Origin of the sequence: Rhodococcus sp. JG-3 (assembly GCF_000482405.1) — a bacterium.
In the GTDB taxonomy this organism is placed as follows: Bacteria; Actinomycetota; Actinomycetes; order Mycobacteriales; family Mycobacteriaceae; genus Rhodococcoides; species Rhodococcoides fascians.
The window spans coordinates 4,102,654-4,160,324 of the sequence record NZ_KI519398.1 but is presented as its reverse complement, the minus strand read 5'-3'; the positions used below and the strand labels follow the sequence as shown (position 1 = coordinate 4,160,324).

51 protein-coding genes (1 of these 51 running past the window's edge) are annotated in these 57,671 nt (G+C 63.4%); 24 read left to right on the top strand and 27 right to left on the bottom strand.

Features of this window, described 5'->3' with window-relative positions; genetic code table 11:
• Window positions 1-716 carry the 3' portion of an ABC transporter substrate-binding protein gene (locus K414_RS0120985; protein WP_037219444.1) on the top strand. It extends 256 nt beyond the left edge of the window, so only the last 716 of its 972 coding nucleotides appear in the window; the start codon falls outside the window, past its left edge; the stop codon is at window positions 714-716.
• A 103-nt stretch (window positions 717-819) separates the two neighbouring features.
• Window positions 820-2,298, top strand: a complete 1,479-nt coding sequence (locus K414_RS0120980; RefSeq protein WP_027497727.1) for a mannitol dehydrogenase family protein — start codon at window positions 820-822, stop codon at window positions 2,296-2,298.
• On the opposite strand, the gene K414_RS0120975 is transcribed toward K414_RS0120980, so the two are convergent.
• From K414_RS0120975 to K414_RS0120955, 3 genes are all read right to left on the bottom strand, one after another.
• Entirely contained in the window at window positions 2,286-3,077 is a 792-nt protein-coding gene (locus tag K414_RS0120975; protein WP_027497726.1) for a thioesterase family protein, read from the bottom strand. The two genes, K414_RS0120980 and K414_RS0120975, sit on opposite strands and share 13 nt — an antisense overlap.
• A 54-nt stretch (window positions 3,078-3,131) precedes the next feature.
• Entirely contained in the window at window positions 3,132-3,563 is a 432-nt protein-coding gene (locus tag K414_RS29465; RefSeq protein ID WP_027497725.1) for a hypothetical protein, read from the bottom strand.
• A gap of 938 nt (window positions 3,564-4,501) precedes the next feature.
• Window positions 4,502-5,548 carry an SDR family oxidoreductase gene (locus tag K414_RS0120955; protein WP_027497723.1) on the bottom strand — a complete coding sequence of 349 codons (1,047 nt, stop codon included), beginning with the start codon at window positions 5,546-5,548 and terminating at the stop codon, window positions 4,502-4,504.
• A gap of 92 nt (window positions 5,549-5,640) precedes the next feature.
• On the opposite strand from K414_RS0120955, the gene K414_RS0120950 reads away from it, so the two are divergent.
• The gene (locus tag K414_RS0120950; RefSeq protein WP_051365206.1) at window positions 5,641-5,958 is read left to right on the top strand and encodes a helix-turn-helix transcriptional regulator; all 318 of its coding nucleotides are present in this window, start codon (window positions 5,641-5,643) and stop codon (window positions 5,956-5,958) included.
• A gap of 52 nt (window positions 5,959-6,010) precedes the next feature.
• On the opposite strand, the gene K414_RS0120945 is transcribed toward K414_RS0120950, so the two are convergent.
• Window positions 6,011-7,513, bottom strand: coding sequence for an SAM-dependent methyltransferase (locus tag K414_RS0120945; RefSeq protein ID WP_027497721.1), 1,503 nt, complete (start codon window positions 7,511-7,513; stop codon window positions 6,011-6,013).
• A 115-nt stretch (window positions 7,514-7,628) separates the two neighbouring features.
• On the opposite strand from K414_RS0120945, the gene K414_RS0120940 reads away from it, so the two are divergent.
• Both K414_RS0120940 and K414_RS0120935 read left to right on the top strand, forming a co-directional pair.
• Window positions 7,629-8,132 (top strand): DUF1648 domain-containing protein, encoded by a 504-nt coding sequence (locus K414_RS0120940; protein WP_051365205.1) that lies wholly within the window; start codon window positions 7,629-7,631, stop codon window positions 8,130-8,132.
• 163 nt (window positions 8,133-8,295) lie between these two features.
• Entirely contained in the window at window positions 8,296-9,507 is a 1,212-nt protein-coding gene (locus tag K414_RS0120935) for a Fic family protein (protein WP_027497719.1), read from the top strand.
• Between the two features lie 18 nt (window positions 9,508-9,525).
• Here the strand turns inward: K414_RS0120935 and K414_RS0120930 are convergent, their stop codons facing one another.
• Complete coding sequence (locus K414_RS0120930) at window positions 9,526-10,770, bottom strand: TetR/AcrR family transcriptional regulator (protein WP_027497718.1); 1,245 nt, start codon at window positions 10,768-10,770, stop codon at window positions 9,526-9,528.
• Between the two features lie 173 nt (window positions 10,771-10,943).
• Here K414_RS0120930 and K414_RS0120925 point away from each other — a divergent pair, with 173 nt between their 5' ends.
• Window positions 10,944-11,204: a LuxR C-terminal-related transcriptional regulator gene (locus K414_RS0120925; RefSeq protein ID WP_027497717.1), complete on the top strand. Its 261-nt coding sequence runs from the start codon at window positions 10,944-10,946 to the stop codon at window positions 11,202-11,204.
• Between the two features lie 3 nt (window positions 11,205-11,207).
• Here the strand turns inward: K414_RS0120925 and K414_RS0120920 are convergent, their stop codons facing one another.
• Window positions 11,208-11,861, bottom strand: coding sequence for a DedA family protein (locus K414_RS0120920; protein WP_027497716.1), 654 nt, complete (start codon window positions 11,859-11,861; stop codon window positions 11,208-11,210).
• Between the two features lie 87 nt (window positions 11,862-11,948).
• Between K414_RS0120920 and K414_RS0120915 the strand changes: the two genes are divergently transcribed.
• From K414_RS0120915 to K414_RS0120900, 4 genes are all read left to right on the top strand, one after another.
• Window positions 11,949-12,989 carry a hypothetical protein gene (locus K414_RS0120915; protein ID WP_027497715.1) on the top strand — a complete coding sequence of 347 codons (1,041 nt, stop codon included), beginning with the start codon at window positions 11,949-11,951 and terminating at the stop codon, window positions 12,987-12,989.
• 137 nt (window positions 12,990-13,126) lie between these two features.
• The gene (locus tag K414_RS0120910) at window positions 13,127-13,816 is read left to right on the top strand and encodes a DUF998 domain-containing protein (RefSeq protein WP_237606246.1); all 690 of its coding nucleotides are present in this window, start codon (window positions 13,127-13,129) and stop codon (window positions 13,814-13,816) included.
• 64 nt (window positions 13,817-13,880) lie between these two features.
• Window positions 13,881-14,447: a DUF3558 domain-containing protein gene (locus K414_RS28320; protein WP_072692261.1), complete on the top strand. Its 567-nt coding sequence runs from the start codon at window positions 13,881-13,883 to the stop codon at window positions 14,445-14,447.
• A gap of 12 nt (window positions 14,448-14,459) precedes the next feature.
• Window positions 14,460-14,855, top strand: coding sequence for a hypothetical protein (locus tag K414_RS0120900; RefSeq protein WP_027497712.1), 396 nt, complete (start codon window positions 14,460-14,462; stop codon window positions 14,853-14,855).
• Window positions 14,856-14,915: 60 nt separating this feature from the next.
• Here K414_RS0120900 and K414_RS0120895 read toward each other — a convergent pair whose 3' ends face one another.
• The gene (locus K414_RS0120895) at window positions 14,916-16,289 is read right to left on the bottom strand and encodes a dicarboxylate/amino acid:cation symporter (protein WP_027497711.1); all 1,374 of its coding nucleotides are present in this window, start codon (window positions 16,287-16,289) and stop codon (window positions 14,916-14,918) included.
• Between the two features lie 314 nt (window positions 16,290-16,603).
• On the opposite strand from K414_RS0120895, the gene K414_RS0120890 reads away from it, so the two are divergent.
• The 3 genes from K414_RS0120890 to K414_RS0120880 all read left to right on the top strand — a co-directional run bounded on the left by K414_RS0120890 (window position 16,604) and on the right by K414_RS0120880 (window position 19,666).
• Entirely contained in the window at window positions 16,604-17,281 is a 678-nt protein-coding gene (locus K414_RS0120890) for an ElyC/SanA/YdcF family protein (protein ID WP_051365204.1), read from the top strand.
• Window positions 17,278-17,979 (top strand): aminoglycoside 3'-phosphotransferase, encoded by a 702-nt coding sequence (locus K414_RS0120885; protein WP_027497709.1) that lies wholly within the window; start codon window positions 17,278-17,280, stop codon window positions 17,977-17,979. Before K414_RS0120890 ends, K414_RS0120885 begins: the two co-directional genes overlap by 4 nt.
• Before the next feature lie 91 nt (window positions 17,980-18,070).
• Entirely contained in the window at window positions 18,071-19,666 is a 1,596-nt protein-coding gene (locus K414_RS0120880) for an ABC-F family ATP-binding cassette domain-containing protein (protein WP_027497708.1), read from the top strand.
• Window positions 19,667-19,675: 9 nt separating this feature from the next.
• On the opposite strand, the gene K414_RS0120875 is transcribed toward K414_RS0120880, so the two are convergent.
• The 8 genes from K414_RS0120875 to K414_RS0120835 form a co-directional block, all read right to left on the bottom strand.
• A complete protein-coding gene (locus K414_RS0120875) occupies window positions 19,676-21,292 on the bottom strand; it encodes an AMP-binding protein (protein ID WP_027497707.1) in 1,617 nt (538 codons plus the stop codon).
• 20 nt (window positions 21,293-21,312) lie between these two features.
• Window positions 21,313-22,629 (bottom strand): DUF2786 domain-containing protein, encoded by a 1,317-nt coding sequence (locus K414_RS27540; protein ID WP_152530455.1) that lies wholly within the window; start codon window positions 22,627-22,629, stop codon window positions 21,313-21,315.
• 90 nt (window positions 22,630-22,719) lie between these two features.
• Window positions 22,720-23,529 carry a hypothetical protein gene (locus K414_RS0120865; protein WP_027497706.1) on the bottom strand — a complete coding sequence of 270 codons (810 nt, stop codon included), beginning with the start codon at window positions 23,527-23,529 and terminating at the stop codon, window positions 22,720-22,722.
• Between the two features lie 171 nt (window positions 23,530-23,700).
• The gene (locus K414_RS0120860) at window positions 23,701-25,299 is read right to left on the bottom strand and encodes an FAD-dependent oxidoreductase (protein WP_027497705.1); all 1,599 of its coding nucleotides are present in this window, start codon (window positions 25,297-25,299) and stop codon (window positions 23,701-23,703) included.
• A 61-nt stretch (window positions 25,300-25,360) separates the two neighbouring features.
• The gene (locus K414_RS0120855; protein ID WP_027497704.1) at window positions 25,361-26,380 is read right to left on the bottom strand and encodes a diiron oxygenase; all 1,020 of its coding nucleotides are present in this window, start codon (window positions 26,378-26,380) and stop codon (window positions 25,361-25,363) included.
• A gap of 91 nt (window positions 26,381-26,471) precedes the next feature.
• Window positions 26,472-27,770, bottom strand: a complete 1,299-nt coding sequence (locus K414_RS27535; protein ID WP_051365202.1) for a hypothetical protein — start codon at window positions 27,768-27,770, stop codon at window positions 26,472-26,474.
• Between the two features lie 91 nt (window positions 27,771-27,861).
• On the bottom strand, window positions 27,862-29,022 hold the full coding sequence (locus K414_RS27530; RefSeq protein ID WP_051365201.1) for a hypothetical protein: 1,161 nt from the start codon (window positions 29,020-29,022) through the stop codon (window positions 27,862-27,864).
• 48 nt (window positions 29,023-29,070) lie between these two features.
• Window positions 29,071-29,745: an NUDIX hydrolase gene (locus K414_RS0120835; protein ID WP_027497703.1), complete on the bottom strand. Its 675-nt coding sequence runs from the start codon at window positions 29,743-29,745 to the stop codon at window positions 29,071-29,073.
• Between the two features lie 62 nt (window positions 29,746-29,807).
• Between K414_RS0120835 and K414_RS0120830 the strand changes: the two genes are divergently transcribed.
• Both K414_RS0120830 and K414_RS0120825 read left to right on the top strand, forming a co-directional pair.
• Entirely contained in the window at window positions 29,808-30,734 is a 927-nt protein-coding gene (locus K414_RS0120830) for an ADP-ribosylglycohydrolase family protein (protein ID WP_027497702.1), read from the top strand.
• Window positions 30,731-31,240, top strand: a complete 510-nt coding sequence (locus K414_RS0120825; protein ID WP_027497701.1) for an O-acetyl-ADP-ribose deacetylase — start codon at window positions 30,731-30,733, stop codon at window positions 31,238-31,240. Before K414_RS0120830 ends, K414_RS0120825 begins: the two co-directional genes overlap by 4 nt.
• Here the strand turns inward: K414_RS0120825 and K414_RS0120820 are convergent.
• Both K414_RS0120820 and K414_RS0120815 read right to left on the bottom strand, forming a co-directional pair.
• Complete coding sequence (locus K414_RS0120820; protein WP_081701635.1) at window positions 31,237-31,935, bottom strand: excalibur calcium-binding domain-containing protein; 699 nt, start codon at window positions 31,933-31,935, stop codon at window positions 31,237-31,239. The two genes, K414_RS0120825 and K414_RS0120820, sit on opposite strands and share 4 nt — an antisense overlap.
• A gap of 164 nt (window positions 31,936-32,099) precedes the next feature.
• Window positions 32,100-32,450 (bottom strand): VOC family protein, encoded by a 351-nt coding sequence (locus K414_RS0120815; protein WP_027497699.1) that lies wholly within the window; start codon window positions 32,448-32,450, stop codon window positions 32,100-32,102.
• A 149-nt stretch (window positions 32,451-32,599) separates the two neighbouring features.
• On the opposite strand from K414_RS0120815, the gene recC reads away from it, so the two are divergent.
• From recC to recD, 3 genes are read left to right on the top strand one after another with little or no spacing between them, the layout of a single operon-like run.
• Entirely contained in the window at window positions 32,600-35,878 is a 3,279-nt protein-coding gene (gene recC, locus K414_RS0120810; protein WP_027497698.1) for an exodeoxyribonuclease V subunit gamma, read from the top strand.
• Window positions 35,875-39,207 (top strand): UvrD-helicase domain-containing protein, encoded by a 3,333-nt coding sequence (locus tag K414_RS0120805; protein ID WP_027497697.1) that lies wholly within the window; start codon window positions 35,875-35,877, stop codon window positions 39,205-39,207. The genes recC and K414_RS0120805 overlap by 4 nt, the downstream gene beginning before the upstream one ends.
• Window positions 39,204-41,066, top strand: a complete 1,863-nt coding sequence (recD, locus tag K414_RS0120800; protein ID WP_027497696.1) for an exodeoxyribonuclease V subunit alpha — start codon at window positions 39,204-39,206, stop codon at window positions 41,064-41,066. The genes K414_RS0120805 and recD overlap by 4 nt, the downstream gene beginning before the upstream one ends.
• A gap of 4 nt (window positions 41,067-41,070) precedes the next feature.
• On the opposite strand, the gene K414_RS27525 is transcribed toward recD, so the two are convergent.
• From K414_RS27525 to K414_RS0120780, 4 genes are all read right to left on the bottom strand, one after another.
• Window positions 41,071-41,913, bottom strand: a complete 843-nt coding sequence (locus tag K414_RS27525) for a hypothetical protein (protein ID WP_051365199.1) — start codon at window positions 41,911-41,913, stop codon at window positions 41,071-41,073.
• A 79-nt stretch (window positions 41,914-41,992) separates the two neighbouring features.
• Window positions 41,993-43,198 (bottom strand): sulfite reductase subunit alpha, encoded by a 1,206-nt coding sequence (locus K414_RS0120790; protein WP_272913807.1) that lies wholly within the window; start codon window positions 43,196-43,198, stop codon window positions 41,993-41,995.
• A 75-nt stretch (window positions 43,199-43,273) separates the two neighbouring features.
• Window positions 43,274-44,746 (bottom strand): DUF2079 domain-containing protein, encoded by a 1,473-nt coding sequence (locus K414_RS27520; RefSeq protein WP_202595075.1) that lies wholly within the window; start codon window positions 44,744-44,746, stop codon window positions 43,274-43,276.
• Window positions 44,747-44,796: 50 nt separating this feature from the next.
• Window positions 44,797-45,777, bottom strand: a complete 981-nt coding sequence (locus K414_RS0120780; protein WP_027497694.1) for a RelA/SpoT domain-containing protein — start codon at window positions 45,775-45,777, stop codon at window positions 44,797-44,799.
• A gap of 90 nt (window positions 45,778-45,867) precedes the next feature.
• On the opposite strand from K414_RS0120780, the gene K414_RS0120775 reads away from it, so the two are divergent.
• Complete coding sequence (locus K414_RS0120775; RefSeq protein ID WP_027497693.1) at window positions 45,868-46,842, top strand: sigma-70 family RNA polymerase sigma factor; 975 nt, start codon at window positions 45,868-45,870, stop codon at window positions 46,840-46,842.
• Between the two features lie 6 nt (window positions 46,843-46,848).
• Here the strand turns inward: K414_RS0120775 and K414_RS0120770 are convergent, their stop codons facing one another.
• Together K414_RS0120770 and K414_RS0120765 are read right to left on the bottom strand one after the other, a co-directional pair.
• Window positions 46,849-47,256: a VOC family protein gene (locus K414_RS0120770; protein ID WP_027497692.1), complete on the bottom strand. Its 408-nt coding sequence runs from the start codon at window positions 47,254-47,256 to the stop codon at window positions 46,849-46,851.
• A 166-nt stretch (window positions 47,257-47,422) separates the two neighbouring features.
• On the bottom strand, window positions 47,423-47,692 hold the full coding sequence (locus K414_RS0120765; RefSeq protein ID WP_027497691.1) for a hypothetical protein: 270 nt from the start codon (window positions 47,690-47,692) through the stop codon (window positions 47,423-47,425).
• A 267-nt stretch (window positions 47,693-47,959) separates the two neighbouring features.
• Here K414_RS0120765 and K414_RS0120760 point away from each other — a divergent pair, with 267 nt between their 5' ends.
• Together K414_RS0120760 and K414_RS27515 are read left to right on the top strand one after the other, a co-directional pair.
• Window positions 47,960-49,141, top strand: coding sequence for an FAD-dependent oxidoreductase (locus K414_RS0120760; RefSeq protein ID WP_027497690.1), 1,182 nt, complete (start codon window positions 47,960-47,962; stop codon window positions 49,139-49,141).
• Between the two features lie 58 nt (window positions 49,142-49,199).
• Window positions 49,200-50,426: a hypothetical protein gene (locus tag K414_RS27515; RefSeq protein WP_051365197.1), complete on the top strand. Its 1,227-nt coding sequence runs from the start codon at window positions 49,200-49,202 to the stop codon at window positions 50,424-50,426.
• On the opposite strand, the gene K414_RS0120750 is transcribed toward K414_RS27515, so the two are convergent.
• The 4 genes from K414_RS0120750 to K414_RS0120735 are packed head-to-tail and all read right to left on the bottom strand — an operon-like array spanning window position 50,343 to window position 55,327.
• Entirely contained in the window at window positions 50,343-51,785 is a 1,443-nt protein-coding gene (locus K414_RS0120750) for a gluconate:H+ symporter (RefSeq protein WP_027497689.1), read from the bottom strand. The genes K414_RS27515 and K414_RS0120750 overlap by 84 nt on opposite strands.
• Window positions 51,782-52,420 carry a bifunctional 4-hydroxy-2-oxoglutarate aldolase/2-dehydro-3-deoxy-phosphogluconate aldolase gene (gene eda, locus K414_RS0120745; protein ID WP_027497688.1) on the bottom strand — a complete coding sequence of 213 codons (639 nt, stop codon included), beginning with the start codon at window positions 52,418-52,420 and terminating at the stop codon, window positions 51,782-51,784. Before eda ends, K414_RS0120750 begins: the two co-directional genes overlap by 4 nt.
• Window positions 52,417-54,030, bottom strand: a complete 1,614-nt coding sequence (locus tag K414_RS0120740; protein ID WP_027497687.1) for a D-aminoacylase — start codon at window positions 54,028-54,030, stop codon at window positions 52,417-52,419. The genes eda and K414_RS0120740 overlap by 4 nt, the downstream gene beginning before the upstream one ends.
• A gap of 13 nt (window positions 54,031-54,043) precedes the next feature.
• Complete coding sequence (locus K414_RS0120735) at window positions 54,044-55,327, bottom strand: alanine racemase (RefSeq protein WP_027497686.1); 1,284 nt, start codon at window positions 55,325-55,327, stop codon at window positions 54,044-54,046.
• A gap of 114 nt (window positions 55,328-55,441) precedes the next feature.
• Between K414_RS0120735 and K414_RS0120730 the strand changes: the two genes are divergently transcribed.
• The 3 genes from K414_RS0120730 to K414_RS0120720 are packed head-to-tail and all read left to right on the top strand — an operon-like array spanning window position 55,442 to window position 57,656.
• The gene (locus K414_RS0120730) at window positions 55,442-56,464 is read left to right on the top strand and encodes a sugar kinase (protein WP_051365196.1); all 1,023 of its coding nucleotides are present in this window, start codon (window positions 55,442-55,444) and stop codon (window positions 56,462-56,464) included.
• A complete protein-coding gene (locus tag K414_RS27510; RefSeq protein WP_051365195.1) occupies window positions 56,461-57,258 on the top strand; it encodes an IclR family transcriptional regulator in 798 nt (265 codons plus the stop codon). The genes K414_RS0120730 and K414_RS27510 overlap by 4 nt, the downstream gene beginning before the upstream one ends.
• Entirely contained in the window at window positions 57,255-57,656 is a 402-nt protein-coding gene (locus K414_RS0120720) for a RidA family protein (protein ID WP_027497684.1), read from the top strand. Before K414_RS27510 ends, K414_RS0120720 begins: the two co-directional genes overlap by 4 nt.
• Window positions 57,657-57,671: the final 15 nt, after the last annotated feature.

The window sequence follows — 57,671 nt, the reverse complement described above, 5'->3', positions numbered from 1 at the left end:
CGGTTGTGGCATCACGGCCGTCGGCCATTCTCATTGCGCCCACCGACGTCGCCGCCATGCAGGCACCCCTCGAGGCAGCCTCCAAAGCCGGCATCAAGGTCGTCCTCGTCGACACCACTCTCGAAGACCCGTCCATCGCGGTCTCCTCCATCTCGTCCGACAACAAGGGCGGCGGCGCAGAGGCATTCAGCGCCATCGAGCGGCTCAGCCCGGCAGGCGGCAAGGTACTGGTGATCTCCACCGATCCGGGAGTCTCCACCGCCGACGCCCGAGTGGAAGGCTTCGAGGAAGCCGTCGGAGCAAACTCGGCCTTCGATTATCTGGGCGTGCAGTACAGCCACAACGATCCGGCCGAAGCAGCCCGTCTGGTTTCGGCCGCACTGGCCAAGGACCCCGACATCGTCGGCATCTTCGCTGCCAACACCTTTGCGGCCGAGGGCACCGCAACCGGAGTTCGGCAGGCGGGCAAGCAGGATCAGGTCAAGATCGTCGGCTTCGATGCGGGCCCGGCGCAGGTCAAGCAGCTTCGTGAGGGAACGGTGCAAGCACTGATCGCTCAGCAGCCCGGCACCATCGGCACCGATGGCGTCGAGCAGGCCATGGCGGCCATCGACGACAAGCCGGTCACCGCCGAGATCTCCACCGGTTTCCACGTCATCACCGCCGACAACATCGACGGCGAAGGCGCACAGTACGTCTACAAGTCGTCCTGCTGATTCACCCCTGAACTGCGGTGGTGCTCCTGGTGGCAGAACCTGCCCGGGAGCGCCACCGCTCACCACGTCCGTTTCATCTTCAGCCGACTCGAGGACCGAAGTCATGAGCGAGCTTCGTCGCACCACGTTGGAACACCTACCGGCGACCGTCGCGAGGCCCGAGTACGACGCGGACGAACTGCACTGCGGTGTCGTTCATTTCGGTGTCGGTGCGTTTCACCGCGCACATCAGGCGGTCTACTTCGACCGATTGCTCGCGGCCGGGCACCTGGACTGGGCGCTGTGCGGGGTGGGAGTACTGCCCCAGGACAAGAGAATCGGAGAGGTCCTCGACGCCCAGGACTACCTCTACACACTCGTGACCGTCGACCCCGACGGCATACGTGACGCCCGAATCGTCGGCTCTGTCGCCGATTTCATTTTCGCACCCGACGATCCGCAGGCCGTCATCGATGTGCTCAGTTCACCGTCCACGATGATCGTGTCCCTGACCATCACCGAAGGCGGTTACGGCGTCGACGATCTGACGGGAGCGTTCGAGCCCACCGACCCGTCGGTGCTGGCGGATCTCGAGGATCTCTCCATACCGAAGAGCGTCTTCGGTTTTCTGACCGTGGCTCTCGCCACCCGTCGATTCCATGGAGTCCCGCCGTTCACCGTGATGTCGTGCGACAACATCGTCCACAACGGAGCGGTCACTCGCACCGCGCTGACGTCCTTCGCGCGCCACCACGACAGCGACTTGGCCGACTGGATCGATGCCACGACCGCGTTCCCCAATTCGATGGTCGACCGCATCACGCCGGCAACGACGTCGACCGTCATCGAGGATGCTCGACGTGACTTCGGCATCGACGACCGGTGGCCCGTCCAGTCGGAATCGTTCTCGCAGTGGGTACTCGAAGACACCTTCTCGTTCGGGCGGCCACCGTTCGACGAAGTAGGAGTGCAACTCGTCTCCGATGTCGCACCGTACGAGCACATGAAACTTCGGCTGCTCAATGGATCCCACCAAGCCATGAGCTACCTCGGCATCCTCGCCGGGTACACCCACGTCCACGAGGTGATGGCGGATCCGGACATGCGCGAATTCGTCGCGTCGTACATGCGTGCGGAGGCTGCCCCGACGCTCGCGCCGGTGCCGGGGATCGACCTGGATGCCTACATCGAGCAACTGCTGCAACGATTTTCGAGTCTGGCCGTTCGAGACACCCTCGAACGTCAGATCGTCGACGCCTCCGCGCGGATTCCCAAGTTCGTGCTGCCGATACTACGAGATCGGTTGGCGCACGATCGGACAGTCGATCATTGCGCGTTGATACTCGCCGGATGGTGTGGGGTGTACGAGCGTGGGGACGTTCCCATGATCGACGTCGATGCGGAGCGTCTGCAGCGACTGTCGTGGGAAGACCACGACAGTCCCGGAGCATTCCTGACCAATCGCGCAGTGTTCGGGGACCTCTCGGTTAGCCCGCGACTACGAGGTGCGTACCAGCGAGCCAAGCGTTCGCTGCAGGACAACGGTGCCAGGGGCGCGGTACGACGACTGCTCGAACAGTCGTCGGTGAGTCACACCTTGTAGTAGACCATCTGGTGACTGGTGGCCAGCAAAATCCCGCCCTCGGTCCATAATTCGGCAGTCTGGTCGAAGTAGCCCTGGTGAAATCGGCGTGCCCGCGCGGTGCCGAGGACGTATCCGTCGGAATGCTGCTCGAGATCCTCGGGCGTAGCGAAGTAATGGGTAGTCAACGAGATCGTCCCAGCCGGAACGTACTTGCCGAGCCGCTGGAAGATCCGCGGATAGAACACATCGCTCAGCGAGGTCAGGGCCGCGAAGTCCATCGGCCGCGGTGGTGTATCGCGGATCCACAGAGTTTCGGTCGAGTCAGCGGACTCCTGATCGCTCAGTGCGCCGTGCACGAGACGCATCTCGTAGTTCTGTGCCCACGCGATGGCGTCGGGAAGACCGCCCTGCTTCGTGTCGGCGGGGGAGGGAACGTCAGGGACCGTCGCCTCGATGTTGTCCCAGGTCTCACGACGCGAACCGAACACCGCGGTCGCGGTCGTCGCCACCGCACCGTTCTGAGTCAGTTCGAGGTACCAGTGCTGGTTGCTTCGGTTGGTCCGCACCGGGCGGGCGGAGATCTCGAAATCACCCTCGGCAACCGGTCCGGCGAAATTCACAGTCAGCGAGACCGGCGTTCCCTGGCAGTCGGGATGGAGCTCGATGGCCCGGATGAACGTGGCCGCGGTGATGCCACCGAACGGGCCGACCATGTTGTTGTACGACGGCGACGTACGTCCGGCGTACGTGCCTTCGCCGACACTCTCGAGTGCGACTGCTACGTCGAACGGGTGCATTGACTCTCCTACTGCCTCGGACGGTGTGCCATCCGATCGTAGTGTCGCCGAGATTCAGTCCGGGTCCTGGCCATGCTTCTCCGGCATCCACACCATCGTCAAGAACGAGATCACAGCTGCTGCAGCGAGATAGTAGAAGAACCAGTCGGCGTGGCCTGCGTCGGACAAGGCATTGACCAGTAGGGGAGCGGTGCCACCGAACAACGCAACCGTGAGGTTGTACCAGGCCCCGATACCTACGCCTCGAAGCTCTGCCGGGAAGGCTTCGGCCAGAACGGCAGGAATGATGGCCGAGCACATCGCGAACAGCAGCAGGCCGACGCAGAAGACGATCAGCAGTTTGACGAACGACGGCCCGATCAGCTTGGAGAGCGGGATGATCAGAATCGCGAACAGTGCAGTAGGTGAGCAATTGCGGCTTGCGGCCGATGCGGTCCGCGAGAGCGCCCATGGGGTACTGCAACGCGACGAACATCGCTGTCGCAATCGACAAGGCCACGAACACGTCGTTGGCCTCCGCTCCGCGCTGCTTGACGGCGTAGGGCGTCATCGCGGAGAAGAACGTGTAGTAGGCGAGAGTGGCGAGGAGAACGAATCCCACGACTTGCAGGACGGCACGAGGATGGTGCTTCATGGTCATCCACAACGGGTTTCGCACGGCCTTCGCCTTCACTGCGTTGCGTTCCTGGTTGTCGGCTTCGGCCATGCCGCGTCGCATCCAGAGTCCCACTACTCCGAGCAGCCCGCCGATGACGAACGGTACGCGCCAGCCCCACGAGCTCAGTTGGTCGTCGTCGAGCACGAAGGTCAGATACGCGCCCAGTAGTGAGGCAAGGAGAATGGCCGTGCCGGTGGAGATGTAATAGAAGGACGAGTATCGCCCCCGCCGATCGTTCGGGGCAATCTCGGCGAGGTAGGCCGACGCATTGGAGACTTCACCGCCCATCGACATGCCCTGGACGATCCGGGCCAGCAACAGCAGAATCGGAGCGATCCACCCTGCCACGGAAAACGTGGGGAGGACCGCGATCGCGAACGACCCACCCGACATCATCGCGATCGTCAGGATCATTGCCTGACGTCGCCCTCTGAGATCGGAGAAACGTCCGATCAGCAAGCCCCCGAGCGGCCTGAAGAAGAACGCCACCGAGTACGTCGCCAAGGTGCTCAACAGAGCCACAGCCGGGTTGTCACCGGAGAAGATCTGGGTCGCGAAGTAGATCGAGAATGTCGCATAGACCGTCCAGTCGTACCACTCGACGGCATTGCCGATACTGACTGCGAGTAGTTGCTTCTTGGGCATCACGTGCCGAGTGGACGTCGATTCGGACTTCACTGACATGGCGATCTCCTTGTCGGGGGCGTGCGTCGAAAAGCCTATGCCTCCACAGCTCCCGGGTGCGGAACCACCGAGCCCGATTCGCTCAGGGAATGATTCGTTGCCGCCGGAGATCTGTGACGATGCCGGCGAACATCGCCTCGGTGTCCACGAAACGATGAAAACCCATACGGCGGGCCTTGGAGCCGTCGGATATGACGTCGTAGTCCCAGGAGAACACGAAGTCACCGAACGCCCAGGACGACACATCGCGGTAGGGAGTGGGCTTCAGCTCGTGCTCGGCAACGATCGAATTCCACAGTGGCTCTTTGTCGGCCATGACGTCGGCCAGTGACATGGGCAGTGGGGTGGCGGTGTCCAACCCGAAGATGTTCGCGATGCGCGGCCACATGTCGTTCCAGCGGAACAGGTCTCCGTTGGAGATGTTGAACGCCTGATTCGCGCACGCGGGAGTGGTTGCGGCCCACACGGTCGCTTCGGCGAGCAACGATGCATCGGTCATTTCCAGCAGAGATCCGAAAGCACCGGGCTTGCCCGGGAATCGCATGGGCACGCCCAGCTTCTTGCACATGGTGGCGTAGACAGCGATGACGGTGGCCAGATTCATCGGATTCCCCAGCGCTACACCGCACACCACCGATGGCCGGATAGCCGACCAGGACCACCTCTTTCCGACCTGACGGCTTTCGAGGAACTGTTGTTGGTCGATGTTGAACTCGGGCGGCATGTGCGGTGGATCGGTTTCGCGCGCAGGGGTTTTGAACGGTCCGAGATGCGCGCCGTACACCTTGTAACCCTGCATCAGGCTGACATGTTCCAGGTTCGGAGAACTGTCCTCGATCACGGTGACCACGTTGACGAGCATCGCCAGATTGGGAGGCACCAGCTCGGCCCACGTGGGGCGTTCCTGGTACGCGGCGTAGAAGATGTGCGTGACGTCTGTCAGGTGCGAGAGTCGGCGTCGAGTCTCGTCGCCGTCGAGCAGGTCCACTGCAATGTGCCGGACGCGTTCGCTGTCGATACCGCCGCGGCGGGACAGGCCGATGATGTTCCAATCCCCGGTCCGCTGCAGGTGTTCGAACAGATTTCCGCCGATCACGCCGTTGGCCCCCACGACTACTGCTGTCTTCATCGGCTTCTCCTTATCTGAATATCGCGATATTGCGATGTCCGAGTAAGTAGACCACAGATCGCGATATTGCGATATTGGAGTACGCTTCGAGGGTGGCTGACGAACTGAATCCTGCGGAGCTTGCGGCAGTGTTCGGTGCTCTCAGCAACCCGGCGCGATTGGCGATCATGCAATGGCTCAAGGACCCGAGCGACTTTCCGCCGCAGCTCGAACCGGCCGAACAGATAGGGGTGTGCCTCAAACACATTCAGTCGAGGGCCGGCGTCTCGCAGTCGACTGCCTCGCAATACATGGCGGTGCTACAACGCGCCCACCTGGTGACGAGCACCAAAATCGGGCCGTGGGTGCACTACAAACGCAACGCCGACTACCTCGACCGATTGACCGAAACGATCAAGACCGATCTGTGACGCCTCCACTGCGTCGGCGCGACTTCTGTGACTCGTTGAGGCGGATCGGCAGTCACAGTGGAAATCCCCTCGCGAGATCGACCGCACGAGTGAGCGATGCTGCCTCGAACACTAGACCGTGCGCAGCTGCCGCCGCTGCGGAACGCTCACTGAGTACGACGGGGTCGGTCGCCCGGGCGATCGCCGCGAGGTCGATGCGTTGCAAGAGCTTCTTCGTCACGGGCCGCTTGCTGTCCCAGAAGGCCAGAGCAGCAATGAGATCGGTAGCTTCGGGCCCGGTCAGTAACGCGTGGGCGACGGAGCAGGTTGCGGGGTCCTCGAAAGGGAGCAGATAGGTGGCATCGTCGAACACCGCTGGTTTGCCGTCGTAGGGACCGACCATCCTGAATTGTGGAACCTTGTGGAACCCGGAAATCGCAATCTTGTACGGCGCGAACGTGTACGGGCCTACACCGAAGATGCAGAACCGGGCTCTGTTGCGATAGATCGACGACTTCCGCCCGTCGAGCGTCGCGGCGTTGGCGTTGAGGTATGCCCACAACTTCGGTGCGGTGTGCGCCAACTGCTCGGTGTCGTCACCGGTATGCGACTGCGGCACGATCATCCACCTGGACACCGAGTCCAGCTTGTCGCGGTAGACATCGGTGCACTTGAAGAGTGGGAACAGGTAGTCGGCTTCGATGTCGACGCCGGTTCCCAGTTTGGTTCGCGGGCCGCCATTCTCGGCCAACTCCATCACCGCGGTGGCGTCGTGCTTGATGCCTTGCCGCCAGGTGAGAGGGCTGGCACCGTCGAATTGCTTGCTGCGCTGGTACGCATCGACGTTCGCGACGAGTTGGCCGTCGACGACTCCGATTCTGTTGTCCGGCTGCGACGCATCGATGCTCGGAAATGTCTCTGCGGTGTAGTCGGTCTGGCCCGGCCCGAGTTCGACAAGGAACCAGCAGGCATCGACCCCTGCGTCGAACCACTTTTTGGCATCGACCATTCGTAGGCTCGAACCGGTCACCGGAAGCTGATGCCGAGCACAGTGCAGCAGAACGTTTCGAGCTACCTGGGTCTTGCAGATCATCGCGATGGTTGCGGGTCGATCTGCGAATTCGGTGAGCAACTTGATCCAAATGAACTCTGCGATATCGAAGTTGGAGCTGCCGGTGATGGCGTCGATGCCGCGAGCGTTCTTCGTGTTCGTGCGTGCGGGTCGATTGGCGGAATCGAGCACCGACAGTTGCGAGTTGGTGACCCACGGTGGATTGCCGATCACGAGGGTCGCGCCGGGCCCCGAACTCCACTCGATTTCTCGGGCCAGATCGAAGTCGAAGATCGACGCTGTGATGATCCTGCCGAATTGTGCTGCTGACGAAGCATACTCGGGCTGCACCTCGATCCCGACGCGCTCTGCTTCGGGGTGACTTTGGGCTATCACCGACAGGAAGTTCCCGACACCGCAGGTGGGTTCGAGGACGCGGGTCCAGTCGCGACCAGGCAGGGCGTTGACCAAGGCGCGCGCCAACTCGATCGGAGTCTGAAAGTCTCCGAACTCGTTGTTGGGCATCGATGCCTCCGGCAGTGGTGCGGATAGGTGCCGTCTGTGGCACAGGAGCATAGCCTGCGGAGCGACCCAGAGGCTCAGCACCGCACCACTGCCGCAGGCGCTAATGTTGACTGGGATGAAGCTTTCGCGCGCTGCCTTACTGCTGTCCAGTCTCGTCTTCGTCGGTAGCCTCGTGTGGGTCGCCGTCACCGCGGGCGACGAGATACCCGCTCATTTCGACGGATCCGGTCAGGTGGATCGGATGGACTCGAAGCTCTCTTTCCTCCTCACGATGGGTGGTACCGGGTTCGTCATGATCGGGTTGTTCGTCAGCGTCGGGTGGTGGCTGCCGAAGGTCCCGGCCCAGCTGGTGAACCTGCCGAGTCGACGACTGCACGAGTACTGGACTGCCCCCGAGAATCGGTCCGAACTGAACCGCAAGATTTCCGAGGACCTCGACTGGATCGGAGTCGCCTCCGCACTGCTGTTCGCCTGGATCTGCGTCGTTGCGGGCACGACTACAGGTGCGTCGGTGAGCGCGTGGGTGTTCGTGGTGCCGACTGTGCTTTATGTGGTGGTGATTCTGGGATATGCGGCCTTCGCGTTCATCGGCAGTCGATACCGTATTCCGAAGGACTGAGTCAGGGGAGTGGTTGCAACATGGCCAATTTCGAGCCTGACTGTAAAAGGTAGCTGCCGTCGGCGAGGTCGACCTGCATCTCGACATTGTCCGAACGCACCGATCGTACGGTTGAGCAGGCCATACCAAACCATATACAAATAAGGTTTGGTATGGTCACATAATGGCAGACGGTGAGGCCGGTGCATCCTGGCCTGCGGTGGAGTTCGAGAGCCGGCCGTGGCGTGTCGCCGATTCGTGCATGTCGCGCGCCCAGAGGCGGCTGCATCAGGGTGACTATCGAGCAGCTGTACCGCCGCGTATTGCAGAGGTAGAGCTGAACCTGCCTGCGCAGCTGATCGCGGAGTCGGAGGACGCCCTCCGTGAGATCGTTCGATTCGACCACTATGCCTCTGAGCGGCTCGGTTCATCGGTGGAACTTGCACCCATGAGTTCGATTCTGTTGCGGACGGAAAGCTCGGCGTCCTCTCAGATCGAGAATCTGACCGTGGGAGCCAGGGCGCTTGCACTCGCCGAATTGGGTGCGCCCACAACGCGGAACGCCTCGATCGTGTCGGCAAACGTCCGTGCGATGGAAGCAGCACTCGAGGTCGGATCATCGATCGGAGAAGCAAGCGTGCTTCAGATGCACCGATCGCTGATGGAGTCCAACGGCGATCCGTTCCCGGGGCAATGGCGGACTCAGCAAGTCTGGATCGGGGGATCGGACATAGGCCCGCACCGTGCCGCTTTCGTTCCACCGCACCACGACCGGCTTCCGGGTGCACTTGCCGACCTGTTCGAGTTCGCAGCTCGTTCGGACTTGCCCGTCATCCCGCATATCGCCGTCACGCATGCGCAATTCGAAACGCTTCACCCGTTCACGGACGGAAACGGGCGAACGGGCCGGGCCATAGTCCACGCGATGCTGCGGAGGGCAGAAGTGACGGAGCGAGTGACGGTTCCACTGTCTGCTGGGCTCCTCACGGACACCGCAGGCTACTTCCGAAGTCTGGATGCCTACCGCGCCGGGGATGTCGAGGCGATCGTGCGAAGCCTCACCGCTGCCACGTTCCACGCCGTCGAAGGTGGGCGGCGATTGGTAGACGAGCTGTCCGACGTCAGATCCGAGTACACCGATCGCGTCGTCGCACGCAGCGACTCGGTTGTGTGGAAACTACTCGACGCGCTGGTGGCGCAACCGGTCGTCGACAACGCCTACGTACGAAACACTTTCGCCGTCAGCGAGATTGCGGCTCAGCGGGCAATCGACAAGCTGACCGAGGTGGGAATTGTGCACCAGACGTCGAAGGGGCGACGAAACAGGGTGTGGCAGGCCGAGGAGATACTTGCCGCTCTCGACGACTTCGCGGACGGCATCCGGCGGGTCCGATAACACGCACTCGGTCGATGCTCAGTGCACACCGAGACCGTCGAGGAGGAGTTCAGCGACGAAGTTCGCGTTGTCCTGCGGGCTGTTCTGTCTTCGTGTGAAGCATCGCATCAGCAGCGTATTGGTGATGCCTGCTGCGAGATCGACTGGGCTCGAGCTCTTTCGGAACACCCCGCTGTCCTGACCCCGCGCGATGACCGGCCCGATGATTGCCGGCAGGTTGAGTTTCTCCTTGATCGAGATCAACCCCTCCGGCTCGCCGTACGTGTCGTGTGCGACGGCGACGAGGAGCGCGTCCATGAATTCGACTTCGTCGGCGGCGAGCTGCGCGCACCGCAGCATGTGATTTCGTAGAATCGTGAGTTCATCGAGGCCCAGCAACTGGTCGTCGGCTACCGACTCGCGAAGATGATCGACCCGATTCTGCAGGGCTGCAACGATGACGGACGGCTTGGTCGGAAACAGTGTCTTGCAGGCCGTCCTCGGCACTCCTGCGATGTCGGCGACGTCGTCCATTCGCGTCATGAAGTAGCCACGCTTTCCGAACTCGTCGCGCGCAGCTGTGACGATCGCAGCGCGAGGATCGCGAGGAAGCGGGCGTTCCTCGACCGGTGAATCGACTTCTCCCACATCATCGAGGTGCTGATGACGTCCGGACGTGTCGACGACGGCCCCGAGAAAGGCAAGCACCGCGTCGGACATCACCTCGGCCGATACGGACGCGGCGTCCGCCTGACTGCGGAGGCGAAATCCATCGATGATTGCGTTGACCGTCACTGCGAACGTTCGGGCTGTGAAGGGACGGCGAAAGGCCCCGCCGTCGGGGTCGAACAGTGCCTCGAACGCGCCCAGTACGGCTTGGTCTCGGACGCGGTACTCACTCAACAGGGTCGGGGACGACGGTCCGCCGAAAACGTGGTCCAGAAGAGACTCGGTGATGCTTTGCCGGTCGACGATTGCCGGGAAGTACTGCGCAACGAGCGCCGTCATCGTCGAGCGAATCGATGCACCGCCGTTCGTCACCTGGCTGCGAACTGTTTCGTGGACGTCGGTGGGCAGCGAGGTCCGGGCCAGCTGCTCGACCACCTTGTCGAGAAAGTCGGCCTTGGTGCTGAACTTGCGGAAGAACGTCGCTGTCGACGAGTCGGATGCGTGGACGACGTCCTCGATGCGCATACCGCGGTCGAGAATTCGTCGAGGATCCGCGACCAACAATGTGACGGCCGCCTCGACGAAATGGGTGGCAGTCGCGTCGAGCTCGTTCATGGGGACGGACTTTACCGAGGTGAGACCGACCGTGACGGTGCCGGTGACAGTACTCACTCTCGGGTGAGAGCGACCTCGGTCATCAACCGGAGTGACCCAACGGAAAGAGTGCGGTGTGATGTGCTGTGTTCGCGCCGCCGGGACAGCGGTGGTGCCCGATATCAAGGATTTTCATGACAATTCTCGACATCCGCATCCACGAAGGCTCCGATCCGCGGCTCAGCGCTCGTGAAATCGAAGTGCTCACCACGTGGCTGGTGTCCGACTCCAAGTCGGAGGCGTCGCGGGCGCTCTATCTGTCGATGGGAACTGTGAACACCCACTTGTCCCGGATCCGAGCCAAGTACTCCGCGGTGGGGCGCACGGCACCCACCAAAGCGGCATTGTTGGCGAGGGCTCTGCAGGACGGCTTCATCGATATCGACGATCTGTGAGGTTCACTCAACCTCGACGCGCCTCGACTTCATTTTCTTCACCACGAACCACGCGATCAGCGCCACAACGATGCCGATGACGATGTACTGGAACACCGAGGCGTAGTTCTCCACGTAATGCCAATTCTCGCCGAGGAAGTAACCGGCCAGCACGAATATGGAGTTCCAGATCAGGCTGCCGAGCGTGGTGTACAACGTGAATTGCAGTACCGGCATCCGTGACACACCGGCCGGAATCGAGATGCCCGAGCGAACCACCGGGATCATGCGGCCGAAGAACACCGCCGACCGACCGTGTCTGGTGAACCAGTCCTCGGCCTTCGTCAGATCCTCGGTTCCGACGAACGGCATCTTCTCGACAATGGCGTACATCCGGTCACGTCCGAGTTTGATGCCCAGCCAGTAGAGAACCAGAGCGCCGAGCACCGATCCCGCCGTCGTCCAGAACAATGCACCGAAGAGCGTCATCCCGCCCTGAGATGCGGTGAAGCCGGCCAACGGCAGGATGATCTCGCTGGGTAGCGGCGGGAAGAAGTTCTCGGCAGCGACGGCAATACCGGCACCGGGACCGCCGATCGCCTCCATCAAACTCACCGCCCACCCGGCGATTCCGCCGAGTTCAGTGCTGGTCGCGGCAAGGGTGGAGAGCTCACTCATGACTACGACTGTACGAAACGTCTCGACCGAAAATCTGCTCACCAGGAGAAATGCCAAGAAATTGAGACATATGGAACACTTGCGAGGGTGAAACGAGCCCTCCAGGTACTGCCCGTTGTTGCCGCCGCCACACTCCTGCTGGGTGCCTGCGGGTCCTCCGATCCGGAGCCGACCCCCGCTTCCGCTCCCACTGAATCGTCAGCTCCGGCGTCCTCCGCTCCGTCGTCTGTATCGGCTTCGTCCGGCCCATCGAACGTCGGCGTCTACAACCTGCCGGGCACAGGAGTGTTCCCCGAAGGCATCACCGCCGCCGACGACACGTTCTACGTCACCTCCACTTCCGACGGTGCCGTGTTCCGCGGAACCGTCGGATCGCCGGATGTATCGGTGTTCCTGCCCGGCGGTGCGGACGGACGCACCGGTGCTGCGGGGATCGATGTCACCGATGACGACGATCGGCCCGATTACTTGGTGATCGCCGGTGGAGCGACAGGCAAGGTGTGGGTGTACGACGCCAATTCCGGTGATCTGGTGGCCACGTTCACCAACGGTCTCGGCACCGACGCGACGTTCCTCAACGACGTTGCGATTGCCGACAACGGCGATGCGTTTGTGACGGACTCACGCAGCCCGGCGCTGTACCGCATTCCCTTCGATCAGATCGTGGCTGGGACGCAGGACGCTCCGTTGGAACCGTTCGTGAGTTTCGACGGCACTCCGTTTGTATATGGAGACGGGTTCAATGCGAACGGCATCGTCGAGAACGACAACGAGACAGCGCTGATCGTCGTGCAATCGAGCACCGGCAACCTGTATCGCATCGACAAGACTTCCAAGGAGGTGACACAGGTCGATCTCGGCGGAGCAACGCTCATGAACGGCGACGGGATGGAGATGGACGACGACACGCTGTACGTCGTCCGCAATCGGGACGGGCTGATCTCGAAGGTCGACCTCGACGATGACGGCCGGCGCGGATCCGTCACCGGCGAAATCACGGACCCATCGTTCGCCTACCCCACCACCGTTGCAGCAGTCGATGATCGGCTGCTCGTGGTGAACAGTCAGTTCGACAAGCGTGGGGGAGAACCCGTCGAGCCATTCACCGTCAGCTCTGTTCCCGAGTAGAGCGGCTTCGCCGCATGTGCGCGGAAACTCGTAGCAGAGACCGAGTTTCCGCGCACAACGATCCAAGGGGGTTCGAGCAACGGTTCGGGCACCATGGAGGTCGGACGCGACCGACGTCGTCCGGGAGAGGGGTCTTCGTGTCGATACGTCCGGCCGAGGTCGGCACCGTGTCGATCGCGTTGGGAGCGCTGGTCGTTCTGGTTCTCGATGCTCACACTGCATGGCAGACGCCTTCGCACCTTCGGCGCACGATCAGTGAATACGGACTCGGCGCACAGCAGTGGGTGTTCTCGATCGGGGTCGTCCTGCTCGCGTTGGGTTCTGCTTTTACTCTGCTGGCCGCGGTGCGACAACGGCTCACCCGACCCACCTCGGTAGCGTCCTTGTGTCTGATGCTGTGGACGATCGGCCTTGTTGCCGTTGTCGCCGTGCCGAAGCAGGATTGGTCGAACGACGCGTCGCTGAGCCTCGGCGGGACGATCCACCGACTCGGTGCCGCAGTGGCGTTCGTCAGCATCCCCGTCGCGGTCTTCGCGTTCTCGCGGCCCTGGATTCGGCAGGGGCCATGGACTGTCCGGGCACGAACGACACTGTGGCTGAGCCTGCTGTCCGTCTGCACGCTGCTCCCGATCGCATACGCACTCGTTGTCGGTGCCGTCGGCACGCGACCCTGGTATCGGGTGGTCACCCTCGGCTACGTGGAGCGCGTGCTCGTCGTTGCCGAAGTGATCGCATTGATCTCGCTGGCCTTGTGGGTGTGGGCAGCCGAACGTAGGAGTCCTGCTTCCGTGAAGTCACAGGAGATCGAGGCCTCGCAGCCCGTCTAGGGAACCGATCGCGCGTTGCGTGCGTCCAACCTGTCAGTGCCGTCGGCGTCGAGAGGTTGGATGAATGCGTGTGATGTCCGGACGTCGAATTGCTGTGGCGTGCAGCGCGGTGCTGTTGCTGACGGGATGCGTCGGCTCGACAGATGGAAGCCCGGTCGCGAGCGAGGACACATCCACGTCGGCGGTGACACCGGGTCCACGAGAGCCATTCGATCCATGCACTATCCCGAAATCTGCGGTGACAGCAAGCGGCTTGGACGTGAGTACGGAACGGCCGGACTTCGCAGGAATCACCACATACCCGGGTTGGAAGAACTGCACGTGGGATGCACGAGGGCCGGAGGCCTGGCACTACCTGTCCGTCATGTCGTCGATCAACTCGATCGACGAGTATCTGCGTAGTCCACAGAACGAGCGGCAACTCTCAGTCCAGGTCGGCTCGCGTGACGCAGTTCAATACAACTCCGACTACCAAGGAAACCCGCCAACTGGATGTGACATCGCACTTGACGTGAACGGAAATCTGATCATTTTCGTGGTGGACACGATTGGTTCAGAAGACACCTTGGGTGATCCGTGCGAAGAGGTTATGGAGCACGCAATCGAGCTCGAGCTGCACCTACCGAAGTGAGGAAGTAGACGCATGACCGACAGATCGTTCGGACTCACCGACAACCTCATTCATTGGCAGATGCTGCGGGACCGAGCCTCCGCAGGCGAGCTCTCGGTCGAATCGGACGTTGCCCAGCGGTGTGACAGGGCATGCGAGATTTATTTGCTCGACCTGTCCAGGATGCTCGAGATGACCAATGGTCTGTCGAGGCCTGAAGCTTTTGGCAATCTGCCGTCAGCACAACAACTCGGAGCCAAATTCCATCGCCTTGCTGTCGGCGAAGAAGGCTCCGCTCGCTTTGTGATCAAGCAGCAGATCGAGATCATCAAGACCATGCGCGAGTTCTTTCGACACTATTTCGCGAGTGTCGAGGCCGTGGACAGTGCTACCGCGGCATCGGTCGAAGCGCTGTCGCCACCGCGATAGACGAAAAATCCCGACGACCCAGTTGCTCGGTCGTCGGGATCGGTCGCTCGAAACGTCCTGCTAGCGAGCCAGTTCCACTTCGGCTTCCTCGTCGACGAAGGGATCGCCGTTTCGCGGAGCGTTGTAGCGCTCGAGATTCAAGATGCCTTCCCGCTTGGCGACGATGGTCGGCACCAGAGCCTGGCCGGTGACATTGACCGCGGTACGGCCCATGTCGACGATCGGTTCCACTGCGAGCAGCAGGCCGACGCCGGCGAGAGGCAGTCCCAAGGTCGACAGCGTAAGAGTCAGCATCACCGTCGCGCCTGTCGTTCCTGCTGTTGCCGCTGAACCGATCACAGACACGACGATGATCAGCAGGTAGTCGGTGATGGTCAGGTCGATACCGTAGAACTGCGCGACGAACAGTGCTGCGATGGCGGGATAGATTGCCGCGCAACCGTCCATCTTCGTCGTCGCCCCGAGCGGTACCGCAAACGAGGCGTACTCACGCGGCACGCCCAGGTTGCGTTCGGTGACGCGCTCGGTGAGAGGCAGAGTGCCGATCGACGATCGCGAGACGAAACCGAGCTGGGTCGCGGGCCACACGCCCGAGTAGAAGGCGCGCACCGAAAGACCATGAGCGCGAACGATCAACGGGTACACCACGAAGAACACAACAGCCAGGCCGACGTAGATCGAGACGGTGAACACTCCGAGCGAACCGATGGCGTCCCAGCCGTAGGTGGCCACAGCATTGCCGATCAGAGCAGCAGTGCCGATCGGCGCGAGGCGAATGATCCACCACAGCACCTTCTGGACAATGGCCAGCAACGAGGCGTTGAACGCGAGGAAGGGCTCGGCCTTCTTGCCGACCTTGAGTGCAGCGATACCGATGGCAGCGGCGATCACCAGCAACTGCAGGATGTTGAAGCTCAACGACGTGGTCGCGGTACCGCTCTCGGCAACCGTGGTCTTCGCACCGAGCGCGAGGAAGTTGTTCGGCACCAAACCGGTGAGGAACGACCACCAGGATCCGACGCTGGACGGATCTCCTGCCGAGTCCGCCCCAGCGCTGGTCCGCGATCCGGGCTGGGCGACCAGACCGATGACGATGCCGATGATCACCGCGATGAACGCCGTGATGGCGAACCACCACAGCGTCTGGATTGCCAGACGTGCAGCGTTCGTGACTTCACGAAGATTGGCGATGGAACTGACGATGGCCGTGAAGACCAGCGGAATGACCGCGACGGTGAGCAGCTTGACGTAGCTCGAACCGATGGTCGAGAGGGTACCGACCAACCAGTTTTCGTTGCCGTCGGCCGCGTCGGGCATCGATCGAGCGATCAGCCCGAACACGACACCGAGTACGAGACCGGCAACGATTTGTGGACCGAACGCGGTTGCCCAGGTAGGGACACGGCGCGTACGGGTAGCGCTGGGCGCAGACATGGTTATGCCTTTCGAAAAGAAGAGACGCCGACAGAGGTGGGCGAGAAAGTGCTCATCGGGACGATGTGCCCGACGGAGAGGTTGCGGTCTAGAGGACCGTCAACAGGTAGCGCTGGCTTGCAGACGCAAGTCGACGTAGCGTCGAGAGGTCAGCAGCGGATTCACTGGTAAGACGGTACTCGTCCGACAATCGCCGCGACGGGCAGGGTTCTTCTGAGGGTTCACTGTGGAATCGATGAGGGTGCGCTGCGCGATCGACGGTTCGCCGATTTCGTGAGCTACGTTGAGTTTTCCGCAGCCGACGAAACGAGATCATGAGTACGACAGCAAAGCCTCGAGGACTGGTTCGGCGACTACTACAAGCGATGTGCGCTGTTGTCGCAGTGCTGGTCACGGTCGTTCTGGCATCGGCCGGATGGGTTGCGTACGCGACGGCGGGCAAGGTCTACGACGTCGACGACGCACCGGACGCGCCAGTAGGGATCGTTCTCGGTGCCCAGGTGCGCGACGGCAAACCGATGCGCTTTCTCGCCGGTCGGCTCGACACCGCCATTCAGTTGATGGAGGCAGGAAAGATCAAGGCAATCCTTGTCTCCGGTGATGCAGACGGCAAGTCCGGCAACGAGATTCAGGCTATGACCGAGTACCTGATCGAGCATGGAATCGACCCTGACGTCATCATCGGAGACGATCACGGCATCGATACCTACGACACGTGCGCCCGCGCGAAAGAGACGTTCGGCGTCGAACGTGGACTCATCATCAGTCAACCCCTTCACGTCTCGCGCGCCGTGGCGCTGTGCGAGGACATGGATCTGGAGGTCGACGGCGTGACCGCCGATTGCATCGACTGCAACACGCTCGCTGTTGTGCGGAACTACGCACGAGAGTTGTTGGCACGCCCCAAAGCAGTTCTCGATCTGTGGTCCGGACGCGATCCAGTCGTTGTGTCCCCGCCGAACGATTCACTTGCGACAATCACCGGCAAATGAGCGTGCCCGACGGCGGTATCGCGGTCCCGACCGTCGTACGAGAGTTGGCAGGGTACGACGGAATCGAACCTGTGTGGTCGAATGTGCTGGGAGGCATGACATTCCGCCTCGGCCAGGCGCGCTACGTCAAGTGGACGCCGGTCGAAAGCTCGATCGACCTGGAAGACGAGCGGTGTCGTCTGGACTGGGTAATTCGGTACACCCCGGTTCCGAAAGTCCTCGAAACCGGTTCGGACGCTACCGGGTCCTGGATGATGACTGAGGCTCTGCCGTGGGAGAACGCCGTCGCCGATCGCTGGATGGAGGACCCGGCCACCGCGGTCCGAGCGGCGGCAACCGGCCTTCGCGCCTTTCACGATGCAGTCCCCGTCGCGCAGTGCCCGTTCGACTGGTCGGTGGTCTCTCGTATCGGCGATCGCGAGTTGCCGGTGAAATCTCCGTCGGTCGATCGACTGGTCGTGTGTCACGGCGACGCCTGCATGCCGAACACCCTGATCGCCGCCGACGGATCCTGCGCAGCGCACGTGGACATGGGCAGCATGGGCGTCGCCGATCGTTGGGCAGACCTGGCACCGGCAATCTGGAGTACCGAGTACAACTTCGGCCGGAGCTACTGCGATGCATTCTTGGATGCGTACGGCATAGACCTCGACCGTGAACGGCTCGATTACTACTTGTGGTTGTGGGAGTCGACCTGATCGGCGACGCGGAGTGTTCGCGCAGACGCGACTACAGTGAGCAAGTCGGTTCGACGACTCAGCGAACCCCGTGCTTTACAGGAGTGGACGCTTGAGCTGGATTCGCTTGAACGACGTTGCCAAGGGATACGACCAGAAGGTGATGTTGCGTGAGGTGTTCTTCCGCCTCGCCGACGGCGATCGCATCGGTCTGATCGGCCGCAACGGCACAGGCAAGACCACCCTGCTACAGCTTCTCCTCGGCCGAGAGACCCCGGATTCGGGGACCGTCGACGTCACAGAGGGTGCTCGCATCGGTTACTTCTCGCAGTTCTCCGAACTGGACGGCGATCGCAGCATTCAAACGGAGCTCGAATCTCTCTTCGGTGCTGTCCACGCAATCGAGACCGAGTTGGCCGAGGTCGAGGCCGCATTGGGCGGTGACCTGGACGAGAAGCAGATGTACAAGCTCGTCGATCGTCAAGCCGAACTGCTCGACGCCATGGAGAACAGTGGCGGTTGGACCTACCACCAACAGATCGACACCGTGCTGTCGATGCTGGGATTCAACGCCGAACGGCGTGAGCTCCCCGTCGATCGACTGTCCGGTGGTTGGCGCAACCGCGCGGCGTTGGCCAAGATCCTCATCGAGGCCCCGGACGTCCTGCTCCTCGACGAGCCGACGAACTTCCTCGACGTCGCCGGAATCGCGTGGCTCGAACGGTGGCTACGAGACTTCCGTGGTGCTCTTCTCGTTGTCTCGCACGACCGCGCATTCCTCGAGCAGGTCGTCACTAGCATCGTCGAAATCGAAAACCATCACCTGCAGACCTACGACGGTAGCTACTCGGAATACGTGCAGCAGAAGCAGTTTCGACTCAAGAACCTCGAGCGTGAGTTCAGCAACGAACAGCAGCTGCTGGCCTACGAGCAAGAAGCGATCAGTGATCGTAAGGAAGCAGTGAAGAACGCCAGCGGCGTGCTCAAACGTCGACTGGCGAACATCAAGAAGAGCAAGAGCCCCCGCCCGGTCGACACGGTGGTCACCGCAATCTACGGCGGTTTGCATGTGCACGACAACCTCTCGGAGATCACGGAAATCTCGAAAAGCTATGGCGAGCAACGACTCTTCGAGAACATCTCGTTCACCGTGCACCGCGGTGACCGTATCGCCATCACCGGACCCAACGGATGCGGAAAGACCACGCTGGTCGACATTCTCGTCGGTGCCGAGCAACCCGACAGTGGCAAGATCAAATGGAAGACCAAGGCACCGTCGTTCATCTATTACAACCAGGTGCTCGCCGATCTCGATCTCGACGACACCGTGTCGCACTCGGTCAACGCGATGCCGGGCAGTCTCGCTCTGACGGCGACGAAGAAGGAAGTCCACCGCTTTCTCACGTTGCTGCAGTTCTCCGAGATGGATCTCAAATCGAAGATCGGCGTGCTGTCCGGAGGGCAGAAGGCACGAGTTGCATTGGCTCAGTGCCTGTTGTTCGGCGCAGGCGTCATCGTGCTCGACGAGCCCACCAACCACCTCGACCTGCAGAGCACCCAGGTGCTCGAACGTGCGCTGATGGCCTTTCCCGGCGCGGTGATTCTGGTGAGCCACGACAGGTTCTTCGTCGAGAAGGTGGCATTTCGGCAGCTGTCGTTCGACGGCAAGGGCGGCGTCACCGAAATTGCCGGTGTGCAGATGGCGTGACCAGAGTTGCTATCCGTTGATCTTGGACGCGGACGTGCCCCACTCGGCGTCGCGCAACTCCTTCTTCCTGATCTTGCCCGTCGATGTCTTCGGCAGCTCGACGATGAACTCGACGTTGCGCGGAGCCTTGTACGACGCGATGGCCGATTTCACGTGCGCCACGAGCTCGGCTTCCGAGACGTCCACGCCGGCCACCAGCACCACGAACGCCTTCGGCCGCTCTCCCCACTTGTCGTCGGGCACCCCGATGACCGCAACGTCCGCGACGGCAGGATGGCTCGCCAGTGCCTGTTCCACCTCGATGGTGGAGATGTTCTCGCCGCCGGAAATGACGACGTCCTTGGCGCGATCGAGTAGCTGAACGTAGCCGTCGGGATGCATCACCCCGAGGTCACCGGAATGGAACCAGCCGCCCGCGAAAGCCTGTGTCGTTCCGGCCGTGTCGTTGTAATACCCCTTCATGACGTTGTTGCCGCGCATGACGATCTCACCCATTTCGGTGCCGTCGGGCTCGACATCGATCAAAACCCCACCGGGGCCAGGCTTGTCGCGGACCACGCGCAGACGGTCTGCGGTGAGCATGCCGACTCCTTGTCGAGCCAAGCGACGGGCCTGTTCGTCGGCGTCCAGTTCGAGCCATTCCTGCTTCGCCTCGCACACCGAATACGGACCGTAGGTTTCGGTGAGGCCGTAGACGTGTACGAGCGTTGCTCCCAATGCTCGAATCTTGGCGATGATCGTCGGGCTCGGAGGAGCTCCCGCAGTGACGATGGTCAACGGTCGATCGAGTGAATGTGCCTCTGCAGCAGTGGCGAGAGTGGTCAACACGGTCGGCGCACCGGCAAGGTGATCGACGCCGTTGTCGATGGCCGACCAGATGGCGTCGCCGCGCACTCCGCGAAGGCACACGTGGGTGCCGGACGCGGCCGTGACCGCCCACGTGGTGCACCATCCATTGCAGTGGAACATCGGCAGAGTCCACAGATAGCGGGTGTCGACCCCGAATCCCTGGTGGTGAAGTTCTCCCAGGGAGTTGAGGTAAGCACCGCGGTGGGTGTACATCACGCCCTTGGGTCGACCGGTGGTGCCCGAGGTGTAGTTGATCGTGATGGTCGACGTCTCGTCGTCGACCTCCCACTCCATCGGTTCGTCCGTGCCCCGTTCGAGGAACGCGTCGTATCGCGTGGTGTGCGGCAGCCTGTCGTACGTGCCGTCCACCGAGGGGGTCTCGACGATCTCGGTGACCGAATCTGCGATGGGATCTGTTCCGAGACCGGCCAGCAGTGCCGAATCGCCCACCAGCAGAACCGAACCGGAGTGATCGCAGATGTACCGAACTTCGTCCGGTGAGAGGCGGGTGTTGATGGCGACCAGAACGGCGCCGGCCAGTGGCACCGCGTAATGCGCGAACAGCAGCTCTGCCGAGTTCGACGCTATGTAGGCCACCCGATCGCCGTGGCCGACCCCCGACGCGCGCAGAGCACGCGCGAGCCGGGTGACGGCGGCGGCGAACTGTTCGTAGGTGAAGGTGCGCGCACCATCCTCCACGGCGGTCTTGTGGGGATGAACCTCCGCAGCGCGTTCGAGAAAGCGAAGTGGCGTCAGCGGAGTATCCAGACCGGTCATGTCAGCCAATGTAGCGCGCACTACGAGGCCAGATCTGATTTGTCGATACGTTCGCGCCCACCGGTAAGGTCGGCGCGTTCGGCGGCGGCACGGCCTGCACGTCGACCCGCATGATCGCGTGCCTCGATACGCACCTCCGTTGTCGACGGATACATGGCCGTGAATGCCTTGTCCACGGCATCGCTGCGCTCGGCCAAGATCGGCAGCAAGGCGCTACCGTGATGCTCCGACGCCGCCTTTGTAGCTCGCTCCCGAGCTTCCAGCAAGCGCTGGCCGATACGGTGGGCGTACGCGATCAGAAAAGATTTCCTGAAGCTGCGACCTCGGGCTTCCGGTGATTCGGCAAGTTCGTCGAGTGCGCGAGAAGACTGCACGAGTAGCGATGTGAACAGCAGCTCGCACAAATCCAGATCGACTTCGAGCCCGACGATGTTGACCAGAGCGAATCGCTTGTACCACAGGGTTCGGGCACCATTTGCTTCGCAAACACTGTGCAGGAGAAGAGACTTGGCCTCCGAGTACGGACTGTCGACCAAGATGCGGCGGGTGGTGACGTCGCCGATCGAACCGCGCGGGTTGTCGGATTCGAGCAGCGCATGGCCGATGGCATAGCGGGTCATGAGATCTTGAGCCTTCGCCGAAAACGCCTCGGCCTCGGCTGGAAACTGGGTGGACTCCGCCTTTGCCAGTAACCCCCGGATCTTGCCCAGCATCTTGGGATCCGAGACGCCGCTCTTGCGGGCCGACGACGGTGCTGCCGAGGATCGAACCGACGACCACTGCGATGGAATGGGAACCAGCTTGTCCAGTGAACCCAGTGAGGTCGTATGACCGAGGACGGTCAACACCGTGTTCCAGGAGTCGGACGCGGAGACCCGAGGCCTCGCACACCACCTTCGGAGGCGTTCGACGGACACGCCTGCGGTGGAATCGATTTTCAGATCGATCAGTTGCTCTCGCCAGGAATCGGGTGCGTTGGTGAGGGCAGCGGAACGCCCCGCATGGGTGGCGATCGCCTCCACCACGAGCATCCCGGCCGCGCCCCCGACCATCTTTCGAGTAGCGTGCGCGAGTTCGGCCGGCTGCCAACCGATCTCGAACAGCCTGTCGACAGAGTGGTCGAGTATCCGTGCTGATACGGCGTACGCAGGATCGACTTCGGGCGTGCACTCGAATTTCGCGAGACGGTCTGCAACCAGCCGAACGTACGCCTTCCAACCTGACCCTCGAGTGGCGTAGTCAAGGCCCATTTCGACGAGGCGAACCGGATCCGCGTCCGGCCGGATTTGACCGGTGCGGTGAAAATTTTGAAAACTGTCCAGATCGATACGACTCATCGTCGTCCCCTCCACGTCCCCCGGTGTGGTCCCCGAACTTTTCGGTGAATCGCAGAGTAGGGGAGGGGTCCGACAAGTTATTCGAACATGTCAGCGAGGAGCGAGCATCAGCAGCAATTCTTCCACCGACGGCAGGCCGGGAATCACGGGAAGGTTCGGTACAGGAGAAGCAGTGGGCGGCGCCGTCAACTCGACGCCGCCTAGCGCTGTCAGGACGTCGTCGGTCTGTGAGCGGCGCGGTCCATACGTGTTGGAAGCGACGACGAATTCGTCACCGATCGACGCGGACGCAACCACGCTCGATCCGTCGTCGGCCCATCCCCATTTGCTACCGGTCACGCCGGGTAGTTGCTGGGTGCCCCAGTCCTGCGCGGTTCCGTCGGCTGCAACCGGTGCGGCGGAGTTCATCCAGCCGAGGACCGGGCTGGCGGGGTCTGTTCGCTTCTTCGCCGCCAGGAATCGCACGGTGTCGGCTGTGCTGGTGTAGGAACTGCCCCAGAAACCGCCCCGCGAGGTAGAGGTGAGTCCGAACTCCGTTGCCGTCGAATCGATGGCCTGGGGATATTTGTTGTCGAGTACCGACGCGGCACCGTCGTCACTGACCTGGACCATTCGTGCGGCCAGGTCGCGATCTCGCGGCGAACCGTCTCCGAAGCGCACGACGTAGTCGGCCATGTAGAGCTTGACCGTCGACAGCCCGGGACGTGCCGAATTGTCCTCTGCGCTGCCGACGTACGTACCCGTCGGGACGTGTTCGTACGAGATCGACGTCCGCGCCGGCACATCTGCCAAATCGCCCGGTGTGGGCAGAGCCTGCGCCGGTGCGGCGCACGCGAGCGCCATGGCAATTCCGACAAATGGGACAGCAGCTGTGGCTGTGATGCGACGCAGGCCCGGCATCTCGGTCTCCTCGAGGTGTTGGCCCGCCGCGAATCGGTGGCCGATGAAAGTACCTACCCTAATAGTAGACGCTTCAACCTCACCCCTGCCCGGATGAATGTGGCTTTGTTGCACTCAGAACGACTGACAGTCGCATTGATCCCGACCGGGTGGGGTGTCGGAGCCGATCGGTCAGGATCGGCGCAGTGCCAGCAATTTGTCTTTCGAGCGACGCAGCGACCCTCGACCCGAGCTCGCCGTCCATGCGCTCGGCAGATCGATCGGATCGGTCAGGCGGCCTGCGTTGAAGTCGGCGACCAGATGTCCGACGGTCTCCTGAGCACACGACTTGTTGGTGCCGATGAAGCCCGAAGGTCCTCTCTTGATCCACCCGGTGACGTACGTACCGGTCGACGGGGATCCGCCCACTTCCTCGAGGACGCGGCCGCCGAGGTTGGGGATGATGCCGACTGCGTGATCGAACGGAATTCCTGGCAGCGCGACGCCGCGGTATCCGATCGAGGTGAGGACGAGGCCGGCGTCGATCGTTTCGATCTCGCCGGTGGCGGTACTGCGCACCCCATCGTCGGTGTCGGCGGTGAGACCCATGCGCTCGAACTCGACGCCGGTGACCCGATCCGTGCCCAGGATTCGAGTGGGGGAGAGCAGGTAGCGCAGCGTGATGCGCTTTCGGCCGTCGATGTGCTCGGGTGACTCGTCGACGTGCCGCAGCAGTTGCAGCTTCTGGGCGACCGCGTGAGGCAGGTCGTTGGTGCCGGCCAGTCGTACCGTCACCGGATCCAGTGCGAGCTCGCTGCGATCGACGGTGAGATCGATATCGGGGACGGTCAGCAGTCCCGCGAATTCGGGCACGGTGAATGCGGATTGCGCCACGCCGCGCCGACCGACGACCATCACCTCTCGAATGGCACTGTGGCGCAGCGCTTCCAAGGCGTGGGGGGCGATGTCGGTCGCGGCGAGTGCGTCGGGGTCCATGGTCAGGATCCGGGCCACGTCGAGTGCGACGTTGCCGTTGCCGATGACGACCGCTCGTTCGTGTGACAGATCGAACGTGCGGTGAGCGTGATCGGGATGGCCGTTGTACCAGGCGACGAAGTCGGTCGCCGACGTGCGCCCGGGCAGTTCGGCTCCGGGGATACCGAGTTCGCGATCCGACGACGCTCCGACCGCATAGATCACGGCGTGATGGGTGTCCATCAACTCGTCGTGCGTCACGTCTTTTCCTACCTCGACGCCGAGGTGATAGGTGAATCCCTCTTGCGCCGAGATGGTTTCGAACAGCCGTGACACTTGACGCGTCTTCTGGTGGTCGGGTGCAACACCCAGGCGTGCCAGACCGTGCGGTTGCGGAAGCCGATCGTAGACATCGACGCTGACCCCCGGCTGCGTGAGCAGCTCGTCGGCCGCGTACATCGCCGAGGGTCCGGACCCGACGATCGCCACTCGGAGCGGTTGGCGATCTCTCGACACCGAGGCGGCCGGCGTGACCGGAGCCAGAATCGGCCGTGGCGGCCGCTCCTGCTTGTAGAAGTCGGCATTGATGGTCAGGAACGGAAGTTGAGCCTCGGTCAGTTTGGCCTGGGGAACGATGGCGTCCACCGGGCAGGCCGACACACAGGCACCACAGTCGACACACGACTGCGGGTCGATGTGCAGCATTTCCGCCGTCAGGAAGTCCGGCTCGTCGGGGGTGGGGTGTATGCAGTTGACGGGGCACGCGTAGACGCACGACGCGTCGCTGCAACATGACTGGGTGACGACGTGGGGCATGTGGGGTTCCTGACGGCGGGCGCTGCTGTACGGATAACTGGCGCGTGGGGTGTCGAGAGGGCTATGCGGCGAACTGGCTCGAGCTGCGGTCCGGCTCACTACGGAAACGTGATGCCTTGCCGTCGATTCCACACAGCTTCCACATCAGGCGAGCCGCCCGGTTCATCATTCCGGTATCGGTGGCCAGCATGCGCACATCACCGAAGTAGTCCTGCAGAGCGTGCTGCGACTGCTCGGTTCCCCAGAAGAGGTCCTTCTTGACACTCTTCGGAATGTCGAACTTCGTCCAGAATTTCTTCGGCGGGATGACGATGACGTCGCACAGAATGCGCATCGTGACCGGGAAGGCCAGCGACAGCAGGAAGCGTCCGGCCCTGGACATCTTGGGCACACGACGACGAAGGAGCTGGTGCGCGAAGGAGATGTGGCGAGCCTCCTCGGCCACATGAATGGCCATCACGCTCTGCATGATCGGATGGATTTCTTCGCCGGAGCGAAGCACCGACTTCTGAATGTGGTCGATGGGTTCTTCGCCTGCGAGGACCCCGACGAAGAACAACTCGGGTAGCAGCGTCGCGAACAAAGGGATGAACGGCGAGAGCATCTTCATCGGTCGACTCATGCCGGGAGCGTCGGAACCCACCCGATTGACCATCTCCTGGAACATCAGGGTGTGGTTGCACTCTTCGATGGATTCGTGGGTGCAGTAGCGCGCCTCGGCCGAACCGTTGGGCAGCGAGAATACGTACTGCATCATGCCGCGGATCAGGATGTTCTCGAACTGCAGGCCGACCTTGGCGACATTGGCCTGACGCCACATACCGATCTCGATCTGTCGGTCCAGCGGCAGGGACTTGTACCAGTCATGGCCCCCGATGGGGTCGGTCTTGGCGGGCAGTACCCAGCGGGGATCGTTCGCGGGAACCGCGAACTTCTCGGACTCCCAGTCGATGTCGACGTAAGGATCGAAGTGTTTGTGCACCGACCCCTCGGACAGCAACGTGAGTGTTTCGTTGTACTGCTGCTCGTCCGTGGCGTCGATGTCCACCGAAACGGACGTGGTGCCGGTCGTCAGTGTCATGGCTTCTCCAAACGTGATGCGAACATGGAGTTAATGTAACCCCAGTTAACATGAAAGGGAAGCCCGTCGAAACTTTTCTGTTCGGACGGCGCTACTGATCGTCCGAACGCTCGTCGGACACCTCCGCGACTTCGTCGGTCTCGAACAGCTGCAATTGGATCGCCGACGGATCGACCACAGGAGTGACCTGTTCGGGGGTGCTCCGCAGCACCTCCCGCAGGGCAGCCACTGCGCTGCCCCAGTTCGCGGCCTCGCGATCCGCCTCGTCCACATCGCAGTGTTCGTCGCCCAGGTCCGCGGCTACCGCCATGCCGCGCCACGATGCCTCCTGCTCGGCGCTGATGCGGAGATACGACACGACCACGTCACGGTCCGAAGAGCAGCACTCGAGGACGGTGCGTGGCTCGACAGCATCGGGCGAATCCGCGATCAGCTCAATCAACGCGAGCAGACCGTCCGGGAAGTCGTCACCTTCGAGGACCGGAGGGGTCGGTTCGCCGAGCCTGCCCCCGAAGTCCTCGGCGAACTTGTCGTCGACCTGCTCCCACACGTGCGAGAGCATCCGGACCGCCCACAGCAGGTGATCGGCCACAAACGGTGATCCGCTGACACGTACCTGGGCCACGATGCAGTCCTGGACGAGATGCAACATCACATCGGGAAGCTGCACGTTGAGATCGACCAGCAACTCGGCCGCGCGGGTGCGACCGGTGACCGCGTGCACCAACGTCGAGTTGATCTCGACGACCGGCTCGGTGGATTTGACCGTGACGTATGCGGTGCCGTTGACGAATCGCAGAGGAATGTCGCCGTCGGGGTCGTGATCGGGCGGAAAGCCGAACCAGGGTTCGAGTGCACGATCGACCAGTTGCTGCAGGTGGTCCTTGCCTTTCGGCTGCACGCACAGTGGAACGACTGCCGAGACGGGTTCGGTGCTGGCCTCGAAGCTCGGCACGTCGTAGCGTCCGGTGGCCCGCGAACTCAGAAAGGACGGGTGCGGCAGGCCCCAGATGTCACGGAACACCGCGACCGTCTTCTTCGCCAGATCATCGGACCACGATCGATTGCGGTCGACGTGGGGTGGCGTCGGCTCGGAATCCCGAGACGTTCGAAAGCCCAACGCGTTCAGTGCTTCTCGCTGAGCGTCGGTGATGGCCCGACTACTGTGGAGGTGCTCGTTGGCGGGCAGCTCGCAGCGAACCATGTCGAGATCCCAGGCGTAGAACTGGACGCAGGCCGCGGTGTCCGGAACGCCGTCCGTGCTGTCGTATCGAGACTCGATCACCAAGGCGTCACCGTCGCGCATGGCGCTGACGTACTCGCCGAGCCGGCGTTGGAAGTGCATCCATGCCGAGTCGACGTCGAAGTCGAACTCGAGTGAATCGCTCATGTCGGCTCCTTACCCGAATCGCGCTGAGATAACGCGGCGTCGGTCACGCTAGCGGCGAGCACCGACAGAGTCTCGGCGCGCGCGAGTGCGTTCACGACGACGCCGAGTCCTCGAGCGGCTCGTGCGTCTCCTCGTCCAGCGCCCCGAAAGGGTGCGCCTCGGCCACCCCGTCCAGAACAGCGGGACGCAGCGCATGTGGAACCGCCAGGACCTCTTCGATTCGCACGAGAATGCCTTGCTCGATCAGAGATCGAACCCGGTGGTCGATCAGCTGCGCCGTCCGCAGGTCCTCACCCTCCAGATCGGCGTAGTCCTCGCCCTCGTTGTTCAGAGGCAGCTCGTCGGTCATCGCGGCCAGCAGGGTCTGAACCGCGAACGTGTTGGCCAGCGAACGGGACACGTCGGGGTCGTCGGCGTCTCCGGACAGCTGCACTCGGACGTGTTCGGCAACCAGCTCATGAACGGTCTCCGCCTCACGCTTGGCCAGAGACGGGGCGTTGTCGCCGAGCTTGGCCGTGTGGCCGTCGATCCGGACCAATTCGGTCGCGATGGCCGTCGACCAGTAATCGACGGCTGCAACGTCCGAGGACTCGGTGAGTCCGGCGGAGTCGAGTGGGGCCTGGCCGACGGCGGTGCGTAGATGGACGTCGTCCGACACTGCGAGTCCGTCGGCGACGCGAGCAACGATGTCATCGAGCGCAGGCAACAGCGGCAGAGCCGAAATGGCCGCAAGCTCCTGGTCGAGCGAGACGTTCGGCAGATCGATGTCGTCTGCGTCGAGCATGTCGGGCTCGTCGCCCTCGAGGAAGTCGGAGAGATCTTCCATGCAGTGTGCGTAGTCCTCGGGGCTGCCGTCCCACAGATCGGTCTCGTCGAGGAATGTCAAATACTGCAGTGACGTCAGAACCAGGTTCACTGCCGTGTCCTCGGCTGTCTCCGATTCCTCCTGCAGAATGCGTTCTGCAGCATCCACCAGCAGGTGCGCATCGGCGGGAATCCACGCGCTGGGGGAGAACCCGTGGCGCGCACCGGACAACTGGGTCAGTGTCGACGACACCAATCGTGAGATTGCCTCGGCCTGCTCCGACATCTCGCTCTCGTCGAGCCACTCGACGAAACCGTCGATCAGATCGCTGATCCGCTCGGATACGACACCGGTCGGTGCCGGCCGAGATTGCTGGTGACGCCGTTGCCGGGCCTTGGTCTTTTCTGCACGTTTCTGTCCGCGGTTGGCAGGCCGCTTCGATCCCATGGCTCGCAGCTTATCCGCTGACATGTCCGGTTTCGTCGCGTGACGCCTCTAGCCGCGAAGGAACGAGTCCGCAGAAGCGGCCAGTGCAGCATCGGGTGCCCGGCGGTACAGCTCGGCGGGGCGACCGCCACCTGCCGTCGTCGTCGTGCTCGTTCCCTCGAGTGCGGTGATGACGTGGCGGCGAAACGTGTCTTTGGAGAACGCGCGATCGAAAACGATTTCGTACAGCGACCGCAGTTCGAGGAGTGTGAAGGTGGAATCCAGAAATCCGGCAGGGTCGATCTCTCGCGCGTAGCGAGCTCGGAGGTCCAGCACTGCCTCGGTGACCATCTCGCTGTGATCGAACGCCAGCGTCGAGCCCGGCACCACACCGTCGATGGCGACCGATTCGGCTGTCGCAGGCAGTGATCGACTCGGTGTTGCTGCGCCGTGCGCCATCGACAGCACCCAACCGCGGTCGTCGCGGCCGGGCTCGTCGAAGAGCTTGAGTTGGTGGAACTGCAGATCGACGATGTTCGCCTTGGACTCGAGTGCGCGTTCGGCGGCTTCGGTCAGGGTTTCCGACGGGCGCAGAAACGTTCCGGGAAGTGCGAGGCCCCGCTCAGAGGGCACGACAACGACCTGTAGCTGCTGTTCACGGACCGTCAGGACCGCGACATCGACCGCAACCGAAGGTCGCGGGTAATCGGTCAGAGCCTTGCCGTCTCGGTCCGTCCACGTCATGGGTTGCAGCTTAGCGCAAGTCTGATCTATTGTTAGATCAACAACGATCTAAGGGGCAGCGAATGAACTTGACCGACAATCAGCGGGATCGGGCGCGTGGGGTACTGCTCGGCACTGCAGTGGGCGATGCGTTGGGCGCGGGGTACGAATTCGGATATCCGACGCCGGAGACTGCCATTGCGATGATCGGCGGCGGCGCGTTCGACTGGGCCCCGGGGGAATGGACCGATGACACGTCGATGGCACTCTGCGTTGCGAGCGCTCTCGAGATCGGCGGAGACGTCGACGAGGTGGCAGCGAACTTCCGCGCCTGGTTCGCGGTGAATCCTCCCGACGTCGGCAATCAGACCCGGAAAGTGCTGTCGCAGAGAGCGAGCACCGGATCGGAGATGGCCGCGGTCGCGGCGTCGCTGACCGGCCGGACTGGTGGAAACGGCTCGTTGATGCGGACCGCGCCCGTCGCGCTGGCCTATCTCGACGACGTGACCGGATGCCGGGCTGCTGCGGAGCGGATCAGCGCGCTGACCCACTCCGATCCTCGTGCCGGTCAGGCATGTCAACTGTGGTCGCACGCGATCCGGCACGCGGTGCTGCACGGAACGTACGACGGTATCGCCGACTTCCTGCGCCACGAAGAACCCGATGTCCGGGACTTCTGGCAGCCGCTGCTGGACAGCGCTCAGGAGGGCGAGCCGACCGACTTCCCGGAGAACGGTTGGGTCGTGCACGCGCTCCAGACGGCCTGGTGGGCGATACATCGCGCGGCAGATGCATCGTTGCCCCTTCCTGCCGCGCTCGAACTGTGTGTCCGAGCAGGCGGGGACACCGACACCACCGCCGCGATCGCAGGCGGACTTCTCGGTGCACGGTGGGGCGCGTCGGCGGTCCCGACGCAGTGGCGCGAGCTGGTCCACGGCTACCCGGGGCTGCGCGCCGACGACCTCGATCGCATCGCCATCGCGATCGCCGAGAGAAAGGACGACGCATGACGATCATCGACGTAGTGCATGGTGATATCACCGAGGTGGCCGCAGACGCGATCGTCAATGCGGCCAACACCCGACTCCTCGGCGGTGGCGGGGTGGACGGCGCGCTGCATCGGGCCGGGGGTCCCACGATCCTCGCGGAATGCAAGGCGTTGCGGGCCACCACCTTGCCCCACGGCCTCGACACCGGTGCCGCTGTGGCCACCACCGCAGGCAGGTTGCGCGCCAGTTGTGTGATCCACACCGTCGGCCCGCGCTACTCGAAGAACGAAGACAGATCCGAACTACTGCGCCTGTGCTACCAGCGCAGCCTGGCGCTGGCGGCGTCGATGAATCTGAAATCCATCGCCTTTCCGCTCATTTCGGCCGGGTCCTACGGTTGGCCGATGCACGACGCCATCACCCAACAGGTCGTTGCCGTCAAGGCAGCGCGGCCATCCGTGGACCTCGTCATGCTCGTCGCATACTCCCGCGAGGCTGCCGAGCTGACACGGCGGATGGTGGGCTAGCGCTCGCAGGCGACGCCGTCGCTGTTGCCGTCGAGTTCCGGGCGGTATCCGGGTTCGCCAATATTGATATTGAACGCGCCCGCGGCTTTCGCAGCTGTGCAGTTTTTGTAGTAGACGCTCTCCGGCACCGCTGCCAACGGCGCGGGAACGGTGTAGACGGGCTCGGGTGTGTATACCGGCTCCGGGATGTAGACAGGTTCGGGAATGTAGACGGGCTCGGGATCGGGGATGTACTCCGACGTCGTCGGTATTTCCACGATCGCAACGACGGGCTCTGTTGTGGGTGCGGCCGTGGTCGTCGTGGTCGGTGCCGGTGTGGTGGTCGTCGGACGTGCGGAGGTCGTCGTCACGGTGGGTAGCGCGGGCACGGCCGCGACCGGGGTGACGGCCACCTTCTCGGGTTCGGTCGATCCCGTCATTCCCATGACGATCAATGCCGGAAGAACAGCGATCGCCGGTACGGCCCAACCCTTGCGTCCACGCTCGGGGGACAACCGCAGATACGCGATGCCCGAGGCGACCATCAACGCTCCGACGAGTACTGCACCGAATTCGAACGATGCGATCGCTCCGATCAAGAAGACGGCACCGAAAATGATTGCGCCACAGGCAATGATCACACCGATGAGAGGGCGTCGAGAAGGAGCTGGCTCGGGTGCGGGGCGCTGGAACGGTGGTGGGTAGGCACTGGTCATGTCGGATCGTCCTCGGGTCACGGGGTGTCGGCCTCGCGGCGAAGGGTGTCCGCGAGACGGGAGCAACCCCACGTTCTTCCGAACCGGGCGGTCGCATTTCCTTCCACCATGTCGCACCGCGTGCGAGCGTCGTTACACCTCGAGCCGAGACGGCACGCCCCGGCTCAGTAGTGCTCGCGAAAACCGCCGATAGCGGTGATGGAATTGCCGTCGAGATCCGTGGCCGTGGACAGCCGAACGCCCTTGTTCGCTTCGACGATGTCGGCGAAGTCGATTCCGCGCGAGTGGGCAGCCGACACGAACGATTCGAGGTCGTCGACCGCCACATTGAACAGCGACGAGCCTGCACGCTCGGAATCCACGGTCACCTGCACCCATGCTCCGGGAGCGGCCTGCCACTCCACCAGTGTCGACATCGGATTGTTGTCCGCCGGACGGTCGAACAACTTCTCGTACCAAGCGTTCGCGATATCGATATCCCGGACCGCCACGACCGCGAAAATGTATCTGAACATGCCGTTCTCCTCCGTTGCTGTCGGGTTCTGCACATACGGACCGGTGCCGAGGGCTCGACTCACCGGACAGAACTTGTCGGTGGCTCGAGTAGGGTCGTCACCAGTCCGAATTCGGGCGTTCTCAGACGAGCAGGCAGGGGACTTCGACCGTGTTGACGCTCCACCGCGCCGAACGTGCAGGAACGCTCGCTGCAGCCCTCGCCGATGTACTGTCCGAGCCGCTGCCCGATGCCTTCGTACCCGAAATCGTGTCGGTGCCGGCGAGAGGTGTCGAGCGGTGGCTCACCCAGCGTCTGTCGAGCGTCCTGGGTGCTCCGGACGGTGATGGAATAGCTGCGAACATCGAGTTTCCGAGCCCGGCGAGGTTGGTCGCGCGCACCATCTCCGAGGTCGACGGCATCGATCCCGACGACGACCCGTGGTCTCACAGTCGAGTGCTGTGGACCGCGCTGTCGGTGATCGACGACTGCCGCACCGAACCGTGGGCCGCGGTGCTCTCCAAGCATCTGGGTTCGGGGTCTGACGATCATCGGGTAGGGCGCCGCTGGTCGACGGCCGCGCACATCGCGGAGCTGTTCCGCGCCTGCGGATCTCAGCGACCCCAGATGCTGCGCGACTGGCGCGCCGGACGATTCACCGACGGGCTCGGCCAGGAACTGGACGACGACCTGACGTGGCAACCGCGGATATGGAGCCTGGTACGCGAGCGGATCGGCAGTCCGAGTCCCGCCGAGCGCCTTCCCGATACGTGTTCGACACTGCGATCGGAACCGAACGCGGTGGACCTACCTTCCAGGTTGTCGGTGTTCGGTCCGACTCGGCTGACCGCCGACCAACTCGACATCCTGCACGCGCTCGCGCACCACCGCGACGTCCACATCTGGATCCCACACCCCAGCCCGTCGATGTGGGCCACACTCGCCGACATCCCAGCAGCCACCCGACGACGAGACGACGTGACCGCTCTGGCCGTCGAGCACCCGCTGCTGGCGAGTCTGTCGCGCGACGTGCGGGAACTGCAGGCAACCATCGGCTCGATCGCCGATCACACCGTGCACCACGAAGGGCCCGAACCAACGCGGACCTTGCTCGGAACGATCCAATCCGACATCGCCGGCGACGAAGTGCCCTCTCGCGCAACGACGGTCGGCGATCCGGCGCTCGCCGACGGCACCGTACAGATTCACGCATGTCATGGGCCTGCTCGCCAGGTCGAGGTGCTGCGCGAGTCTCTGCTGCATCTGTTCACCGACGACCCGACTCTCGAACCCCGTGACGTGCTCGTCATGTGCCCGGACGTCGAGACCTATGCGCCGCTGATCCGTGCCAATTTCGGCCAGGCCACATTGGTGCATCCCGGTCATCGACTGCGGGTCCGGCTTGCCGATCGGGGCCTGCGTCGCACCAATCCGGTACTGGATGTGGTGGCGACGGTGCTCGACTTTTCCGAGGGGCGAGTGACGGCCAGCGAACTACTCGATTTCGCGGCGAGCGGCCCGGTGCGGCAGAAGTTCTCGTTCACCGACGACGACCTCGAACGCCTCCGCGAATGGGTCGCCACGTCCGGAGCCCGCTGGGGCTTGACGGTGCGACAACGAGAATCCTTCGGTTTGAACAACTTTCGGCAGAACACCTTCAAGTCCGCACTCGACCGTATTCTCCTCGGGGTAGCGGCGGACGAGAGTGGGAACGACTATCTCGACCTCGCGCTGCCCCTCGACGACGTGGACAGTAACGACATCGGGCTTGCGGGCCGATTCGCCGAGCTGGTCGACCGGCTCGCCTCGGTACTACGGGCGCTGTCCGGGCGCGCCCCGGTGACCGAATGGACGCGGCAGCTCGGCCGCACCCTCGATCTGCTTGCCGACGTGCCCACCGCCGACGAATGGCAATTGGCGCAAGCGCATCGCGAGATCGCCGAGGCCACCGAACACGGCGACACCGCCGAGCTGCGGCTGGCGGACGTGCGCGCCATGCTCGGTGGCCGGCTGACCGGCCGCCCCACCCGAGCGAACTTTCGCACCGGAGAGCTCACCGTGTGCACGATGGTGCCGATGCGATCGGTCCCGCACCGCGTCGTGATCCTTCTCGGTCTCGACGACGAGGTGTTCCCCCGTGTCGGCAGCCTCGACGGAGACGACGTCCTCGCACGCGACCCGGCCGTCGGCGAACGCGACACCCGCAGCGAGGACCGACAGCTACTGCTCGACGCCGTGATGTCCGCCGAAGAAAAGCTACTGCTCTTCTACACCGGTGCCGACCCCGTCGACGGATCGACCAAGCCGCCCGCGATCCCACTGCGCGAGTTGATGGACGTCCTCGACGTGACCGCCGGCCGTAGCGTCGAACACCGGCATCCACTGCAGCCCTTCGATCCTCGGAATTTCGAGGCCCGACACCCGTTCAGCTTCGACACGGTGGCGTTGGCGGGCGCCGTGTCTCAGCAGCGACCGTCCGTACCGGTGCCGTTGTTCTTGCCAGATGCACTGCCCCCAGCGAATTCGGGCGACGTGGAACTCGCGGACGTGATCGCGTTCGTGGAGAATCCGGTTCAGGCGTTTCTGCGTCAACGTCTCGGGTTTCGAGTTCCCGAGCTCGAAGACAATCTGGCGGACAGTCTCGACATCGAACTGGATCCGTTGTCTCGGTGGAACATCGGCGATCGGATGTTGGCAGCGGTGCTGGCCGGCACGGACATCGGCGAATTCGCCGACGCCGAGTGGCGGCGAGGCACGTTGCCTCCGTTTCATCAAGGTCGACGCGAGATGTCCGACATCCGCCGAGTCGTCGGAATCATCGCCGACGCGGCCGCGCCGTTTCACGACGGCCCGGCCGAGACCACCGACATCGTGGTCGATCTCGGTGATGGGCGACGTCTGACCGGTACCGTCATCGGCATTCACGACCGGACACTCGTGCGTTCGTCCTATTCACGGCTGGCGGCCAAGCACAGGCTCGCGGCGTGGGTGCGTCTGCTGGCGGTGGCAGCGTCCGAGCCGGGGGAGTGGAGCGCGGTCACCATCGGGCGCGCCAGCGGAATGCGTCCGCCTCGCCGGTCCCGCCTGACGACCCCTCCGAATCCCCTCGCGGTACTCCGTGACGTGGTGGACCTGCGGGATCGCGGATTGGTTGCGCCGCTGCCGATCTCGACCGGGACGGCAGCTGCCTACGCGGAGAAGCGGTTCGGCGGCGGATCGATCGAGGACGGTTACGAATCTGCCGGTTGGGCGTGGCGCGGCGATTTCGGTGACGGCACCGACCGATCGTTGCGATACGTGCACGGCCCGTCGCTCTCGTTCGGAACGTTGCTCGATCCGAGCCCTCTCGACGACGAGACCGACCCCGCGAACGAGCAGAGCCGCTTCGGAGTTCTCTCCCGCCGGTTGTGGGATCCATTGCTGACCGCAGAGAACATGGGGAACGCATGACCGCCGCACGCGGATTCGACCTCCTCGGTCCGATGCCGACCGGGACGACCGTGCTCGAGGCCAGCGCCGGAACGGGCAAGACGTACGCGATCGTCGGACTTGCGGCGCGGTACATTGCCGAAGGACTGGCCGAGATCTCGGATCTACTGCTGGTGACGTTCAGTCGGGCCGCGACCCAGGAACTGCGCGATCGCACCCGCAGCCGGTTCGCGTCGATCGCCCGAGACCTCGGGGATCCGGACGCTGCGCGTGGTGCGCGCGACCCTCTCGTCGCCTTTCTCGCCGCGGCAGACGACGAGGAAGTGGACAGGCGGCGCCGGCGACTGCGTAAAGCGCTGTCGGACTTCGACGCCGGGACGATCGTCACCACGCACAGCTTCTGTCAACGCATGCTCGACGGGCTGGGTATCGCGGGTGAGCGCGAACCCGAATCCACGTTCGTCGAGTCGGTGTCGGATCTGCTCGAGCAGGTGGTCGACGATCTGTATCTGCAGATGTTCAGCGGCGATGACGAGGCACCACCGTTCGGGCGACGCGACGCCCAACAACTGGCCGCGGCTGCCGTCGGAGATCAACAGTCGATCCTGTACCCCGACATCGACGACCTCGACGGTGACGACGGCAACCGGGAAGCCGCCCTGCGGGTGCAGTTCGCTCGGGAGGCCCGCCGTGAGGTCGAGCGTCGCAAACGTCTTCTCGGCATCCGCGACTACAACGATCTACTCGGACTGCTGCACTCGGTGTTGTCCGATCCCGTGCACGGGGAGGCAGCATGCGCGCGCGTGCGAGACCGGTTCCGTGTCGTGTTGATCGACGAATTCCAGGACACCGACCCCATGCAGTGGGACATCTTGCGCCGGGCCTTTCACGGCTACACGACATTGATCCTCGTCGGAGATCCGAAGCAGGCCATCTACGCTTTCCGCGGTGCCGAAGTGCTGAGTTATCTGGATGCGGTGCAGTCGGCCGATCATCTGTACGAGCTGACGGCGAACTGGCGTAGCGACTCCGGGCTCCTCGACGCGTTGGACCATCTCTACGGAGGTGCCGCTCTCGGACACGACGATATCGTCGTCCATCGCGTCGAAGCGCGGAACTCGTTCTCGCGCATGGCAGGACATCCTCCGCTGCGGCTGCGCTATCTCCCGCGCACCGGAGCAGGGCCGTTACGTTCGGGATTTCCGGCGGTGGATCGACTTCGCTCTCGGGTGGCTGCGGATGTGGCGGCCGAGATCGTGACGCTCCTGTCAGGGAACGCCGTCATGGACCGGCCGGACGGGCCGAGGACGGTCGAACCGCGGGACATTGCGGTGTTGACTCGCACGACCAAACAGGTTGCGCTGATTCGAGATGCACTCGACGCAGTGGGTGTGCCGTCGGTGGTGTCGAGCAGCACCAGCGTCTTCGGCACCGACAGTGCTCGACACTGGTTGTGGCTACTGCAAGCGATCGAACAACCGCACCGCACCGACCGCGTCAGACTCGCAGCCCTGACACCTTTGCTCGGTTGGACTGCCGCCCAACTCGATTCCGGAGCCGAGGACGCTCTGTCGCAGGTGAGCAGCCGGCTGCGTGAGTACTCCGTGCTGTTCGACGAGGCGGGTTTCGCGGCAGTGTTCGAGCGGGTGTCGGCGCAGTCGGGTCTCGATGCTCGGTTGCTCGCGGTCGAGGCAGGGGAGCGCACGATGACCGACCTGCGGCACATCGCCCAACTACTCAATCGTGCAGCGGTATCCGAATCGTACGGAATCACCGCTCTCACTCGGTGGCTCACCGATCGAATCAAGGAACCGGCAGCCGGCGGGTCCACCGATCGCAGCCGCCGACTCGACAGTGACTCGGCGGCAGTGCAGATCATGACAACGCACGGGAGCAAGGGGCTGGAATTTCCCGTCGTCTACCTTCCGTACGCCTGGGACACGCTCTACTTCAGCTCACCGTCGACCCTGCTGCTGCACGAGGACGGCCACCGCATCCGGGACGTCGGCGGTCCCTCCGGGGCCGGCTACGCAGCACGGAAGCTCGTCAACGATCGTGAAGAAGCCGGAGAAGAACTACGGCTGCTGTACGTGGGACTCACCAGAGCCCAGTGTCAGGTGGTGTTGTGGTGGGCACCGGGACGCAACACTGCTACGTCGTCGTTGCACCGCATGCTGTTCGGCCGCATTCCGGGGATTGCGCAGCCGGAGCCGTCGTACAAGGTGCTCGACGACGCCACCACCGCCAACCGCTTGCAGTCCTGGGTCGGTCCGTCAGCGGATCTGATCTCGATCGAGGCAGTCGGCCCCACACCACCCTCGGATCAGCAGTGGGTGCGCCCCGAGGAGGAACACCGCGACGTCACTGCCGCTCGCTTCGGGCGTGCTCTGGATCTGCTGTGGCGTCGAACGTCGTACTCGGCCTTGACCGCTCACGCGCACGATGCGTCGCCCGTCGAGCCGGAGGTGGGGGTGACCAGTGAGGCCGAGCGGCCCGAGAAAGCGGATGAGCCTGTCGAACCTCCGCTGGGAAGCGCGAACCCGGACGAGCCCGTGGACGGGATCGCGTCACCGATGAACGGCATGCCGGCCGGTGCCGCATTCGGAACCCTGGTGCACGAGGCCCTCGAGCACGTCGATACCTCCGCAGCCGATCTACTGTCCGAACTCGAGCAGCGCTGCAGAGCTGCCGTTGCCTCACGAATGGCAGATGTCGATCCGACGGCTCTGGCAGCCGCCCTGTTGCCGGTGATGCAGACACCGCTGGGCTTCGGGACGCTGGGCGACATCGCGCCGAACGACCACCTGGCCGAGCTGGATTTCGAGCTACCCTTGGCCGGAGGCGACGACCCGGTGGACTCGAGCGTGACTCTGACATCGGTTGCGCAGCTGCTGCGTCGACATCTCGACCCGGCGGATGTCCTCGCGGACTACGCCGATCTGCTCGATGCAGTGGAAGTCACCCCACTGCGCGGCTTTCTCACCGGAAGTATCGACTCCGTTCTTCGGGTACCCGGCCCTCGCTACATCGTGGTCGACTACAAGACCAACCGCCTGGCCCGAGGCGATCTGACGACCGGCAATTTCACGCGCGAGAAGATGGCGCAGGAGATGATGCGGTCGCACTATCCGCTGCAGGCCATTCTGTATGCCGTTGCGTTGCACAGGTATTTGCGATGGCGGCAACCGAACTACCGGCCGGAGACGCATCTCGGCGGAGTACGGTACCTGTTCGTTCGGGGCATGGTGGGGCCGCAGACTCCGGCCGGCTGCGGTGTGTTCGACTGGGATCCGCCTGCGGCACTGGTGGTCGAGTTGTCGGATCTGCTCGCCGGAAAGGTACAACGATGACGAGTGTCTCGACGGCGCTGCGAGGCAGCGGAATTCTGCGGTCCTTCAACGACGCCGGTGTACTGACAGCGGCCGACGTGCACGTGGCGTTGCGGCTCGGTGCCCTGGCCGGGGAAGCCTCCGAACCGGTGCTGCTCGCCACGGCTCTGACAGTGCGCGCAGTGCGATCCGGATCGATATGTCTCGACCTGCAGCGCCTGCGGGATGTCACGGTGGACGAGGAATCGGACGTGGATCCAAGCCTTCTTCCCTGGCCCGATCTGTCCGACGTTCTCGACGGGTTGGCGGTCAGCCCGCTCGTGGTCGGCAGCGCCAACGGGCCGCTGACGCCGCTGAAGCTGGTGCGCACCGACCTGGGTGAACTGCTGTACCTGGATCGATATCACCTGCAGGAGAACACAGTTCGAGGCATACTCGACGCTCGATCGCAGTCGCACCCCGTCGTCGACGGTGCAAAGATCGACCGTGCGTTGGCCGAATTGTTCATCGACGAATCCGGCGCACCCACCACCCCTCCCGATCGACAGCGGATTGCAGCAGCCCTCGCGGCGACGCACTGGACCACGGTCATAGCGGGCGGGCCGGGCACCGGTAAGACCCACACGGTGGCTCGAGTTCTCGCGCTGTTGGTTCGAGAACACGGCAGCGATGTGAGAATCGGTCTTGCCGCCCCCACCGGCAAGGCTGCCGCTCGTCTGCAGGAGTCGGTGGCCGAGCAAGCGGGACTGCTGGGTCTCCCGGCAGAACTGAAAGCAATGACTCTGCATCGCCTGCTCGGGTGGAAACCGGGCAGCAAGACCAGGTTTCGTCATGACTCCCACAATCGACTGCCCTACGACGTGGTGGTGGTCGACGAGACGTCGATGGTGTCGTTGACGATGATGTGCCGCCTGCTCGAAGCAGTTCGACCGGAATCGCGGTTGATACTGGTGGGCGATCCCGATCAGTTGACGTCCGTCGACGCCGGAGCAGTGTTGGCCGACCTCGTCGCACGGCCGGTCACTGGCACCGAGAACCCTGTGTTGGCGCACCTGGTCGACGCGGATTTCGACGCAGCCGAGGATCCGGACGAGGCGGCGCTCAGTGCATTCGAGCGAGACAGGTTGCGCGGCGGAGTGGTTCGGCTCAGCCGCGGTCGACGATTCGGTGGCGCGATCGCCCGTCTGGCCGTCGCAGTTCGAGACGGCCGCGGTGACGAGGTGATGAAACTACTCGAATCCGGTGACGACCAGATCTCGTTCCATGCACCCGAGGACACCGACGCATTGCGGGCCGACGTGGTCGACACCGCCGCCGAGGTCACAGCGGCGGCAACCCGCGGTGACGCCGCCGCGGCGCTGCTGGGACTGGAGAAGCATCGACTTCTGTGCGCGCACCGTGAGGGGCGGTGGGGCGTTGCGCTGTGGGATCGGCTAGCACTCGAGTGGGTGGGAGAAGCGAACAAGACCTTCCTCGACCCCGCCTACTGGTACCCCGGTCAGCCGCTGCTGGTGACGGCCAACGATCACGAAGCGCGAATCTACAACGGAGACACGGGTGTTGTGGTGTCGGGTGAGAACGGAACTCCGATGGCTGCCTTCGCGCGGGGTCGCGCCCACGTTCTCATTCACCCGAACGTCCTCTCTGCCGTCCAGACCGTGTACGCGATGACGATTCACCGGAGCCAGGGAAGTCAGTACGACACCGTGTCGGTTCTGTTGCCCGCCGAGGCATCGACTCTGCTCACTCGCGAGTTGCTCTACACCGCGATCACCCGTGCGCGGTCGCATGTACGGGTGATCGGCACCGAGGAGGCCATCCGAGCCGGAGTCGAACGTCAGGTCCTGCGGGCCAGCGGATTGCGGCGAAGGATTCTGTAGCAGTTCAGCGACAGGCGTGCCGGTCCGATCCGGCTGCAGCTGCGATACTGCGGGCAACCAACAGCCAGGTTCGGGCCAGTCCTGTCCACACCGCGATCGAGGTGCCTGTTCCCTCGGCTGCGCTGCGGTTCGAGTGTGCGGCAGCCGAGCGATGCAGGGCGAGCGCGTGTACACCGAGTTCGTCGATGTCCGCCCCCACGCACACCGAGTGCACTGTTTGCGCGTCGAGTTTGCGACCGGTCAATTGGCACAGGGTGTGCAGTGATCGCAGTTCGTCGGGAACGTCGGTGATGTCGAACGGGGGATCGGTCGGTGTCGAGTCGACACGGCTGTCCCAGGCAGTGCTGGACCGGACGCCGACGATTCCGCGCTGGAGGTCGATCGGCCCCGAGGCGGCTCCGTCTGCGGCGACGCCCCACACGCTGAGAAACGACGGATGGGGAACGTTCCACAGCTCGCGGAACGCCCGGGTCACCATCTCGGCGACGAGAGCAGCGTCGGCCCTCGAATCCGTTCGCGTGAGATCGATGACCGACCCGTCTGCGACGGGCTTGCCTCGGTCCAGCCACCCGAAGTCGAGCAATTGAACGTCGAGGGTGACCGACTCGGGTGCCTCTGGATACAGCAGCGAGGGCAGCGACGCGATCGACACCAGAGCCCCGTCTCGAGTTGCTGCGATGTCGATGTACGGCCGGAGCCCGCGCTCGCCCGGGCTGGCCTGCGCGGCCGTCACAGTGATGTAGTCCCGCATCGGCAGCGACCGCAGGTGCGCGTGCAGATTCTCGGTGAACGTGCCCCATGCACGCGCGGTGGTGGAGTCGAAATGGTCGTTCTGCACTGCGTTCACGGTGCACACCCTCTACTCGGACGAGAACTTCATTGCTGTGCCCGTGACGGTAGCGAGGGGGTCCGACAAGAACGGCCCGTCAGTAGACGTCGCGCAGATAGCGCTTGGCGCGCTTGAGGTCGTTCACGTAGTCCTCCGCGGCGTCGGAGGAGCGCCCACCGTGTTCGGCGACGACCTCGTGGAGTGCCTCGTCGACTCCCTGCGCCATGCGTGACGCGTCTCCACAGACGTAGATCTGTGTGCCTTCTTCGAGCCAGCCGTACAGCTGTTTTCCGGCCTCGCGCATGCGGTGCTGTACATAGATCTTCTCGAACTGGTCGCGCGAGAACGCCAGATCCAGCCTGGTCAACAGACCGTCACGCTCGAAGTCCGTGAGTTCGTCCTCGTAGAGGAAGTCGCTCGCTCGATGTTGGTCTCCGAAGAACAGCCAGTTTCGGCCCGATGCACCGCGAGCCCGACGTTCGTGCAGAAACGCACGGAACGGTGCTACTCCGGTGCCCGGACCGATCATGATGATCGGAGTGTCGTCGGAAGGAAGTCGGAACGACTTGTTGGCCGAAAGAAACACTCCCGCTTCCTGCGCGTCGCCGACACGATCTGCCAAGTACGTCGAGCACACCCCGCCGCGATCTCGCTCGGCCGATCGATATCTCACGGTCGACACGGTCAGGTGAACGCTTCCCTCGTGCGCTGTCGGCGACGACGAGATCGAATAGACGCGGTGCTGCAGGGGACGGAGCAGGCCCAGGAATTCGGCGGGGTCGAGAGCACCCGACCGATCGAGGTCGAGAACGTCGACGACGTCGCGTCCCCATGTCCACGCGTCGAACGACGCCCGGTCGCCGTTCTGCAGCACGTGGTCGAGTTCGGCGTCACCGGCCCGCTCGGCGATGGCTTCTATCAGGTCCATCGAGGGTATGCCGATTTCGTATTCGGTGGTCAGGGCCTGGGCGAGGGTGATTTCTCCGGACTTGGTGTGGACGGCCGTGTCTGCGGGGACACCGAGACGGTCGATGACGGCCGAGACCAGTGCGGCGTCGTTGACGGGTTTGACGCCGAATCCGTCTCCCGCCTCGTAGGTGATTCCGCTGTCACCGAGGTCGATCGAGAAGTGTCGTACTTCTTTCGCAGAGGTGGGACCGGACAGCAATCGGTTGCTCGACACCTGTGCGCGGTACGGATTCTTCCGATTCCACGGTGACCGCTTCGATGCTGTTCGGGTGGTGCCGAGGTCGCCGGTTCGAGCGTCGATGTCCTGTACCTGCCTTGCCGTAGCTGTCGTGATCGGTCGAATGTCGAGAGTTCGAGAACCCCGCGGTATCGAAATGCCCGAACTGATCGAAACCTTAGTAGGGACCGCTCAGTTGCGGTGCAGCACCTCGATACCGTCCACGGAGTAGACGACGTCGTATCCGGTGGTCAGTGCCCGGTCGATCGCCTGCCGATCGCCGCGTTCGTCGGTCGGCCAACCCGCGGGCCGTTCTCGGTTGACGACGATCCAATCCGGGACGGTCGAGTCGGTCGGTCGCTGCGGAAACACCGAGACGTCGTGGTCGGCGACGAGTTGTGCCACGAGGTTGTTCGACGCTGCAACGCGGTCACCGGCGGGGATCCAGGCCGAGATGTCGCGGGCAGTGGCTGCTTGTGGATCGACACGCCACTCCTCGGCGTGCACCATCCGCGACATGGGCAGGAACGGTAGTGCCACCAGTGCGAACGCAGCGACGAAGGCGACGATCGCTCGTCGACCTCGTTCGGTCAGCTGGGCGTGGCGCTCGCTGCGTGCCAAGGCGTCGATCAGGGCGACGAAGACGATCACCATCAGAATGGCGTTGTAGTGGTAGATCGGTTTCCAGAAGTTGGTGTTGTCGCTGAGGAAGCGCCAGGCGACCGTCGGTACCGCGACCAGCAGGAGTGGAGAGCGCAGCGCGAAGAACCCCGTGACGGCAAGCAGCAGAAACGCCGTTGCGGCCCGGGAGTCTCCGGCAACCAGACCGTGCGCGGTATCGGCGATCCCTTCGCCGATGGGCGGCAATTTCGAGCCCTGGCCGTACGAGTCGTCGGAGCTCAGCGCGGGAACGATCACCTTGACGGCCACTATCACCCAGGTCAGCCCCCACACCGCGGTCATCGCGCCCAGGATGCGCGGGCGGCCGGTGGTGAACAGGGCAACCAGTGCGCCGATGACGACGACCGTCAAACCCATGTCCTCTTTGACGAACACCAGCGGAAGAGCCCATGTCAGAGCGGGCACCCAGCGTTCGCGAACGAGAGCCACCAGGGACATCGCCAATAACGGCATCGCGAAGGCCACTTCGTGGAAGTCGAAGTTCAGCGCGGCTTGTACGCCCCACGACAGGCCGAACGCGCCGGCAATCACTGTTCCGACGACAGTGCCGAATTTCTGCACCGCCAATCGGCTGATCGGAATCACCGCGAGCGCGAACAGAACCGCCTGAGCGATGAGCAGCGTTTCGGCATGAGGGAAGACGCGATACACCGGGCCGAGCAGGGTCGTGATCGGCGAGAAGTGATCGCCGAGAGTGTTGTAGCCGGTGCCCAGCAAATCGGAGGTCGGAGCCCGGAACTGCGAGTACGACGCCACCTGCTGCACGAAAATACCGAGGTCGAAGCCCGATGTGCGCAGTTGACGGTGGCCGAGAACGGACATCGTGGAGTACAGCGATGCAAGGAGCACGAACGCGACGGTCGGGACCATCACATCGGGAGACCGGAGTCTCCTGCGCAGACGGCCGATGACACGTGTGCCGGTCGTAGTTGCGGCGACGCTATCGCCGTCGGTGACGACCTGGGATTTCTCGGTAGTGGTCACGAGATGGCATGTTTACCGGACCGACGTGAGATCTTCCTGAGAAACGCCGGTCAGCGCTTGCGTTTCTTCCCCTGTGTGCGCCGCGGCGGCTGCGAGGTCAGGTGGTAGTACAGCGCGTCCTCGGAGTCCTCCACGACGACGTCGATGTAGTCGCCCACCTCGAGGTAATCGTTGACTGCGATGCGATCGGTCGAGCCGATCACGGCTTTGACCGAGCGTGCGGGGACGAGCCCACGGCGCCCGTCCGGACCGACGGCCAGGGCGTAGCGGGGGCCGGTGCGCGTGACGCGTGCCCGGATGAAGTCGGGGTCCTTGGGGATCGGGTCGGGTGCCACCACGCTGCCGTCCTTCGAGGCGGCGGTCAGCGAGTCGAGCTGCGCGGCGAGATCGTCGGCCATGGCGTCGACTTGATCGAGCAGGTGCGCCATGTGCGCGGCGTAATCGGTGTGCTTCTTGGTCGGTTTGAGTGCTTCACCGGGCTTGTACATGTCCTCGTGGGTCAGCTCGCCCCACGCGTCCTGCAGTCGAGTCTTGACCTGAACCTCCACCTTCACGTCGAGGTCGCCCTGATGAGTGGCCACTCGTACGACAAGCACAGCGTGATATGCCCGGTATCCGCTCGGCTTGGGAAACGAGACGTAGTCGGTGGGAGGCTGCGCGAACCGCACCGAGCATTTCGGATCGGTACACGCGCGCTCGAGTGCGGTGACGAACGAGAGCTGGTCCCGTGGGGTCTTGCACAGCACCTTGATGCCGACCAGATCGGGCAGTGCGTCGGCCACGGCGTCGGCGTCGTGGGGCTCGCTGATGCGTCCCTCGGACAGATAGCGACGGAGTTTGTCGGCGGATCTGCCGGGGTCCTTGATCCGCGCGGTCTGGGCATTGAGTCTGTCTCGGTCGACATCTTCGAGTATCTCGTCGGCGATGGTCTCGAGAAAATTCTGTGCGGTGACGAGTGCGGCTTCCCACGCGCGACGACGATGCAGATACAGCTCTTCTACCAAGTCGTCGATGCTGCTGAGCGATGTCACGAGCCGAGGTTAACCCAGAGGCCCGACCAATCCCGGCGGTGGCGCGCGATCGGCCGTCGATGCGGGCGAACCCGGTTTAAGCTCTTCCGCATGACCGTGGCATCTGTGCAGAACGACGACTTCGTCGCGCAGTTCGATCCGTTCCGTCGCGAGCTGTTGGCGCACTGTTACCGCATGACCGGGTCCATCCACGACGCCGAGGACATGCTCCAGGAGACCTACATCCGCGCCTGGCGGGGGTACGCCAAGTACGAGGGCCGGTCGTCGCTGCGAACCTGGCTGTATCGAATCGCAACGAACACGTGCCTCACCGCCCTCGAGGGGCGAGCCAAGCGTCCGCTTCCTACCGGGCTGGGCGCGCCGAGTTCGGGCCCGACCGACGAACTCGTGCAGAACAACGAGGTGCCGTGGCTCGAACCGATTGCCGACTCGGATCTGGCCGACTCGAACGACCCGGCCACGTTGGTGGTGGGGAGGGAGTCGGTTCGCCTCGCGTTCGTCGCGTCGCTGCAGCATCTGTCGTCGAGACAACGCGCAGTGCTGTTGATGCGCGAGGTGTTGCAGTGGAAGGCCTCCGAGGTCGCCGAGGTTCTCGCCACGACGACCACTGCGGTCAACAGCCTCCTGCAGCGGGCCCGCGAGCGACTGGAGGAGATCGCTCCGGAACTGGACAACGTGGAACCCATCGAATCTGCCGAACTGCGCCAGCTCCTGGCCCAGTACGTGGAGTGCTTCGAGCGTTACGACATCGACCGGCTGGTCACACTCTTCACCTCGGACGCGGTGTGGGAGATGCCCCCGTTCGTCGGCTGGTATCAGGGAGCCGAGACGATCGGATCTCTCATCCGAAACAATTGCCCCGCACAGGGAGCGGGCGACATGCGGATGGTGGCAACATCAGCGAACGGTCAACCTGCGTACGGGCTCTACATGGTGGGCGAGGACGGAATACATCGACCGTTCCAACTACACGTTCTCGACGTCGACGCTCGAGGCGTCGGGCATGTCGCCTGCTTCTTCGATCTGTCGCTGTTCGATCGATTCGGACTGCCCGACCGCCTCTGAGCGACATCAGCTCGTCGGAACGGCCGAGGGGTCCATCCACATCACTTCCCACACGTGATCGTCCAGATCACGGAATGCTCGGCCGTACATGAACCCATGATCCTGCGGTTCCATCCACTTCGATCCACCCGCAGCGATGGCCGCGTCCGTGAGTGAGTCGACCTCGGCGCGGCTGTCGGCCGAAATACACATCAGTACCTCACGAGCGGACGTCGTGTCGCAGATCGAATCGGAGATGAAACCCCCGAACCTCGATGTGGCCAGAAACATCACCGTGGCCTGGTCGCTGACGATCATCGAGGCGGTGTTCTCGTCGCTGAAAATCTCGTTGAACTCGAAGCCGAGACCCTCGAAGAATGCGCGGGTGGCCACGACATCGCGGACAGGCATATTGGCGAACAGCAAACGGGACATGGATGACACCTATTCGTCGGGTACCGGCACGACCGTCGAACAACGGTCGTGCCGGTACTGACAACGGTCCGTCGACAAATTCACCGGTGCCGTGCCCAGACACGACGCGACCCCGCCGAGACGTGCTCGACGGGGCCGCGGACTGCGAAATAAAGGGGGAAGGACGTTACCGGGTGATCTGCGCGAGGCGGGAAAGCATCCGCGAGAAAACACGGCCGTCGTTGCCGAGATCGGCGTAGGGGTCTGCTGTGGTGTCCGACACGGTGGCGTCGGGCGCCACGGCAGCGAGGGTGCGCGCCAAGCGGGTGCGGCGCTCGATGGCGTCGAGGATGTTGGCGTCCAGCGTTGAAACTTCGTCGAAGAGTTGGTCGACGTCTGCGATCGCATTGTCGGCATTGCTGGTGCCGGCTGCGAGCGAATCGATCTGAACAGTCACATCGTCTCCTTTTGTTCGCGTCCTGAGGTGTGAGTCGTTCGTCCGAGCCGAACCGTTACAACCCAAAATGTGTGAACGCGATGTTTCGTCTCGCAAACCAAGATGCCCACTGGACGGGCCTGGGCCAACCTTTACGGGGTGTGATGCTGCATACAGTTCGTTCGGTTCGATTTGCTCCGGCCTTCCGAACCGAGGCGTCGGAGTGGTTGCGCTCACGCCGTTCCGGGTAGCCAGGTCGTCGATACCCCCACGTGCAAGGAGTGAGCGATGCGATACGACTACCTGATCATCGGCGGCGGAATGGTTGCCGACAGTGCTGCTCGTGGGATTCGTGAACACGACGCAACGGGTTCCATCGGGATCTTCGGAGCCGATTCCGACGAGCCGTACACGCGCCCCGCGTTGTCGAAGAAGTTGTGGACCGACAGCGACTTCGGCCGTGATCAGGTTCCGCTCGGCACCGCCTCGGACACCGGTGCCGAGGTCCATACGGGTACGCGTATCGCGTCGGTGGACCGGTCGAAGCAGGCGGTCACGACAGCGGCCGGTGAGACCCACGAGTACGGAACGCTCTTGTTCGCAACCGGCGCAGCGCCGACGCAGATCGACCTGTCGCCCAGTCCACGAGTGATCTACTTCCGCACCTTCGCCGATTACCGGATGTTGCGGGAACTGACCGAGACCGCGGAGCACATAGCGGTGGTGGGCGGCGGCTACATCGGAACGGAAATCGCAGCAGCGCTGTCTCAACAGGGTGTCAAAGTCACCCTCGTCACGTCCGACGACGTCGTGGGCAGCCACATGTTCCCCCGCTCGCTGGCCGCCGGATTCGACAAAGGGTTCTCCGATCACGGGGTCACCGTGCGCCGAGGAACCAAGGTCACGTCGGGAGCGGAGGCGTCGGCTCGTGTTCAACTGCAATTGGACGACGGGTCCGCGGTGGAAGCAGATGGGGTCGTGTTCGGCCTCGGTGTCCGGCCCAGCACAGACCTGGCCGAGGCGGCAGGTCTCGAGGTGGACAACGGCATCGTCGTCGACGAGTTCCTGCGCACCGCGGACGAGCACATCTACGCGGCCGGCGACGTGGCCAACTACCCGGACGCCATTCTCGGTCGCCGACGCATCGAGCACGTGGACAACGCAACCGAGATGGGCAAAGCGGCGGGCCGCAACATGGCAGGTGCCGGCGCGGCCTACACCTACACTCCGTACTTCTACTCCGACGTGTACGACGACGGCTACCAGGCAATCGGAACGGTGGCAACGTCGCTGAACACGGTGGAGGACTGGAAGACGATCGGCAAAGAAGGCGTCGTCTACTACCTCGACGACGATGCCGTCGTGCGCGGGGTACTGATGTGGAATGTCTGGGAGGGGCTGGACGAGGCGCGCACCTTGCTGGCCGAGAAGAAGCCGCACACGGAGGAAACCCTGAAGGGGTTGATCTGAACTTTCTGGAACACTCGACGGCGAGCACGCCGGACCGCGGTGCGACCGAGGAGAAATCATGTCTCAGTTCGATGCAGGCGATTCGGCACAGCAGCGCGCTCGATTCGATGACCGGGTGCATCGCCTCTGTGCCGACTGTCGGCTACCCGGCCATTCCGAGCCCTTGTCCGACGCCGCCGCAACGGCCGTCGCGGCGGGCAGGGTCGACGGAGCAACCAGAACGGTGCTCATCGCTCGGTGGCGTGCGGGGCGTTCTCTCCCGTCGGTCGGGGGATTCGGAACCTTGCGGCAGTTGGTGGACGAGCGAGATCGATGGCGTGCCAAGGATTCGTCGGGTAAGCCCGGCGCGGCCTTGGTCTACAAGTTGCGAGTCGCGGAGTCGAACAAGCGGATCGAGCATCTGCGAACCACGGTGGTGATGTCGAACCGGCATTACGCCAACGGCGTCCGCGCGGCACGCAAGGAACGTCGCGAAGGTATTCATCTCGACCTGGAACAGCGCGACGCGGTCTTCGATGCATTGATGCACACGCCCGCACCCCTCAAGTACGGGGTGCTCGCCGAGCGAGGTCTGACGTTGGCGGACGCCGCAAAGGATCGAGTCAGCACGTTTGCACGTAGAACGCCCATCGACAAACGGGTGCAGTGGGCAGCCGGGGTGGTCGATCAGTTGATCGATCGCAAAGACGACCGATTCTCGGACCGCTACGACACGCTGCTGTTTCTCGCGGGCACCTCGTTCGATCGCATACTTCGCTCGCCGGCGTGGCAGTCGACGTACTTCGAGTTTCAGCGAAGCCAGGTCGATCTGTTCGTCGAGCTCGCCGAAATCTCGGTCGATGCAACGTCTTTGCGCTCGGTGGGGGACGAGTTGATCCGTATAGGTCGGACGATGGTCGACGAGGACACGGCGGAACAGGTCGAATCACGTCGCCGCGCACTGGAAGTCGTATGGACCCAATTGACGGGACGAGTGGCTGCGTTGGTTCGTTTGGCCGATCTGGTCGAATCTTCGGAGGGTGAAGCACGTACGTCGGACGCCATGGCTCGTGCCCACAGCCTGGACGACCGAATCGACGATCTCGTCGGACGGTCGGGCAGCCGGGAGATGTCGGCAGAGAACACGCATTTCGTCGGTGATCAGGTGCACTCCCAGTGGCGCGATCAGGTGCCGACATCGACACCCGACCGCGCCGTCGAGCTAGGCGATGATCGCGAAGAGAATGCCGGCAACCGCGAAGCTGACCACGGACAGAATCGTCTCGAGGACGGTCCACGTCTGTAGCGTTTGCTTGACGGTGAGGTTGAAGAACTTCGAGATGATCCAGAAGCCTCCGTCGTTGACGTGGCTCGCGATGATCGAGCCCGCTGCGATGGACATGGCGATCAATGCGACGGCGGGGGCCGAGTAGTCCTGCGCTGCGACGAGTGGGCCCACGATGCCACCGGTGGTGACGATCGCGACGGTGGCCGAACCCTGTGCGACACGCAGTGCACAACTGATGATGTACGCCAGGACGATGATCGGTAGACCTGCCGCCGCCATGGTGTCGGCCAGTGCGGTGCCGATCCCTGTGGCAGAGATGACCTTTCCGAAGAAAGCACCCGCGCCGACGACGAGCAACAGCATGCCGACCGGGCGCAGCGACTCACCTGTGAGCTTGCTCAGCTCCTGAACGGTGGACCCGCGGCGGATGCCCAGAACGTAGAACGCGATCAGCACGGCAATGAGAAGTGCGACGGCCGGAGTGCCGAAGAATGTCAGCACTTCGAGCAGATTGCCCGGGTCGAGCAGGATGCTGCCGAAGGTGGCACCGAGGATGAGGACCAGCGGCACCGCGATGATCGCGCCGATGGTGCCCACCGAGGGAGGCGTTGTGACCACCGGTCGTGCGGTGGTGACGGCACCGGCGCCACCGTTCGAGTCGCGGGGCGAGTCGTCCCCGTCGTTGATGAAGTCGTCCGGAACCTCGACGATGATCCGCTTACCGATCCAGTTTCCCCACACCAGGCCTGCAGCGATGAATCCGGGTATGCCACAGATGAAGCCGAACAGGATCAGCCAACCGAGATTGACCTCGAGCAGTCCACCGAGTGCCACCGGCCCGGGGTGCGGCGGCAAGAATGCGTGCGTCATCGACAAGCCGGCGAGCATCGGCAACGCGTACAGCACCAGCGACTTTCCGCCTTGGCGCGCGGCGACGTACACCAGCGGGGCGAGCACGAAGATGCCGATGTCGAAGAACACCGGGATACCGAAGATCAATCCGAGCAGGCCCATCGCGACGGGTGCGCCGCGTTCGCCGAAAATTCCGAGCAACTTGGCGGTCAACGCCTGTGCGCCGCCGGACTTCTCGAGTATGGCCCCCAGTACGGTGCCGAGGCCGATGATGACGGCGATATGCCCGAGAATTCCGCCGAAGCCGGTCTCGAGCAACGACTCGTTGCTCTTGATCGCGGTTCCGACGATTTGATTGACCGGAAGACCGGCAGCCAGGGCCAGGCCGAGTCCGACGATGAGCAGTGCGACGAACGGTTCCAGTTTGATCTTGATGATCACGACGAGCAACACGGCGATTGCTATGCCGCACAGCACCAGAAGGCCGGGTGTCGAGGTTCTCAGCCAGTCGACGGCAGAATTCATGACAGTTCTTTCTCGTTGGCGGTTTCGATGGCGTGGACGAATGCCCGGGCTCGTGCTGCGATGTCGTCCCACTGAGCGGTAGCAACAGAATTCGGCGGCACCACATCCGTGCCGGCAGTTACTGCCACTGCTCCGGCTGCCAGAAAGTGCGCGGCATTTGCGGCGTTGACGCCGCCGGACGGGACCAGACGTGCATCCGGGAACGGACCGAGCAGATCCTTGAAATAGGCCGGTCCGACGGTGCGCGCCGGGAAAATCTTCACCGCGTCTGCACCGAGGTCGAGCGCGGTCATCACCTCGGACGGGGTGAGTGCCCCCATCATCAGCGGTATGCGCGCGGCGGTCACCACGGCGGCGACGTCTGACCGCAGCCCCGGTGTCACGACGAAACTGGCACCCGAGTCCAGGGCGGCCCGGGCTTGATCGGCTGTGAGGACCGTTCCGGCCCCGACGATGGCACCCGCATCGGATGCGGCCCGGATGAGGTCGAGGACTCCCGGCGTGGTGAACGTGAGCTCCACAGCGCGAATTCCGCCGCCGGCCAGGGCGTGTGCGAGTGCGGCGGGATCCGAGATGTGCGGCGCGCGCACCACGGCAAGTGCGCGGTCTTCGAGAATTGCCGTCAGTGCATTCACGACGTCTGCTTTCTGGCTGAGTCCATACGCAGGGCATGGCCTGCCAAGGAGTGGGTGGGAAGAAAATCGTCTATCGCGAACGTGCCGTTGACCATCACGTGGCTGATTCCCTCGGCCTGCTGTTTGGGCTCTTCGAACGTGGCGGTGTCTCGAACGGCGTCCGGGTCGAACACCACGAGATCGGCAGCATGACCCACGGCGATCGTGCCGCGCCTGCGCAGTCGTAACCGTGCAGCCGGACGACCCGTGAGGTGATTGATGCACTCCTCGAGTGAGAGCAGTTGCTCGTCCCGCACGTAGTGGCCCAGATAGCGGGGGAACGTTCCCCAGGCACGCGGATGTGGCTTTTCGCCTACGAGAATGGCGTCACTGCCGCCCATATGGCGCGGATGCTGCATGATCTCGCGAACGTTCTCCTCGTGCCCGACATGCTGCAGGATGGTCGTGGCCAGAGCGTCGCGGCGTAGAAAGTCGAAGAACACGTCGACCGGCTCGAGCCCTTCGTCCGCCGAGATGTCGGCCATCGTGCGACCGACGTACCGGTCGAGTTCCGGGTTCGATACTCCACTGAGCTGAATCGTCTCCCACTCGACGGTGACTCCGTGGCAGCCGTCCGAGCCGTCGACATCGACGTCCTGCGCTATGCGGCGACGCTCGGCCGGATCGTCGAGTCGTTCCAGCGCTCGGTCCGGCCCACCCGACATCGCCCAACTCGGCAGCAGCGCAGACAGAGTCGTGGCCCCGGGTAGGTACGGATACGTATCGAGCGTGACGTCGCAGCCGTCGGCGATCGCGGAGTCGACAAGATCGAGAAATTCACGTGCCCGACCACGATTGACACCGAAGTTCATCGTTGCGTGGGTCAGATGAAGGGCGCATCCGGTTTCTCTGGAGAGATCGAGCATCTCCTGGTAGGCGTCGAGTGCACCCGCGCCGTACGACCGGGTGTGGGGAGCATAGAACCCGCCGAAGTCTGCCACTACCTCACACAGTGCTCGCAATTCGCTTGTGTCGGCATACATTCCGGGTGTGTAGGTGAGTCCGCTCGACATTCCGACGGCACCGTCCTGCAGGCCCTGCGCCAGCAACTCCTGCATGTGGGTGATCTCGGACGGCGTTGCGGGACGTCGATCGGCACCGACGGCCAGGTAGCGCAGCGTTCCCTGCGGAACCAGATATGCGGCGTTCGGGGTGATGCCTCGGTCGAGTCGGGCGAGATACTCGGCAACCGTTCGCCAGGAGAAGTCCAGATCGACGGGATTGCCGTTCCACCCGGCGATCTGTCGCCGGATGACGTCCAACGTCGCATCGTCGATGGGCGCGTACGCGATGCCGTCCTGTCCGATCACCTCGGTGGTGACACCCTGGCTGATCTTGGCGAAGTGCCCAGGATCGGTCAGCAACCCCAGATCGGAGTGTGCATGCATGTCGATGAAGCCGGGGGACAGGACGTGACCTGGTGCTGCATCGACGATTCTGTCTGCACTGGAAAGGCTTCCGGGCTCGACGAGTGCTGCAATGGTGCCATCACGGACGAGAACGTCCCGACGCAGCCGCGCGGAACCGGTGCCGTCGATGACGTCGAACCCGCGAAATAGTGTGTCCGCCATCAAGTTCTGCTTCCTAGAAAAAGGTGTGTATCAGATCGACCACGAGTGGGTCGTCGCTGTCCGAGTCGTCCACGACGGGGATCAGACGCCATTTGTCGAACGCAGTGCAGGGGTGCGAGAGGCCGAGTCGCAGCACCGCCCCCACCGGAAGTGCGTCGGCGTCGTCTGCCGGTAGTCGAAGAAAGGCATGCTGGTCGTTGAGTGCCGTCACCTCCGCGCCCTGATCCAGGAGCTCATTACCTCGAACACGTTGCGGGACGGGCATTCCTTCGTCGAATGGAAAGTCGCGCTTACCTGCGTCCAGCAATGCGAGGCCGGGCTCGGGGCGTGACACCACTCGCGCCCATCCGTGCATCGCGGAAACCAACGGCGTCTCGGTTCGGGCGGGAGTCAGCGGTGAGATCTGCGAATAGAAGCCGTCGTCGTGCGCCACGTAGGCCCCGGATCGGAGCACGACGTCGGTGCGCACGCCGTTGCCCGAGGTCAGAGAATGCAGACGTTCGACCACCAAATCCTGATACGCGCTCCCGCCTGCGGTCACAATGGCGTGATCGCCGTACAGTCCCTCGGCATCGAAGGTGCAATGTAGTGCGGCGAGAGTGTCGAGGTAGGTGCGTACTGCCGCGAGACCGGCCTCGGAACGGTCGTGGCTCAGAGCACCCTCGTAGCCGCCCACACCGGCCAGTGCGAGACGCGGTGACGCGGCGATCTCCCGTCCTACTGCGACGGCCTCCTCGGTCGTTCGCGCGCCGGTTCGTCCGTGCTCGCCGCCGAGTTCGACGACGACGGACACCGGTCGATCACCGTGGTCGGCAAGGATGCGGTTCATCTCTCGCACCGTGGCGACGCTGTCCGCCCAGCAGTAGAACTCGAACTCGGGATGCGAGTCCAGTTCGGCGGCAATCCAGTTCAGAGCAACAGGATCGACTTCGGCATTGGCGAGAACGATTCTCTCCACACCGAATGCGCGTGCCACCTGAACTTGCCAACCGGTAGCGAGGGTGATGGCCCAGCAGCCCGCATCCAGTTGTTGCTTCCACAGTTGGGGAGCCATGGTCGTTTTGCCGTGGGGTGCCAGGAGGACGCCCGCCTTCTCGGTCCACTGCGCCATCACATCGACGTTCGATGCGATGCGTGTCCTGTCGAGGGTGAGTACAGGGGTGGTGAACTCGGACAGCCGCGGCGCGGTGGCCAGAAAGCTCTCGGCGCTCTGTCCCCACGATCTCGCTGGGAGCGATTTGTGTTCGGGCCCCAGGAGTCGTCGACTCAGCGCCTCGACTCCGGCAGTGTCGATCACGGCAGTCTCCTCGAGTTTTGCGTTGCGCTATATGCAACGACGGTTGCGTATCGTGTCTTTCATTTGTAGTCTGCATCCAACGATGCATTCCCGCAAGAGTTCGAGGAGACGGACATGGCAGCCCCCCGGGTGGTGTGTGTAGGCGAAGGCCTCGCTGTCCTCGTCGCGGACCCTGGCCCACTGGAACGGTCGGAGACGTTCCATCGCACGGCTGGAGGTGCGGAAGCCAACGTGGCTCGTGTCCTCGTCCAACTGGGTGTCGAGGCTGCGTGGGTCTCGCGGGTGGGTGACGACGGGTTCGGCCGATATCTGGTCGCGGAACTCGATGCTGCCGGTGTGGACACGTCGGGCGTGATCGTCGATAACGGGCGGCCGACGGGCCTCTACATCAAGGAGCGCGGATCGGGGTCCGATCACCGTCACGACCTGCCTCTGGGAGACAGCGCGATGACGTACTACCGGTCTCTGTCGGCTGCTACTGCGCTCTCGCCCAACGATATTCACGACGAGGTGCGAGCGGCGATCGACTGCGCCGACATCGTCCATTTCACCGGCATCACCGTCGCCATCTCACCCACTGCGGAACAATTGACGCGAAGCCTCATGGCCGGCCCGTCCACTGTCAGCTTCGATCTCAACTATCGGCCGGCCTTGTGGGCCGGGCGTTCGGACGACGCGGCCCGCGTCCTCGGTGAGCACGTCCGCGGTAGCGACATCGTGTCGATGGGTGCCGACGAGGCCGCTTCGGTGTTCGGGACCTCGAGTCCGGTGGAACTACGCGAGATGTTTCCCGAGCCCCGTCATCTGGTGATCAAGAACGATGCGCACACGGTCACGGCATTCGAGGGAGTCGCGCGAGTCGACGTTCCCGCATTGACACTCGACGTCGTCGAAAAGATCGGTGCAGGTGACGCTTTCGCCGGCGGCTTTCTGGCCGCGTTGCTGATGGGATACAGCGCGGCGCAGCGTGTGCGATTCGGACATCTCTGTGCCGCAGGCGCATTGACCGGCCACGGTGATGTGGCGAAAGTCCTGCCGCACGACGAACTGGCAGCACTGGCCGGAATCGACGACAATGCATGGGCGACACTCGACTACGCGGCCGTAGCAGCGGTGCACACCGAGGCGGCGTTGTGAGCCAGAGCTTGTCGAGGGCGCTGACGATCCTGGGTTTGCTCGGGGACGGATCGAAGTCACTCGACGAACTCGCCGCAGTCCTCGGTGTACACAAGACGACGGTGCTGCGACTGCTTCGGACCATGGAATCGGACAGGTTCGTCAGCCATGGAGCAGATCACCGGTACCAACTCGGTTCGAGGCTGTTCGAGCTCGCAAATCACGCGCTCGAGCAGCGAGACGTGCGCACCGTCGCGCGACCGCATCTCGCTGCACTGAACTCCGACACGGGCCAGACGGTGCACCTGGCCACGTACGAGGCGGGGGAGGTCATCTACATCGACAAGTTCGACGCACAGCAGAGCGTGCGGATGTACTCACGCGTCGGCCGGCCGGCACCGCTGCACTGCACCGCGGTGGGAAAGATACTGGTCGCAGGCCGCCCGCGCGCCGAACGAGAAGAGATCGCTCGACGCATCACGTACACGCCGTTCACGGAACGCACGATCAGCACACCGGAGCAGTACCTGCGCGAGCTCGAGCTCGTGGACCAGCAGGGTTTTGCGGAGGACCGTGAAGAACACGAGTCTTTCGTCAATTGCATCGGCTGCGCGGTGCGCAACGGGACCGGAGATGTGGTGGCCGCGGTGTCCATGTCGGTACCGGACATGTTGCTCGACCATCAGCAGGTACTGGCTGCGCTGCCCGCAGTGCGCGGCACGGCAGCGGCAATTTCCGAAGGACTGGGCTGGCGGCCGCCCGATCGATATGACCGCCCACTGACAAACGACAGTTCGATGGAAGGAAAATCATGAGCGAAAAGATCGAAATCCGCACCACCGGTGCCCCGGCCCCGGCACACACCTTCTCCCAGGGGGTGCGGAAAGGGCCGTTCGTGCAGGTTTCCGGTCAGGGCCCGGTGGATCCGGCGACGAGCGAATACCTGTTCCCAGGTGACGTCGCCGCGCAGACCACTCGGACCTTGGAGAACGTCAAGGCAATCGTGGAAGCCGGCGGGGCGACGTTCGACGACGTCATCATGCTGCGCGTGTACCTGACCAAGCGTGAGGACTTCTCGATCATGAACGACGCCTATGGCGAGTTCGTCTCGGCGCACACGACAGGCGACGTGCTGCCGAGCCGCACGACCGTGTTCACGGGACTCCCGCGCGAGGAGATGTTGGTCGAGATAGACGCCATCGCCGTCGTCTGACTGCACGCTCGACCT

What these genes read in the sequence shown, in the direction of transcription:
- K414_RS0120980 (WP_027497727.1), top strand. Translation starts at nt 820, where the DNA reads ATGAGCGAGCTTCGTCGCACCACGTTGGAACACCTACCGGCGACCGTC.
- K414_RS0120975 (WP_027497726.1), bottom strand. Translation starts at nt 3,077, where the DNA reads ATGCACCCGTTCGACGTAGCAGTCGCACTCGAGAGTGTCGGCGAAGGC.
- K414_RS0120955 (WP_027497723.1), bottom strand. Translation starts at nt 5,548, where the DNA reads ATGAAGACAGCAGTAGTCGTGGGGGCCAACGGCGTGATCGGCGGAAAT.
- K414_RS0120945 (WP_027497721.1), bottom strand. Translation starts at nt 7,513, where the DNA reads ATGCCCAACAACGAGTTCGGAGACTTTCAGACTCCGATCGAGTTGGCG.
- K414_RS0120940 (WP_051365205.1), top strand. Translation starts at nt 7,629, where the DNA reads ATGAAGCTTTCGCGCGCTGCCTTACTGCTGTCCAGTCTCGTCTTCGTC.
- K414_RS0120935 (WP_027497719.1), top strand. Translation starts at nt 8,296, where the DNA reads ATGGCAGACGGTGAGGCCGGTGCATCCTGGCCTGCGGTGGAGTTCGAG.
- K414_RS0120930 (WP_027497718.1), bottom strand. Translation starts at nt 10,770, where the DNA reads ATGAACGAGCTCGACGCGACTGCCACCCATTTCGTCGAGGCGGCCGTC.
- K414_RS0120925 (WP_027497717.1), top strand. Translation starts at nt 10,944, where the DNA reads ATGACAATTCTCGACATCCGCATCCACGAAGGCTCCGATCCGCGGCTC.
- K414_RS0120920 (WP_027497716.1), bottom strand. Translation starts at nt 11,861, where the DNA reads ATGAGTGAGCTCTCCACCCTTGCCGCGACCAGCACTGAACTCGGCGGA.
- K414_RS28320 (WP_072692261.1), top strand. Translation starts at nt 13,881, where the DNA reads ATGCGTGTGATGTCCGGACGTCGAATTGCTGTGGCGTGCAGCGCGGTG.
- K414_RS0120900 (WP_027497712.1), top strand. Translation starts at nt 14,460, where the DNA reads ATGACCGACAGATCGTTCGGACTCACCGACAACCTCATTCATTGGCAG.
- K414_RS0120895 (WP_027497711.1), bottom strand. Translation starts at nt 16,289, where the DNA reads ATGTCTGCGCCCAGCGCTACCCGTACGCGCCGTGTCCCTACCTGGGCA.
- K414_RS0120890 (WP_051365204.1), top strand. Translation starts at nt 16,604, where the DNA reads ATGAGTACGACAGCAAAGCCTCGAGGACTGGTTCGGCGACTACTACAA.
- K414_RS0120885 (WP_027497709.1), top strand. Translation starts at nt 17,278, where the DNA reads ATGAGCGTGCCCGACGGCGGTATCGCGGTCCCGACCGTCGTACGAGAG.
- K414_RS0120875 (WP_027497707.1), bottom strand. Translation starts at nt 21,292, where the DNA reads ATGACCGGTCTGGATACTCCGCTGACGCCACTTCGCTTTCTCGAACGC.
- K414_RS27540 (WP_152530455.1), bottom strand. Translation starts at nt 22,629, where the DNA reads ATGAGTCGTATCGATCTGGACAGTTTTCAAAATTTTCACCGCACCGGT.
- K414_RS0120865 (WP_027497706.1), bottom strand. Translation starts at nt 23,529, where the DNA reads ATGCCGGGCCTGCGTCGCATCACAGCCACAGCTGCTGTCCCATTTGTC.
- K414_RS0120860 (WP_027497705.1), bottom strand. Translation starts at nt 25,299, where the DNA reads ATGCCCCACGTCGTCACCCAGTCATGTTGCAGCGACGCGTCGTGCGTC.
- K414_RS0120855 (WP_027497704.1), bottom strand. Translation starts at nt 26,380, where the DNA reads ATGACACTGACGACCGGCACCACGTCCGTTTCGGTGGACATCGACGCC.
- K414_RS27535 (WP_051365202.1), bottom strand. Translation starts at nt 27,770, where the DNA reads ATGAGCGATTCACTCGAGTTCGACTTCGACGTCGACTCGGCATGGATG.
- K414_RS27530 (WP_051365201.1), bottom strand. Translation starts at nt 29,022, where the DNA reads ATGGGATCGAAGCGGCCTGCCAACCGCGGACAGAAACGTGCAGAAAAG.
- K414_RS0120835 (WP_027497703.1), bottom strand. Translation starts at nt 29,745, where the DNA reads ATGACGTGGACGGACCGAGACGGCAAGGCTCTGACCGATTACCCGCGA.
- K414_RS0120830 (WP_027497702.1), top strand. Translation starts at nt 29,808, where the DNA reads ATGAACTTGACCGACAATCAGCGGGATCGGGCGCGTGGGGTACTGCTC.
- K414_RS0120825 (WP_027497701.1), top strand. Translation starts at nt 30,731, where the DNA reads ATGACGATCATCGACGTAGTGCATGGTGATATCACCGAGGTGGCCGCA.
- K414_RS0120820 (WP_081701635.1), bottom strand. Translation starts at nt 31,935, where the DNA reads ATGACCAGTGCCTACCCACCACCGTTCCAGCGCCCCGCACCCGAGCCA.
- K414_RS0120815 (WP_027497699.1), bottom strand. Translation starts at nt 32,450, where the DNA reads ATGTTCAGATACATTTTCGCGGTCGTGGCGGTCCGGGATATCGATATC.
- K414_RS0120805 (WP_027497697.1), top strand. Translation starts at nt 35,875, where the DNA reads ATGACCGCCGCACGCGGATTCGACCTCCTCGGTCCGATGCCGACCGGG.
- recD (WP_027497696.1), top strand. Translation starts at nt 39,204, where the DNA reads ATGACGAGTGTCTCGACGGCGCTGCGAGGCAGCGGAATTCTGCGGTCC.
- K414_RS0120775 (WP_027497693.1), top strand. Translation starts at nt 45,868, where the DNA reads ATGACCGTGGCATCTGTGCAGAACGACGACTTCGTCGCGCAGTTCGAT.
- K414_RS0120770 (WP_027497692.1), bottom strand. Translation starts at nt 47,256, where the DNA reads ATGTCCCGTTTGCTGTTCGCCAATATGCCTGTCCGCGATGTCGTGGCC.
- K414_RS0120760 (WP_027497690.1), top strand. Translation starts at nt 47,960, where the DNA reads ATGCGATACGACTACCTGATCATCGGCGGCGGAATGGTTGCCGACAGT.
- K414_RS27515 (WP_051365197.1), top strand. Translation starts at nt 49,200, where the DNA reads ATGTCTCAGTTCGATGCAGGCGATTCGGCACAGCAGCGCGCTCGATTC.
- K414_RS0120750 (WP_027497689.1), bottom strand. Translation starts at nt 51,785, where the DNA reads ATGAATTCTGCCGTCGACTGGCTGAGAACCTCGACACCCGGCCTTCTG.
- K414_RS0120740 (WP_027497687.1), bottom strand. Translation starts at nt 54,030, where the DNA reads ATGGCGGACACACTATTTCGCGGGTTCGACGTCATCGACGGCACCGGT.
- K414_RS0120730 (WP_051365196.1), top strand. Translation starts at nt 55,442, where the DNA reads ATGGCAGCCCCCCGGGTGGTGTGTGTAGGCGAAGGCCTCGCTGTCCTC.
- K414_RS0120720 (WP_027497684.1), top strand. Translation starts at nt 57,255, where the DNA reads ATGAGCGAAAAGATCGAAATCCGCACCACCGGTGCCCCGGCCCCGGCA.